Source organism: Pseudomonas sp. SDO5532_S415, from assembly GCF_054071155.1.
This window is the reverse complement of the sequence record NZ_JBSVWS010000032.1, coordinates 1-42625: the sequence shown is the minus strand read 5'-3', so window position 1 is coordinate 42625 and position 42625 is coordinate 1. Positions and strand designations below refer to the sequence as shown.

Annotated in this window: 39 protein-coding genes and 1 pseudogene; 22 read left to right on the top strand and 18 right to left on the bottom strand. The window is 57.8% G+C overall.

Going from position 1 to position 42625, the window contains the following annotated elements:
- Window positions 1-82: 82 nt before the first annotated feature.
- The 3 genes from ACW9HW_RS11045 to phoB form a co-directional block, all read right to left on the bottom strand.
- Complete coding sequence (locus ACW9HW_RS11045) at window positions 83-1423, bottom strand: hemolysin family protein (RefSeq protein ID WP_095194611.1); 1341 nt, start codon at window positions 1421-1423, stop codon at window positions 83-85.
- Window positions 1424-1546: 123 nt separating this feature from the next.
- Complete coding sequence (phoR, locus tag ACW9HW_RS11040; protein WP_095194612.1) at window positions 1547-2869, bottom strand: phosphate regulon sensor histidine kinase PhoR; 1323 nt, start codon at window positions 2867-2869, stop codon at window positions 1547-1549.
- Window positions 2870-2915: 46 nt separating this feature from the next.
- On the bottom strand, window positions 2916-3605 hold the full coding sequence (phoB, locus tag ACW9HW_RS11035; protein WP_008064504.1) for a phosphate regulon transcriptional regulator PhoB: 690 nt from the start codon (window positions 3603-3605) through the stop codon (window positions 2916-2918).
- Between the two features lie 151 nt (window positions 3606-3756).
- Between phoB and ACW9HW_RS11030 the strand changes: the two genes are divergently transcribed.
- Window positions 3757-4143, top strand: coding sequence for a COG4315 family predicted lipoprotein (locus tag ACW9HW_RS11030; RefSeq protein ID WP_457399854.1), 387 nt, complete (start codon window positions 3757-3759; stop codon window positions 4141-4143).
- Window positions 4144-4277: 134 nt separating this feature from the next.
- On the opposite strand, the gene ubiA is transcribed toward ACW9HW_RS11030, so the two are convergent.
- Window positions 4278-5168 (bottom strand): 4-hydroxybenzoate octaprenyltransferase, encoded by an 891-nt coding sequence (ubiA, locus tag ACW9HW_RS11025; RefSeq protein WP_095194614.1) that lies wholly within the window; start codon window positions 5166-5168, stop codon window positions 4278-4280.
- Complete coding sequence (locus ACW9HW_RS11020) at window positions 5168-5731, bottom strand: chorismate--pyruvate lyase family protein (protein ID WP_095194615.1); 564 nt, start codon at window positions 5729-5731, stop codon at window positions 5168-5170. Before ACW9HW_RS11020 ends, ubiA begins: the two co-directional genes overlap by 1 nt.
- A 200-nt stretch (window positions 5732-5931) precedes the next feature.
- Between ACW9HW_RS11020 and ACW9HW_RS11015 the strand changes: the two genes are divergently transcribed.
- From ACW9HW_RS11015 to ACW9HW_RS11005, 3 genes are all read left to right on the top strand, one after another.
- Window positions 5932-6102 (top strand): rubredoxin, encoded by a 171-nt coding sequence (locus ACW9HW_RS11015; RefSeq protein WP_095194616.1) that lies wholly within the window; start codon window positions 5932-5934, stop codon window positions 6100-6102.
- Between the two features lie 17 nt (window positions 6103-6119).
- Window positions 6120-7268 carry an NAD(P)/FAD-dependent oxidoreductase gene (locus ACW9HW_RS11010; protein ID WP_457399852.1) on the top strand — a complete coding sequence of 383 codons (1149 nt, stop codon included), beginning with the start codon at window positions 6120-6122 and terminating at the stop codon, window positions 7266-7268.
- Between the two features lie 194 nt (window positions 7269-7462).
- Window positions 7463-7738 (top strand): HU family DNA-binding protein, encoded by a 276-nt coding sequence (locus ACW9HW_RS11005; RefSeq protein WP_003213368.1) that lies wholly within the window; start codon window positions 7463-7465, stop codon window positions 7736-7738.
- A 273-nt stretch (window positions 7739-8011) separates the two neighbouring features.
- On the opposite strand, the gene ACW9HW_RS11000 is transcribed toward ACW9HW_RS11005, so the two are convergent.
- Window positions 8012-8407, bottom strand: coding sequence for a DUF6124 family protein (locus ACW9HW_RS11000; protein ID WP_457399850.1), 396 nt, complete (start codon window positions 8405-8407; stop codon window positions 8012-8014).
- Window positions 8408-9124: 717 nt separating this feature from the next.
- On the opposite strand from ACW9HW_RS11000, the gene tssA reads away from it, so the two are divergent.
- The 16 genes from tssA to ACW9HW_RS10920 all read left to right on the top strand — a co-directional run bounded on the left by tssA (window position 9125) and on the right by ACW9HW_RS10920 (window position 29454).
- Window positions 9125-10681 carry a type VI secretion system protein TssA gene (gene tssA, locus ACW9HW_RS10995; protein ID WP_457399849.1) on the top strand — a complete coding sequence of 519 codons (1557 nt, stop codon included), beginning with the start codon at window positions 9125-9127 and terminating at the stop codon, window positions 10679-10681.
- 32 nt (window positions 10682-10713) lie between these two features.
- Window positions 10714-11217 carry a type VI secretion system contractile sheath small subunit gene (gene tssB, locus ACW9HW_RS10990; protein ID WP_457399847.1) on the top strand — a complete coding sequence of 168 codons (504 nt, stop codon included), beginning with the start codon at window positions 10714-10716 and terminating at the stop codon, window positions 11215-11217.
- Window positions 11218-11246: 29 nt separating this feature from the next.
- Window positions 11247-12719, top strand: coding sequence for a type VI secretion system contractile sheath large subunit (gene tssC / locus ACW9HW_RS10985; RefSeq protein WP_457399845.1), 1473 nt, complete (start codon window positions 11247-11249; stop codon window positions 12717-12719).
- A 13-nt stretch (window positions 12720-12732) separates the two neighbouring features.
- A complete protein-coding gene (gene tssE / locus ACW9HW_RS10980) occupies window positions 12733-13143 on the top strand; it encodes a type VI secretion system baseplate subunit TssE (protein WP_457399843.1) in 411 nt (136 codons plus the stop codon).
- A 15-nt stretch (window positions 13144-13158) separates the two neighbouring features.
- Window positions 13159-14946, top strand: a complete 1788-nt coding sequence (gene tssF / locus ACW9HW_RS10975) for a type VI secretion system baseplate subunit TssF (RefSeq protein ID WP_457399841.1) — start codon at window positions 13159-13161, stop codon at window positions 14944-14946.
- The gene (gene tssG / locus ACW9HW_RS10970) at window positions 14910-15926 is read left to right on the top strand and encodes a type VI secretion system baseplate subunit TssG (RefSeq protein WP_457399840.1); all 1017 of its coding nucleotides are present in this window, start codon (window positions 14910-14912) and stop codon (window positions 15924-15926) included. The genes tssF and tssG overlap by 37 nt, the downstream gene beginning before the upstream one ends.
- 3 nt (window positions 15927-15929) lie before the next feature.
- Window positions 15930-18536 (top strand): type VI secretion system ATPase TssH, encoded by a 2607-nt coding sequence (gene tssH, locus ACW9HW_RS10965; RefSeq protein ID WP_457399838.1) that lies wholly within the window; start codon window positions 15930-15932, stop codon window positions 18534-18536.
- A 10-nt stretch (window positions 18537-18546) separates the two neighbouring features.
- Window positions 18547-20064 (top strand): sigma 54-interacting transcriptional regulator, encoded by a 1518-nt coding sequence (locus tag ACW9HW_RS10960; RefSeq protein WP_457399836.1) that lies wholly within the window; start codon window positions 18547-18549, stop codon window positions 20062-20064.
- Window positions 20065-20140: 76 nt separating this feature from the next.
- Window positions 20141-20281 (top strand): type VI secretion protein, encoded by a 141-nt coding sequence (locus ACW9HW_RS10955; protein ID WP_095194627.1) that lies wholly within the window; start codon window positions 20141-20143, stop codon window positions 20279-20281.
- A 17-nt stretch (window positions 20282-20298) separates the two neighbouring features.
- The gene (gene tagH / locus ACW9HW_RS10950; protein WP_457399834.1) at window positions 20299-21489 is read left to right on the top strand and encodes a type VI secretion system-associated FHA domain protein TagH; all 1191 of its coding nucleotides are present in this window, start codon (window positions 20299-20301) and stop codon (window positions 21487-21489) included.
- A 5-nt stretch (window positions 21490-21494) separates the two neighbouring features.
- A complete protein-coding gene (gene tssJ / locus ACW9HW_RS10945) occupies window positions 21495-21995 on the top strand; it encodes a type VI secretion system lipoprotein TssJ (RefSeq protein WP_457399832.1) in 501 nt (166 codons plus the stop codon).
- 2 nt (window positions 21996-21997) lie between these two features.
- On the top strand, window positions 21998-23329 hold the full coding sequence (gene tssK / locus ACW9HW_RS10940; RefSeq protein ID WP_457399829.1) for a type VI secretion system baseplate subunit TssK: 1332 nt from the start codon (window positions 21998-22000) through the stop codon (window positions 23327-23329).
- A gap of 5 nt (window positions 23330-23334) precedes the next feature.
- On the top strand, window positions 23335-24228 hold the full coding sequence (gene icmH, locus ACW9HW_RS10935) for a type IVB secretion system protein IcmH/DotU (RefSeq protein WP_457399827.1): 894 nt from the start codon (window positions 23335-23337) through the stop codon (window positions 24226-24228).
- Window positions 24228-27731 carry a type VI secretion system membrane subunit TssM gene (gene tssM, locus ACW9HW_RS10930; RefSeq protein WP_457399825.1) on the top strand — a complete coding sequence of 1168 codons (3504 nt, stop codon included), beginning with the start codon at window positions 24228-24230 and terminating at the stop codon, window positions 27729-27731. Before icmH ends, tssM begins: the two co-directional genes overlap by 1 nt.
- The gene (locus tag ACW9HW_RS10925) at window positions 27731-28459 is read left to right on the top strand and encodes a PP2C family protein-serine/threonine phosphatase (protein WP_095194633.1); all 729 of its coding nucleotides are present in this window, start codon (window positions 27731-27733) and stop codon (window positions 28457-28459) included. Before tssM ends, ACW9HW_RS10925 begins: the two co-directional genes overlap by 1 nt.
- Entirely contained in the window at window positions 28456-29454 is a 999-nt protein-coding gene (locus tag ACW9HW_RS10920) for a serine/threonine-protein kinase (protein ID WP_095194634.1), read from the top strand. Before ACW9HW_RS10925 ends, ACW9HW_RS10920 begins: the two co-directional genes overlap by 4 nt.
- A gap of 24 nt (window positions 29455-29478) precedes the next feature.
- Here ACW9HW_RS10920 and ACW9HW_RS10915 read toward each other — a convergent pair whose 3' ends face one another.
- The 11 genes from ACW9HW_RS10915 to ACW9HW_RS10865 all read right to left on the bottom strand — a co-directional run bounded on the left by ACW9HW_RS10915 (window position 29479) and on the right by ACW9HW_RS10865 (window position 39637).
- Complete coding sequence (locus ACW9HW_RS10915) at window positions 29479-31440, bottom strand: DUF7844 domain-containing protein (RefSeq protein WP_095194635.1); 1962 nt, start codon at window positions 31438-31440, stop codon at window positions 29479-29481.
- Entirely contained in the window at window positions 31437-31757 is a 321-nt protein-coding gene (locus ACW9HW_RS10910; RefSeq protein WP_095194636.1) for a DUF2388 domain-containing protein, read from the bottom strand. The genes ACW9HW_RS10915 and ACW9HW_RS10910 overlap by 4 nt, the downstream gene beginning before the upstream one ends.
- Window positions 31758-31785: 28 nt before the next feature.
- Window positions 31786-32103, bottom strand: coding sequence for a DUF2388 domain-containing protein (locus tag ACW9HW_RS10905; protein ID WP_095194637.1), 318 nt, complete (start codon window positions 32101-32103; stop codon window positions 31786-31788).
- Between the two features lie 107 nt (window positions 32104-32210).
- Window positions 32211-32528: a DUF2388 domain-containing protein gene (locus ACW9HW_RS10900; protein WP_095194638.1), complete on the bottom strand. Its 318-nt coding sequence runs from the start codon at window positions 32526-32528 to the stop codon at window positions 32211-32213.
- A gap of 142 nt (window positions 32529-32670) precedes the next feature.
- Window positions 32671-32880, bottom strand: a complete 210-nt coding sequence (locus ACW9HW_RS10895; protein WP_095194639.1) for a DUF1127 domain-containing protein — start codon at window positions 32878-32880, stop codon at window positions 32671-32673.
- Window positions 32881-33138: 258 nt separating this feature from the next.
- On the bottom strand, window positions 33139-33354 hold the full coding sequence (locus ACW9HW_RS10890) for a DUF1127 domain-containing protein (protein WP_028619839.1): 216 nt from the start codon (window positions 33352-33354) through the stop codon (window positions 33139-33141).
- 319 nt (window positions 33355-33673) lie between these two features.
- Window positions 33674-35167 (bottom strand): acetyl-CoA hydrolase/transferase family protein, encoded by a 1494-nt coding sequence (locus ACW9HW_RS10885; protein WP_457399822.1) that lies wholly within the window; start codon window positions 35165-35167, stop codon window positions 33674-33676.
- Between the two features lie 213 nt (window positions 35168-35380).
- Window positions 35381-36817, bottom strand: coding sequence for an NAD(P)(+) transhydrogenase (Re/Si-specific) subunit beta (locus ACW9HW_RS10880; protein ID WP_095194641.1), 1437 nt, complete (start codon window positions 36815-36817; stop codon window positions 35381-35383).
- Window positions 36814-37170 carry an NAD(P) transhydrogenase subunit alpha gene (locus tag ACW9HW_RS10875; RefSeq protein ID WP_007992881.1) on the bottom strand — a complete coding sequence of 119 codons (357 nt, stop codon included), beginning with the start codon at window positions 37168-37170 and terminating at the stop codon, window positions 36814-36816. Before ACW9HW_RS10875 ends, ACW9HW_RS10880 begins: the two co-directional genes overlap by 4 nt.
- 11 nt (window positions 37171-37181) lie before the next feature.
- Window positions 37182-38303: a Re/Si-specific NAD(P)(+) transhydrogenase subunit alpha gene (locus ACW9HW_RS10870; RefSeq protein ID WP_457399820.1), complete on the bottom strand. Its 1122-nt coding sequence runs from the start codon at window positions 38301-38303 to the stop codon at window positions 37182-37184.
- 434 nt (window positions 38304-38737) lie between these two features.
- Window positions 38738-39637 (bottom strand): LysR family transcriptional regulator, encoded by a 900-nt coding sequence (locus ACW9HW_RS10865; RefSeq protein WP_457399819.1) that lies wholly within the window; start codon window positions 39635-39637, stop codon window positions 38738-38740.
- A 158-nt stretch (window positions 39638-39795) separates the two neighbouring features.
- Between ACW9HW_RS10865 and ACW9HW_RS10860 the strand changes: the two genes are divergently transcribed.
- Window positions 39796-40977: an acyl-CoA dehydrogenase gene (locus tag ACW9HW_RS10860; RefSeq protein ID WP_077047085.1), complete on the top strand. Its 1182-nt coding sequence runs from the start codon at window positions 39796-39798 to the stop codon at window positions 40975-40977.
- A 12-nt stretch (window positions 40978-40989) separates the two neighbouring features.
- On the top strand, window positions 40990-42210 hold the full coding sequence (locus ACW9HW_RS10855; RefSeq protein WP_457399817.1) for a CaiB/BaiF CoA transferase family protein: 1221 nt from the start codon (window positions 40990-40992) through the stop codon (window positions 42208-42210).
- Window positions 42211-42422: 212 nt separating this feature from the next.
- Here the strand turns inward: ACW9HW_RS10855 and ACW9HW_RS10850 are convergent.
- A pseudogene (locus ACW9HW_RS10850) lies at window positions 42423-42625 on the bottom strand (hypothetical protein); the annotation flags it as partial.

Sequence of the window (42625 nt, the reverse complement as noted above, 5' to 3'; positions counted from 1 at the left end):
GCTCGCTCCCACAGGGAAATGCATTCCAATTGTGGGAGCGAGCCTGCTCGCGAAGGGATCGAATGGGTGCCAGATCAGTGCGTCAATCGAGCATCAACACCTTGGCCAGGACAATCTTCGGCCCTTTCATCTTCTTGATGATGATCCGCAGGCCTTCGACTTCCAGTACTTCTTCCTCTTCCGGCACCCGCTTGAGGCTGTCGTAGACCAGCCCGGCGAGTGTTTCGGCTTCGACGTGGTCCAGATCGATGCCCAGCAGCCGTTCGACCTTGAACAGCGGCGTATCACCGCGCACCAGCAGTTTGCCCGGCTGGTACGCGAGGATCCCGCGCTCGGCCTTGCGGTGTTCGTCCTGGATGTCGCCCACCAGCACTTCCAGCACGTCTTCCATGGTCAGGTAGCCGATGATATTGCCGTCGGCCTCTTCAACCACGGCGAAGTGCGAGCCGCCCTTGCGGAACTGCTCCAGCAACTGCGACAGCGGCATATGCCGGGATACACGCTCCAGCGGGCGGGTCAGTTCGGCCAGGTTGAACGACTCGGGAATGTGGTCCAGCGCCGCCAGTTCCAGCAGCAGGTCCTTGATGTGCAGCAGGCCGACGAACTCCTGGCGCTCGCTGTCGTACACCGGATAGCGGCTGAACTTGTGGCGACGGAACATCGCCAGGATTTCCTTGAGCGGTGCGTTGAACTCCAGGGTCACCAGGTCTTCGCGGGAGTTGGCCCAATCGACCACTTCCAGCTCGCCCATTTCCACCGCCGAGGCCAATACGCGCATGCCTTGGTCGCTTGGGTCCTGGCCACGGCTGGAGTGCAGGATCAGTTTCAGTTCTTCACGGCTGTAGTGGTGCTCGTGGTGCGGGCCGGGCTCGCCTTGCCCTGCAATGCGCAGGATCTGGTTGGCGCTGGCGTTGAGCAGGTAGATGGCCGGGTACATGGCCCAGTAGAACAGGTACAGCGGTACCGCCGTCCACAGCGACAGCAATTCGGGTTTGCGGATCGCCCAGGATTTCGGTGCCAGTTCGCCGACCACGATGTGCAGGTACGAAATGATGAAGAACGCGGTGAAGAACGACACCGCCTTGACCACTTCGGCGGAGTCCACGCCAGCCGCACTCAGCACAGGAGCCAGAAGGTGGGCGAACGCCGGTTCGCCGACCCAGCCCAGGCCCAGAGAGGCGAGGGTGATACCCAATTGGCACGCCGACAGGTAAGCATCGAGCTGACTGTGCACCGTGCGCAGGATGTGCCCGCGCCAGCCGTGCTGCTCAGCGATGGCTTCGACCCGGGTCGAGCGCAATTTGACCATGGCAAATTCGGCCGCAACGAAAAAGCCGTTGAGCAAAACCAGGATCAGAGCAAAAAGAATCATGCCGAAGTCGGCGAATATTGTTGCGAGGGACAAGCCAGGGGAAGGGTCCATGATGGAGTTTTGCGGGTTCCGTGTATTCGAATGGAAAGAAAAAAGTGCGCCTGAAAAGCAGGCGCAAGTCAGCCAATGTAACGGCTGACTTGGCGATTGCCTAGTGGCGCGTGCTGGCCGGTATCAGTCCGCGGTACTGATGACCCGGGATTTGCTGACTTGGGCAGGGGCGAAATGGCAGGTAAAGGTGCTGCCGTGGCCCGGCACGCTGCTGATCTCCATGCGCGCGCGATGACGCAACAGCACGTGCTTGACGATGGCCAGGCCCAGCCCTGTACCGCCGGTGTTGGAGTTGCGGCTGGAGTCGACGCGGTAGAAGCGTTCGGTCAGGCGCGGCAGGTGTTTGCTGTCGATGCCGATGCCGGAGTCCTGCACGCTCAGGTGCGCGCCTTGTTCATCGCCCCACCAGCGAATACGGATGTTGCCTTCGGCCTGGGTGTATTTCACTGCGTTGAATACCAGATTGGAAAACGCGCTGCGTAATTCCGCTTCGCTGCCCTTGAGCAGGATCGTCGGGTCGGCTTCCAGGGAAATTTTCTGGTTTTTCTGGCCCGACAGCTGTTGCGCATCACTCTTGATCGACTGCAGCAAACCGTCGATGGCCACGGGTTGGTTGTCCGACGGGTAATCGGTGGCTTCCAGTTTCGCCAGCAGCAGCAAGTCGTTGAGCAATGTCTGCATGCGCCCGCCCTGTTGCTGCATTTGCTGCAGGGCGCGGGTCCAGCGCGGGTTCACTTCCTCGACGTTGTCGAGCAAGGTTTCCAGGTAACCGCAAATCACCGTCAGCGGCGTGCGCAGCTCATGGGACACGTTGGCGATGAAGTCTTTGCGCATCTGTTCCAGCTGATGGATGCGCGTCACGTCGCGCACCAGCATCAAATGCTCGTTATTGCCGTAGCGGGTGATGTACAGCTGAATGCGCATCCGGTCGTTGGTCGGCGAGGGGATTTCCAACGGTTCGGCGTAGCTGTCCTGCTCGAAGTACTCTTTGAAGCGCGGATGGCGAACCAGGTTGGTCACCGGCTGGCCGCTGTCCTGCGGAGTCTTGAGGCCCAGCAGGGTCTCGGCGGCGCGGTTCCACCATTCCAGGTTACCGTCGCTGTCGAGCATGACCACCGCGTCCTTCAAGGCCGCCGTGGATTCCTGAACACGGTCGATCACCGCTTGCAGGCGCCCGCGCACCCGTTGGTCACGACGTTGCAGGTGGTAGATGCTGTCGAACACCTCGCCCCACAGACCGTAGCCATCGGGCGGTGCTTCATCGGGTTTGTGCAGGCGCAGCCATTCGTGCAAACGCAGCAACTGCTTGAGCGTCCAGGCCAGGTAAAGGCCCAGTCCCGCAGCGAGGCTCCAGCCGTAGTAGCCGGTAATCAGGCCGATCACCAGGCAGGCGGTGACCAGTAGCAGCATGTGGCGAATCAGGGTGCCATGCCAGTTTTGGTTCACTTGAACGCGCGTCCTTGTCTACTTCTTAAAGCGGGAAAAGTCCGGATCAGGCTTTCGTAGAAAAGCGGTAGCCGGTGCCGCGCACGGTTTGTACCAGGTTTTCATAGGCATCGCCGAGGGCTTTGCGCAGGCGACGGATGTGCACGTCGACGGTGCGCTCCTCGACGTACACGTTGCCGCCCCAGACCTGATCCAGCAGCTGGCCACGGGTATAGGCGCGCTCCTGGTGGGTCATGAAAAACTGCAGCAGACGGTATTCGGTCGGTCCCATTTCCGCGGGTTTGCCATCGATGGTCACACGGTGGCCGATCGGGTCCAACAGCAGGCCGCCGACTTCAATCGGCGCCTCGCCATCGCTCGGGCCGGCACGGCGCAGTACGGCTTTGAGGCGCGCAACCAGCTCGCGGGGGGAAAAGGGTTTGGTGATGTAGTCGTCGGCGCCGACTTCCAGGCCCTGGATCTTGTTGTCCTCTTCGCCCTTGGCGGTGAGCATGATGATCGGGATATCCCCGGTCAGCTCATCGCGCTTGAGGCGGCGGGCCAGCTCGATGCCGGACGTGCCGGGCAGCATCCAGTCGAGCAGGATCAGGTCCGGTTTGCGGTCGACGATAATGGCGTGGGCCTGCTGGGAGTTTTCAGCCTCCAGGCAGTCATAGCCGGCCATTTCCAACGCAACGGCGATCATTTCGCGAATGGGCGCTTCGTCGTCGACGATCAGAATGCTCCTGCCAACCATGCCTTAATCCTCTTGTCATTTAACTGTCTTGCGCCGCATTAGATAACGGAATTATTGCAGTCGTGTGACAGTATTTTAGTCGTCTGCGGTTGTCACGAACCTGGACTAAGCTCTAAGTCCGAATCCTGACAACCACAAAAGGAAGGTTTCCATGAAGCTATGCTCGCAATCCTTCAAAGGCCTGCTGTTGGCGGCTGCCCTCGCTTTACCAACAATGGCCTTCGCTGCCGAGCCGGCGATGATGAAAGGCGGCGTGATGACCGACCATAAAGGCATGACGTTGTACACCTTCGACAAGGACACCGGCGGCAAGTCTGCCTGTACTGGCCAGTGCGCGGAAAATTGGCCGCCACTGATGGCGGAAGCGGGTGCCCAGGCTGAAGGTAAATGGAGCGTCATCAAACGTGATGACGGCAGCATGCAATGGGCCTACGACGGCAAGCCGTTGTACTACTTCGTCAAGGACAAAAAACCCGGAGAAATGACGGGTGACAAGATGAAGGACGTTTGGCACGTCGTGCGCGAGTCGCAGAAGTAATTCTCTGTAGGAGCGAGCTTGCTCGCGATGGGCGTGAACGATAACGCGTTAATCCAGATGCCCAACGGCGCTTGTGGTTTTTTCGCGAGCAAGCTCGCTCCTACAGGAAATCAAGTCAGGGGTAATCCCAGGCTTCAGCGCAACCCGTAATCCAGCACAATCCCGACAAAAATCGCCAACCCGGCCCAATGGTTGTGCAAAAACGCCTTGAAGCAGCGCATGCGGTCCTTGCTGCGGGTGTACCAGAACTCCCAGGCAAAACAGCCCGCCGCCACCGCCAGGCCGAGGTGGAACCAGCCGCCAAGCTCGAACTTCGAACCGGCCAGCAACAGGCAACCCAGCGCCAACCCTTGCAGGGTCAGGATGATCACCCTGTCCGCCTCGCCAAACAGAATCGCCGTGGATTTCACGCCGATCTTCAAGTCGTCGTCACGGTCGGTCATCGCGTAATAAGTGTCGTAGCCCACCGTCCACATCAGGTTGGCGATCCACAGCAACCAGGCTGCTGCCGGCAACTCGCCGGTTTCAGCGGTGAACGCCATCGGCATCCCCCAGGAAAACGCCGCGCCCAGCACCACTTGCGGGTAATAGGTGTAACGCTTCATGAACGGATAAGTGCAGGCCAGGGCCAAGCCGCCGAACGACAGCCAGATCGTTGCCGCATTGGTGCACAGCACCAGCAGGAAACTCACGCCCATCAGCAAGGCGAAGAACACCAGCGCTTCTTTGGAGCTGATCTTGCCGCTCGGCAGCGGGCGCTGTTCGGTGCGCTTCACATGGCCGTCGACCTTGCGGTCCGCCCAATCGTTGATCACGCAGCCGCCCGCGCGGGTCAGCACCACGCCAAGCACGAAAATCACGATATTGGCCAGCGACGGCGAGCCCTTGCCGGCAATCCACAGCGCCCATAACGTAGGCCACAGCAGCAGATAGATGCCGATCGGCTTGTCCATGCGCGTCAGCTGAATGAAATCCCAGGCCCGTGGGTTCAAGCGATTCAGGGACTTGAGCAGGCTCTGGTACATCAGTAGTTCTCCGGGTGGGCGCGGGCGGCGCTCCACAGGGTCGGCAGGAAGATTTCAGCCACCAGCACGCTCAACGTACCGCGGTCGAAGCGCGAACGGCGACCCCACAGCTCAGGCGCCTGCACCTCGGTCGGCAGCCACGCTTGAGGATAGTGACAAACCTCGATGGCGCGACGCTGGAAGGCGTGGTCGCAAAACAACAGTTCGCCCAGGGAGCGGCTGCCCAGTTCGTCCATGTGCAAGCCGTCGCCCTGCAACGCGCTGCGCGCCGCGACGCTGCGGGCAAACACCCAGGCCTGGCCATGCCCGCGCAAATACACCTCGCGCACCCAGCCTTCGCTGCCCTCGGCCAGGTCCAGCGCGGCGCATTCATCGGCGCGCAGGGTTTGCCAGCCTTCGAACAGCGGCGTGACGCTGAAACCGTCATTCGACAACCGGGTCAGGCGTCGGGTCAGCGATCCTTCGTCAAACAGCCAGTCGAGGGTAAACGGGTCGGGAAGGGGCGTCAGCAGGCTTTGAGGGAGCCAGAGCGGGGCCGAACGGGTGGAGTTTGTGTGTTGCACAATGAGTCATTATTGGCAGCAAAGGAGGCGGCGAGCTTAACATGTCAGCTCATGAATTTGAGTGATCCGCCCGCCCGTTGCACCGAACGGGCTTGCATCTGCGTGGCCCCATCAGTACAAAACGCGCTGAGCCGAACGGCAGCGCTGCAATCATCGACCGTTCGCGCCGGCAAAAGCCTGAACCCTGAGGAAGTACCTGAATGAAAAAGTGGCAATGTGTGGTCTGCGGCCTGATCTACAACGAAGCCGAAGGCTGGCCGGATGACGGCATTGCGCCGGGCACCCTGTGGCAAGACGTGCCGGAAGACTGGCTGTGCCCGGACTGCGGTGTGGGCAAGATGGATTTTGAAATGATCGAAATCACCGCTTGAAAACTGAGGAGTAAGGAATGAACGCACCTGTCGTGATCGTCGGCACCGGCCTGGCTGGCTACAACCTGGCCCGGGAGTTTCGCAAACTCGATGGCGAAACCCCTCTGCTGCTGATTACCGCCGATGACGGGCGCTCCTACTCCAAGCCGATGCTCTCCACCGGTTTCGGCAAAAACAAAGACGCCGACGGCCTGAGCATGGCCGAACCGGGCGCGATGGCCGAACAGTTGAAGGCCGAAGTACGCACCCACACCCGCATCAGCGGCATCGACCCGGGCCACAAACGCCTGTGGATCGGTGAAGAAGCGGTGTACTACCGCGACTTGATCCTGGCCTGGGGTGCTGAAACCGTGCGCGTGCCCATCGAAGGCGACGCGGCGGACTGCGTGTTCCCCATCAACGACCTGGAAGACTACGCACGCTTTCGCGTGGCAGCGGCCGGCAAGTGTCGGGTGTTGTTGCTCGGCGCCGGCCTGATTGGCTGCGAGTTCGCCAACGACCTGAGCCTGGGCGGTTATGAGGTGCAACTGGTTGCACCGTGCGAACAGGTCATGCCGACCCTGCTGCACCCGGCCGCCGCTGCTGCGGTACAGGCCGGGCTGGAAAGCCTAGGTGCACGTTTCCACCTGGGGCCGGTGCTCACTCGCCTGCAGAAGGTCGCCGACGGCCTGGAAGCGCACCTGTCCGACGGCCAGGTCATCCCGTGCGACGTCGTGGTCTCGGCCGTTGGCCTGCGCCCGCGCATCGACCTGGCCGCCGCTGCCGGTTTGCAGGTCAATCGTGGAGTCGTCGTCGACCGTCACCTGCAAACCTCCCACGCCAATATCTACGCCCTGGGCGACTGCGCCGAGGTCGATGGGCTGAATTTGCTGTACGTGATGCCCCTGATGAGCTGTGCGCGAGCGCTGGCCCAGACCCTCGCCGGCAACCCGACAACGGTCAACTATGGCCCGATGCCCATCACCGTCAAAACCCCGGTGTGCCCGTTGGTGGTGTCCCCGCCGCCACGGGGTGCGGAAGGCGTCTGGACGGTCGAAGGGCAGGGCGCCGACATCAAGGTGTTATGCCGCGATGCCAGCGGAAAGCTGCTCGGTTATGCCCTCACCGGCACGGCCGTGATGGAAAAACTGGCCCTGAATAAAGAGCTTCCGGCACTGCTGGCGTAAATACCGGTCGTTCTGTCGGAATCACCCCCAAAATGCCCTGAGAATGGCCACGCGGATACTGGCGCAGGGCTTCCGTGCGTGCCATCCTCACTCCCGTCTGCCGCAGAGTAGAGCATCTGCGGCGCCTTGGGCGCTGCTCCATAGAGAGCAGCACGGACATAACAACAAAAAACCGTCAAAGGGGCTTCACTAACATGCGTAAACCAGAACTCGCCGCAGCAATTGCTGAAAAAGCAGACCTCACCAAAGAGCAGGCCAACCGCGTCCTGAACGCCGTTCTCGAAGAAATCACCGGCGCCCTGCACCGCAAAGACAGCGTCACGCTGGTAGGCTTCGGCACCTTCCTGCAACGCCACCGCGGCGCCCGCACCGGCAAAAACCCGCAAACCGGTGAGCCAGTAAAGATCAAGGCCAGCAACACCGTTGCGTTCAAGCCAGGCAAATCCTTGAAAGACAGCGTCAATCCGTAAGCCGTTTCCCTGACCCGCGTAGCGGGGGAGTGGAATAAAGAATGGGCACGCCAACCGAGGTTGGGTGCCCATTTTTTGTGCCGGAGTCTTAAGCAATACGAAACCTTGTGGCGAGCGAGCTTGCTCGCGTTGGGCAGCGAAGCGGCCCTAAAAATCTGACAGCTTCGTGATTCTTGTGAGTGCTGTGCACTCAGGCGGGAGCAAGCTCCCTCGCCACGGGTTTCTCACAGGCTCAAGGTTCCCACCAGTCGGAGTCGTTTACTGCATGGCGAGTTAGCAGGCCCGGCTTTGTTGCTTGGCGAGTATCGCCGCCATTTCCGGTTCATCCAGATCATCCAGCGCTCGCTCCACCAATAATTGCACCCCGTCCGCCATGCGACTGATCGCCAAGGCTACGGAGCGCCGAGAGCCATCTACATCGTCGGCGAGGTCGGCGGCGATGGCGCTGATCGACAGTAGATCTTCCGAGGCGTTGGCCAGGAGTGCTTCAGTGTTGATGTCCGGGCAGACGCTGAAGAGTTGGCCGTTGCGTTTCGGTGGCTTCTTTTCGGTCGGCGGGAAGTGATGGTCGAGGGCGCGCTCGGCGGCTTCGTGGAGTTTCTTTGAGTCGAGGTTTTCGTAGGGTGATGCCGGGTCGGACCCCGGCGGGTTCGGCGTTACTTTGAACATTGGCTCTATCCTCATATGAGTGAGGCTGCAACCAAGTCGCTACTAAACGATAGGGAGGCAGCTGTGCACAGGTTAGTAGACCGATGAGCCAAGAAATCGGCGCGCCGAAGCGCCCTGCGCACAGCCACCATCAAATGCAGGGATGGGATACCTGCTTGATGGAGATCTTGTGCGACTTGACTACGACGGGCTACTAAACCCGATCACCGACAATCAGTGACGCGAATCAAGTTACCGAGCAGCCCCAAGGCGCACAAGCCGGCGGATTCTGGCGTACCCGTAGGCAACGGCGCAAGGTGTCGTAGCTTTCCTGAAGTAAATCTGACGACTCTTAAACATGGGGTTGTTGAGTAGGTGTTGACCAGTGGAGTACAGATCAAGAAGCATTCAGTGACATAGATTTCGTTGCTTTAACTACTATCAATTTCGTGAGGCATTGAACACTAAATAATGCGCAAATAATTGCACTATAGAGATTGCTGTTTAATCAATATTCTCCAGTTTATTGCTGTCTTACACCGGGGAATGGCAAATCGCATGGAATACAGCGACTTTTCCTACATATTCGGCCTCAATTTCATAATAAGTTCTCCAGCCTTCAACGGATGGCCTTTGCTTCGTGGGTTCGGTCGTACACTTGCCCAACATCCAAAACCTGGCTTTTTCATAATCCTGTCTACTTGCAAGCGTATTCCTTGACGTGAGTTGTAAGTTTCTATGACATATTCAACTAAACTATCGGCGCATTATCTCGAATTAGCCAAGTCACCAGTCTGCAACGGTAATTTTGCAGGGGAGGATGTTCGCTATTCGAGCGAATACGAAGCGTTGGAAAGTGAGTTGGATAAAGCTCGATCCATGCAGGAACGAGGTCAGATTGATTGGTTGAAAGTTCGCGAGAACTGCGAAAGCCTGCTGCGGACTCAGTCCAAGGATTTACGGGTTGGCGTCTGGCTGACATGGGCCTTGTACCAGGGTGAGTCTTTCCAGGGACTGTTGGCCGGCCTCGGGTTGTTGCGTCACCTGTGTGAAAGTCACTGGACCGAGGTTTTCCCGAAAAAATCCCGTACCCGTGCTGCCGCGATCAACTGGTTGGTGCCGCGTCTCGAAAAGGTGCTCACTGAAAACGTCGCGATCAAAGAGCAACTGCCCTTGTTCCATTGTCTTGTGGAGTATCTGGAAGGGCTTGATGCCATTTGCACCAAACGCCTAGGCGACGACGCACCTTTGTTGCTACCCATTTCCCGTCGCCTGAAAAATCTGGTGCAACGCACAACCGAGCATCAATCGACACCCAGCGTCGTTGAGTCCGCAGTGGCTCAGGTCAAACAGGTTGCCACGCAGCTATTCAACCCCTGCACGCCCATTGATAACGAAAAAGATGCCCATAAAGCCTTGCGTGCCCAACAGGACAGCGCGCGACCGCTGTGTGCCTGGTGGCTCAAACAAAAGGCGACCGATCTGCGCGCATTACGCCTCAACCGTACGCTGCTCTGGCTACCTGTCGACACATTGCCCGAGCGAAACGCCGAGCAGATCACAGCCCTGCGCGGGTTACCCGTCGACAGGCTCCAACTCTTACAAGAGCACTACGAGCAAGCCCGATACGCTGATTTGCTGGTGGAGCTGGAGTCCAGTCTGTCCAAGGCGCCGTTCTGGTTTGACGGTCAGCGGATGGTTTGGGAATGCCTTCAGGGATTGAACGCAGAGATGGCCATGCGTGAAGTGGAAATCCACTTCGCACTATTGATTCAGCGTCTGCCTGGCATCCTCGAGTTGCGCTTTCATGACGGCGCTCCATTCGCTGATCCGGCCACCCGTACATGGGTCAATAGCCAAATCATGCCGCATTTGCAAAGTCCCCATGCACCGCGCTCTGCAGAAATCCTTGAGGCTTTACCGGCTTGGGAGCAGGCCCTGGAAGACGTCCAGCCTGTCTTGCGTAAGGACGGCCTCAAGGCTGCCGTGCAGATTCTCAAGCAGGGCCTGCTGGCCGCTCACGGCGGACGGGCGCGGTTTTTCTGGCAGTTCGCACTCGCACGCCTGTGCTTCATGGCCAGGAAGTTTGAATTGGCCAAGACCCAACTTGAAACCCTCGACCAGACATTAAGGGACGCAGGCCTGCACGCCTGGGAGCCGGATCTTGCGTTGCAAGTGCTGCAGTTGCTGCATAGCTGCTGCGAGTCATTGCCGCAGAACCACGCGGTGCGCGAATGCAAGGAAGAGATTTATCGCAGGCTGTGCCACCTCGATCTTGAAGTGGCACTCGACTAGGCCCCAGGGCCACAACCGCCAGGAGAATCGCCATGGCCAAAGAAGGCTCGGTAGCCCCCAAGGAACGCATCAACGTCACTTTCAAACCCGCCACTGGTGGTGCTCAGGAAGAGATCGAACTGCCACTGAAACTGCTGGCGATCGGTGACTACACCCAACGCAAGGATGACCGGAAAGTTGAAGATCGCAAGCCGATCAACATCGACAAGATGACCTTTGACGAAGTACTGGCCAAGCAGGAGTTGCGGGTGACATTGGGTGTGCCAAATCGACTTCAGGATGACAGCGGCTCAGATGAATTGGTTATGGATCTGCGTGTCGACTCGATGAAGGATTTCAATCCGGCCAGCCTGGTCGATCAAGTGCCGGAACTGAAAAAACTGATGGAGCTGCGTAATGCGTTGGTTGCGCTCAAGGGGCCTCTCGGTAATACACCTGCGTTCCGCAAGGCCATTGAAGGCGTTTTGGCAGATGACGAATCCCGCAGCCGCGTACTGGGTGAGCTAGGGCTCAACACCGAAGCTCGACCCGCCTGAATCTGCCACCCGTCAAGGAAGCCAATACCGTGAATACAAATGCAGTGCAGCAGCATGGCAACGAGAGTGAATACAGCATTCTCGACAGCATCATTGCCGAAACCCGTCTGAGCCCTGACGACGAAGCCTACGACATCGCCAAACGTGGTGTATCGGCGTTTATTGAAGAACTACTCAAGCCCCAGAACAATGGTGAGCCGGTCAAGAAAGCCATGGTCGATCGGATGATCGCCGAGATCGACAGCAAGCTCAGCCGCCAAATGGATGAAATCCTCCACCACCCTGACTTTCAGTCGCTGGAGTCCTCGTGGCGAGGCCTGCAGTTGTTGGTTGATCGCACCAACTTTCGCGAGAACATAAAGATCGAATTCTTCAGCGTCTCCAAAGAAGACCTGTTGGATGACTTCGAAGATTCACCGGAGGTGATGCAGTCTGGCTTGTATAAGCACATTTACACCGCTGAGTACGGCCAGTTCGGTGGCCAGCCGGTCGGAGCGATCATTGCTAACTATTTCATGTCGCCGAGCTCGCCGGATGTGAAGCTGATGCAGTACGTGTCCAGTGTCGCCTGCATGTCCCATGCGCCTTTCATCGCAGCGGCGGGTCCAGGATTTTTCGGCCTGGAGAGCTTTACCGGCCTGCCTGACCTGAAAGATCTGAAAGATCACTTCGACGGCCCGCAATTCGCCAAATGGCAGAGTTTCCGCCAATCAGAGGATGCGCGTTACATGGCGCTGACTGTTCCGCGTTTCCTGCTACGCAATCCGTACGATCCGCAAGAGAACCCGGTGAAATCGTTCGTCTACAAAGAAACCGTGGCCAACAACCACGAGCACTATTTGTGGGGCAACACGGCTTACGCGTTCGGCACGCGACTGACCGACAGCTTCGCCAGGTTCCGCTGGTGCCCAAATATCATCGGCCCGCAAAGCGGCGGTGCGGTTGAGGATCTGCCGTTGCACCACTTCGAAAGCATGGGCGAAATCGAAACCAAAATTCCGACCGAAGTGCTGGTGTCCGATCGCCGTGAATACGAGCTGGCAGAGGAAGGGTTTATCGCTCTGACGATGCGCAAAGGTAGCGACAACGCGGCTTTCTTTTCTGCCAGTTCAGTGCAGAAGTCGAAACACTTCGGCATCAGCGCCGAAGGCAAGGTTGCAGAACTGAACTACAAGCTCGGCACCCAATTGCCGTACATGATGATCGTCAATCGCCTGGCCCATTATTTAAAGGTACTGCAGCGCGAGCAACTGGGTTCGTGGAAGGAACGTACTGACCTCGAGCAGGAGCTCAACAAATGGATTCGCCAGTACGTAGCCGACCAGGAAAACCCGAGTGCTGAAGTCCGTGGTCGTCGACCACTGCGCTCAGCGCAGATCATTGTCAGCGATGTCGACGGGGAACCGGGCTGGTATCGCGTCAGCCTCAATGTGCGTCCGCACTTCAAGTACATGGGTGCCGATTTCACCCTGTCTCTGGTTGGCAAGCTGGACAAAGAGTAAGGGAAGCTGACTCATGACTGGATATGGCAGCCTCTTCGAGCGCCTGGCCGGAGATGTGGAAGAACGTGTTGGCTGGAGTCGCGAAAACTCTGCCATGGCGTCTGTGGCTGCCCATCTGGCCAAGATGCTAAGTACCCGTATGGGCAGCGTGCAGACATTGCCCGACTACGGATTACCCGATCTCAATGACATGCGCCTGAGTCTGCACGACTCCCTGAGTCAGGCGCGTCTGGCCATTGAACACTTCATTGAGGCCTACGAACCTCGTCTGAGCAAAGTCCAGGTTTCTCCTGGAGTGCGCGATGACGATCGACTTCGCCTGTCCTTCAGCATTGAAGGTTTGTTGGAAATCGATGGCTTCAAACGTCAGGTCAGTTTTACCGCGTGCCTGGATGGCAGTGGACAGGTCAAGGTCAGCCAATGACAAATGGAATTCTCGATGTCTTTTAACCACTACTACCAAAGCGAACTGACCGCACTCCGCCAGTTGGGCCGTCGTTTCGCCGAGCGTAGTCCGGCATTGGCACCTTTCCTGGGCCAGCCCGGACGTGATCCGGATGTGGAGCGGTTGCTTGAAGGCTTCGCGTTTTTGACCGGCCGTCTGCGGCAGAAACTTGACGACGAATTGCCGGAGCTGTGCCAGTCGTTGATGCGGTTACTGTGGCCCAACTATATGCGACCGTTGCCGGCGTTCAGCATTTTGCAGTTTGCAGCATTGACGCGTTCGGAACCGGCCTTTGTGGTTGAACGCGACACACCGGTGGAGAGTGTGCCGATCGACGGTGTGCGTTGTCGTTTTCGCACGTGCTATTCGACCGAAGTCTCAGCGCTGAATCTTATCGGGCTGAATTATTCGGCCAAAGGCGATGGTTCGCTTTTGAGCTTGCGACTAGAGATGAGCACTGACGGCCATTTTGGTGAGCTGGCGTTGAATCGTTTGCGCCTGCACTTCACGGGCGAACGCTATATCAGCCAGATGCTTTACCTGAGCCTGTTGCGTCATCTGCATGGCATCGAGTTAGTCCCGTTGGATGGTGCCGGCAAGCCAATCGCTGGGGTGAAAGAGATGCCGATGGCACTCCGGTTACCTGGTAGTCACGTGCAACCGGTAGGTTTTGCCGAAGAAGACGCATTGGTGCCTTACCCGTTGAATACCTTCCGTGGTTATCGCTACCTGCAGGAGTATTTCGCTTTCCAGGACAAGTTCCTGTTCGTCGATATCAACGGACTCGACCTGCTCAAGACTTTATCCGAAGACAGCATGAAACAGGTGCGAGGTTTGGAGTTGCGCTTTGATATTCGCAAGAGCGCATCGCAGCAACTGTGTCCGACCCTGGACAACATAAAGCTCCACTGCACACCGATCGTCAATCTGTTCACACACGACGCGCTACCAGTGCGTCTCGACGGCAAACAAGATGAGCACTTGCTCCTGCCAGCCGAGTACGACCCGCAACACTGCGGGGTGTTTTCGGTTGAAAGCGTCACCGGATGGAGAACTGGGGGGCTGGGTAATCGGGAGTATGTGCCGTTCGAATCCTTCGAGCACGATCCAAGTTTCGATGTGCCGGTCAGCCGCCCGCATTACAGCGTTCGCCAGCGTTCATCCTTGCTTCACGACGGTCTTGATACCTATCTGAGCTTCGGCATTCAACATTGCGAAGTACAGGAAACGCTCTCGGTCGAGCTGATGTGCACCAACCAAAACCTGCCGCGCAAGTTAAAGCCCGGTGACATCAACCAGCCTTGCAGGCAGACGCCCGAGTTCCTGCGTTTTCGCAACATCACTTCGGTCACATCATGTTTTGCGCCGCCGCTCAATCAGGACTTCCTCTGGAAGCTGATAAGCAATATGTCGCTCAACTATCTGTCCCTGGCCGACGTCAATGCTTTGAAGCTGATTCTCGAAACCTACGACCTGCCACGCTACTACGACCAGCAGGCTGAGAAAGTCAGCAAGAGGCTGCTCGGCGGGCTGAAGTCGATCAAGCATCAGCATGTCGACAGATTGCACCGTGGATTACCGGTACGAGGCTTGCGCACCGAACTGGTCATCGACCCACAGGGGTATATCGGTGAGGGCGATCTGTTCGTGTTCGCTTCGGTACTCAACGAGTTTTTCGCACTTTACGCCAGCCTCAATTCGTATCACGAGCTGCGGGTAATCAGCACACAAGGAGAGGTCTATCAATGGACACCGCGCATGGGGCTTCAGCCCCTGCTTTAAGCGGGCTGAGCCGGGCAATTAGAGAATATTCACTGTTTCAGGCTGTGCGACTGGTGATTGATCGGCTGCGCGAGATATATCCGCATCTGAGCGAAGACCAACTGTACGACCAGCTGGAATTCCAGGCTAATCCGAGCCTTGGTTTTCCCGGTAGCGACGTGGACCGTGTGGAGTTCTTTGAAGAGCACGGGCAGATGCGCGCGCGGTTGCGATTCAACCTGATAAGCCTGGTGGGTTCCGGTTCACCGCTGCCTGCGTTTTATGCCGAACAGGCCTTGAGGGACGGCGAAGAGGGTAACCCGACCCGCAATTTCCTCGATCTGTTTCATCACCGATTGCAACGGCTGATGTGGCCGATCTGGCGCAAGTACCGATATCACGCGGGCTTCCAGAGTGGTGCCCTCGATTCTTTTTCTTCGCAACTGTTTGCCCTGATAGGTCTTGGTGGCGAAGAGATCCGCAAGGCCCGGGAGTTGAATTGGAAGCGCTTGCTGCCGTACCTCGGTCTGCTCAGTCTGCGAGCGCACTCGGCAGCCTTGATCGAGGCAGTACTACGTTACTACTTCAAGCACGCCGAGCTGACCATTGAGCAATGCATCGAGCGTCGCGTCGCGATTCTCGACGAGCAACGCAATGGCCTCGGGCGCAGCAACAGCAAACTCGGTGAAGACCTGGTACTGGGCGAGCACGTTCGCGATCGAGGCGGAAAATTCCGGATTCATATTCGCAAACTCGACTGGCAACGCTTTCATGAATTCCTGCCGCTCGGTTTCGGCTATCAGCCGTTGTGTGCGCTGGTGCGATTCACCCTGCGTGATCCGCTCGACTACGACATTCGTCTGGCCCTGCGTCAGGAAGAAATTCGCGAGCTGCGCATCGGTGAGCTGAATGTCTGTCATCTGGGTTGGACAAGTTGGCTGGGCCGCGAACGCGCCGACGGCGTGGTGACACTGAGCAGTAAAAACTCATTAAGGATGTGAGCAATGATCACTGTGGACCTGCAACAGCTTATCCAGGCGCTTGACGCCGAAAGCCGTCACGACCTGGAAAGCTCTGCCGAGCGCTGCATCGCCCGTGGTGGCAGCAAAGTGCTCGTCGAGGATTTTCTGCTGGCGTTATTGGAGCGCCCACAAGGTTTGCTAGGTCGTGCCCTGCAAGACGCTGAAGTAGATGCCAGTGAGTTGGCGGTCGCGTTGCAATTGCGAGTCGAGAGCACCGCTTCGCAGCGACCTGTGTTTGCACTGGAACTGATTCAATGGCTACAGGATGCCTTACTGCTGGCAACTCTCGAGTTGGGTGAGAGCGTGATTGGACAGGCCTCACTGATCCTCTCTTTGTTGTGCAATCCACTGCGCTACGCCGGTAGCCGTTACCAATTGTTGCTCGCGAGGCTGAACATTGAGCGAATTAAAGAATTCGCGTTATCCCGGATTGAGCCGCCAGCCACCGGCAAACCGGTTGGATCCGCTGAATCCTTATTGGAACGCTTCACTCACAACCTGACTCAACAAGCCCGTGACGGCAAATTGGACCCGGTGTTGTGCCGCGATACTGAGATCTGTCAGATGGTCGATATTCTCGCCCGTCGTCGCAAGAACAACCCGATCGTGGTCGGCGAAGCGGGCGTGGGGAAAACGGCCATTGTCGAAGGCCTGGCATTGCGCATCGCTGCCGGTGAAGTACCGCCGGTGTTGAAAGGTGTTGAGTTGTTGTCCCTGGACATGGGGCTATTACAGGCCGGCGCCAGCATCAAAGGTGAGTTCGAGCGGCGCCTCAAGGGTGTAATTGATGAAGTCAAGGACAGGCCAAAGCCGGTGATCCTGTTCATCGACGAAGCTCATGCGCTGATCGGCGCGGGAGGCAGTGCCGGTGGTTCCGATGCGGCCAATCTGCTCAAGCCCGCGCTGGCTCGTGGCGAGTTGCGAACCATCGCCGCCACGACCTGGACGGAGTACAAGAAATACTTCGAAAAAGACCCGGCCCTGGCCCGACGTTTTCAACCCGTGCAATTGCATGAACCAACTATCAGCGAAGCCGTGACAATCCTTCGCGGGCTGGCTCCGGTGTATGAGAAGAGCCACGGCATTTACCTTCGCGATGACGCTGTGGTGGCAGCGGCTGAATTGTCTGCTCGCTATCTGACCGGTCGTCAACTACCGGACAAAGCCGTTGATGTTCTCGACACTGCATGTGCCCGCGTGCGTATCAGCCTGGCTGCTGCTCCGCAAAGTCTGGAGCGTTTGCGTGGCGAACTGGCTGAAGGTGTCCGCCAGTGTCAGGCCATGTGTCGGGACGCCGAGGCGGGATTGCTGATTGATCATAAGGTGCTGGCCGCCCTGCAAGAACGCCTCGTCCTGGTTGAGTACGAAAGGGCTGAACTGGAGTCGCTGTGGACTGAGCAAAAGGAACTGGCCGAACGTCTGCTGGATCTGCGTCAGCAACTGGCAAGGGCCCGGGAAGAAGCTGTCACTAGAACAGCTTCAAATGAGGAGCAGGCACCGGACATCGAAGTTCTGGGAGTTGCGCTCAACGAAGTCCATCGCAACTTGACTGATTCGCAAGTCAGACAACGCCTGGTGAGTTTTGAAGTGTGCCCGCGTCTGGTGGCTGAAGTCATTAGTGCCTGGACGGGAGTGCCGTTGTCTCAACTGGCCCTTGAGCACAACGCCAGGATCGCCAGCTTTGCTACAGACCTGCGCAATCGTATTCGTGGTCAGGAACAAGCCATCGAGATACTGGATCGCTCGATGCGTGCGACAGCCACCGGCCTGAACAATCCTGAAGCGCCAGTGGGCGTATTTCTGCTGGTTGGCCCGAGTGGCGTCGGCAAGACCGAAACCGCGCTGGCGCTAGCGGATTTGTTGTATGGCGGCGATCGTTTTATTACAACCATCAACATGTCGGAGTTCCAGGAAAAGCATACCGTCTCTCGCTTGATCGGAGCGCCACCTGGTTATGTCGGTTACGGGGAGGGCGGCATGCTTACCGAAGCCGTGCGTCAGAAGCCGTATTCCGTTGTATTGCTTGATGAGGTCGAAAAGGCTGATCCGGACGTACTTAACCTGTTCTACCAAATCTTTGACAAAGGCTTGGCCAACGATGGGGAAGGGCGCCAGATCGACTTTCGAAACACGCTCATTCTGATGACCTCCAATCTGGGTAGCGAGCGGATCAGCGAGCTGTGCGAAAACGTTGCACGACCACCCGTGCAGGAGCTCGAAGCCTCCATTCGCCCGATTCTCATCCAACACTTCAAGCCGGCGCTGCTGGCACGCATGCGCATAGTGCCGTATTACCCGGTCAGTGGACCGGTACTCTGTGAACTGATCGAGGTCAAGCTTGGCCGCTTGAGAGAGCGCCTGCATCGTCGTCAGCTGGATTTCGGCTATTGCCAGAACCTTGTCGATCACTTGGCCGGGCTTTGCACGCAAAGCGACAGCGGTGCCCGTCTGATTGACCAGTTGCTGGATCGGCATGTGCTGCCCCGGGTGGCTGACCGCTTGCTTGATGCAATGGCAACCGGTGATCACTTCACACGTGTTCATGCGACGCTGGATGTTGATGCCGGCGTCATCTGCGAGTTCGCTTGAGATGGGGGTAATGCTCGCTCAAACGCCTCAATCGCTGGCGTATGCCGAAGCCTTGCTGGATCAATTCGCCAGTTTGTCTCAGGCGGCGGACAGCGCTGTATTGCTGGGTGACTTTCTTCGTGCAGTGACGCAACTGAGTGATTGCGAGCTGGCGCAATTATATTTGCTTGACGCAAACCACGGCTGCCTGGAACTGAACTCCGAACACCTGAACGGCATTTTGCAGCCTCGGGACAGGGCGGACTTCCCGATAGATTTCAACGATGCGCAACTGCTGCAATACGCCCTGCGCCAGAACCGCGTGGTGTGCCTCGACTCCTTGAGTGACAGCTTGTACGAAACCAGTTTTTTGCCGCTCCAGAGCAAACCATGGAAATCGTTGTTGTGTGTGCCTCTGCTAAATCGGCAAAAGGGCGTTGAGGGTTTAGTGCTCTGTGCCAGCCGCCAACACGTTGATCTGCAAGGGCTTGCCGAGTCACTGGGTCAATTGGGCTCGTTTGTACTTAGTCAGCTGCAACTGCTGCAACGGCTGCGTCTGCCGTCTGGCAACACACGATCTGCATCAGACAGCGTCCCGAATGCCAGCGGTTATGGACTGATAGGCAATAGTCCGGCCATGCGCCGAACCTATTTGCTGATCAGTAAGGTCATGCATAGTCCTTACACCGTGTTGTTGCGCGGCGAGACGGGTACTGGCAAGGAAGTGGTTGCGCGGGCGATTCACGATGGTGGTCCTCGGCACTCTCGACCACTTATCGTGCAGAACTGCGCGGCATTCGCCGAAAACCTCTTGGAAAGTGAACTGTTCGGCTACCGAAAAGGTGCCTTCACCGGTGCCGACCGCGATCGCGCCGGGCTGTTCGATGCGGCTAACGGCGGCACCCTGTTCCTGGATGAAATCGGCGATATGCCGTTATCCCTGCAAGCCAGGTTGTTGAGGGTTTTGCAGGAGGGTGAGGTTCGGCCGCTGGGTTGTAACGATACCCATAAGATCGACGTACGCATTATCGCGGCGACCCACCGTGATCTGGCGTTGCTGGTCAGGGAAGGAAAATTCCGTGAGGACCTGTACTACCGTCTCGCGCAATTTCCAATCGAACTGCCGGCCCTGCGTCAACGCGCAGGTGACATCCTCGATCTGGCCCGGCATTTCGCTGAAAAGGCCTGCACATTTTTGCAACGCGATAGCGTGCATTGGTCTGAGGCGGCGCTGAGTCATCTGGCCGCTTATGCCTTTCCCGGCAATGTGCGCGAACTCAAAGGACTCGTCGAGCGTGCGGTGTTGCTGTGCGAGGGCGACGAATTGCTGGTCGGACACTTTTCTCTGCCTATGGATGCAATTACGCAAGATAGCAGCCTGCACTTGCGCGAGCGCCTTGTGCAGGTCGAACGCAGTCTGGTGATCGATTGTCTGCGTAAAAACAACGGCAATCAGACGATTGCTGCCCGGGAGCTCGGGCTGCCGCGCCGTACGCTGTTGTATCGCCTCGCACGTTTGAACATCAAGCCAGGTGATCTCGATGGTTAATCCTCTGGCTACGGATGATCGGTTCCCTGAGTCCGCTCAACCGGTTCCAACCTCTTTTGTCTTTCGGAGACCTCGCATGCCTGTTCGTCACTGGCAGGCCGCTTTGCTGGCGCTCGTCGTTTTATTCGGTGTTGGCGGCTGTGGCGGTAATTACAAGTACAACGACAACACCTATCGCCCCTTGGGTGATCCACAGGCAGTCAATCGCGGCAAGTAAATACAGGGAGCACCACCTTGGAACTGGTTTTAGAAATGCTGAACAACAAACAGTTCGTGCCGACCGATTTGTGCCAGAAAACTTTCACACAGTCTGGTGGATTGATCGGTCGGGGCGAGGATTGCGACTGGGTTATTCCCGACCGCAAACGTCACCTTTCCAGCCACCACGCAATGATCAGCTATCACGAGGGCGTGTTTTACCTGACCGATATCAGCAGCAACGGTATCCAGGACCAAGTCAGTGGTACCCCACTAATGAAGGGGGAAGCGATTCGTATCGAGACCGGCAGTATTTATGCGTTGGGCGACTTCGAGATCCACGCGCGACTGAGTCATGACTCTGCATTCTCAGGCGCCGAAGCCTGCCGTCCTTCCAGGACAGGCAACATCATTCCTGACGATGTGTTCCTTGAGTTCGATCCGTTGAGGGGCATTGATCAGATGGAGCGTTCTTGCTACGAACTCGATGAACTGAAGGACTTCGAAGCGCCGTTTCAAGCACCCATGCAACGCGCCGACTATGCACGCATCGACATTGAAAATCTGACGGTACCGCAGCTGGTTGAAACTCCGTCAGAACCCGCATCAGTCAGGCTGAATGTGACCGAGCCTCAGCGTGAGGATTTCTGGGAGCGCTTCGGCGCCGCACTGGGAGTGGATCTCAAGGGCCTCGACCCTGTCGCCCGCGAAGCAGTAGCGCTCGATGCCGCCCGATTGCTCAAGCAAAGCGTCTGCGGCTTACAGCAAAGCCTGCGCACCCGTAGCGAGCTGAAAAACGAGTTGCGGCTTGCCCAGACGACCCTGCAAGGGTCACCCACAAACCCGCTGAAGATCGGCGTTGGTGCAGGTGAGGCGCTGGGGATGCTGTTGGCCAATAAACCAGGCCAATTATCAGCAGAGCAAGCGATCTCTCGTGTTTTCCGTGATCTACAGGCGCACCAAGTGGCGTTGCTGGCCGGCAGTCGCGCAGCGCTTCGAGGGACTCTGGAGCATCTCTCACCACAACAGCTGACCTTGCGTTTCGAGCGCGATAACAAGTCACTGATCGCCACTTCCGGTAGCCGTTGGAAAGCCTATGGCCGTTACCACCAGGCCCTGCTACAGGATGACGACTGGAGCGAGCGCTTGCTGACGAGAGACTTTGCACTGGCCTATGAAGAGCAGATTCGCCTGATCTCCACTCTCCATTCTGACCTCCAGGGATGACACACATGTCGCGCCGTTGGACTGTTTCAATCAATGCGCTGACCGGTCTCGCAGCGCTGCTGTTGCTGGCTGGTTGCTCGGTGTTATCGCCGTATTCCGGTATGACCAAACTCAATCTGAAGCTGACCGCCAGTGATCAACTGAATCCGGATCTCCATGGGCGTCCATCTCCGATTGTCGTGCGCTTGCTCGAGCTGAAGCACCCGGTTGCGTTCGAGAACGCCGACTTCTTCAGCCTTTACGAGCGCGCGGCGTCATCCCTGATACCGGATCTTGTGACCAGTGAAGAGCTACAGCTACGCCCCGGGGAAACTGTAGAACTCAAGCTCAGCGTGCAAGGGGAGAGTCGCTTCGTCGGCATCCTCGCTGCTTACCGTGACCTACCTGAAACCAGGTGGCGCTTCACCGTGCCACTCACGTCTGGGGGAATTACCAACTCGGACCTCAAGCTCGACCATGCAGGGATTCGCAGCAGCAATGAAACTCTTGCCAAGGCAGGTGATTGAACATGCATACCCATAAAGTCTTGTGGCAAGAAGGCATGTTGCTGCGTCCGCAGCACTTGCAGCACAGCGATCGCTACCACGACCATCAGTTGAAAGCCCGAACACAGCTTGTAGGCAGTTACATCTCGGGTCTCCTGAACCTGGAAATCGATCTGCAGTTTCTCAAGATGGGGAAAGTGGTTCTCAACTGTGCCTCGGGGATCCTGCCGGATGGCAGTCTCTTCGAAGTGGGAGGCAGCACCAGACCCCTCATCCTGGACATACCTGCCAACACCGTCAATTCACCCATCTATCTGGCGTTGCCGCTAGTGACCGGCAACCATGTCGAATCACGCCGTCCGGAGCAAAGCGACGTACTGGCGCGTTACATCGCCTATGAAATTGAGATCGCCGACTCCAATGCGGGAGACGGTTGCACCAGCACGGTGAGTTGCGCCCGTCCGGACTTGCGCTTAATGCTAGGCGAACAGCAAAACGATCAGGCTTTTGTGAAGCTGAAAGTCTGCCAAGTACTCGGCACCACTCCCGATGGTGTGATCACCCTAGATCCGGATTTCGTGGCGACGTACCTGCAGGTGCACTCGTCCAGCTATCTGCTCTCTTGTCTGAAAGAGGTCATCAGCATGCTCGGCCATCGGGGGGACGCCATTGCCGAGCGGATTCGCTCCAATGGCAAGGTGGGGGGCGCGGAAGTGGGCGATTTCATGATGCTGCAATTGATCAACCGTACCGAACCACTGTTGCGTCATTACCTCACCAGGGAGCAGCTTCATCCTCAAGAGCTGTACTGCATACTGCTGACCCTGCTGGGCGAACTGGCTACTTTCTCCAGCGAAAGCAAGCGCCCTGGACTGGACAGTCGCTATGAGCACAGTGACCAGGGCACAAGCTTCCGTAAACTCATGGAGGCTATTCGTCAGGTTCTATCGATGGTGCTGGAACAGCATGCCGTCGAGTTGCCGATGCAGGCGCGTCAGTACGGAATCATTGTTTCGCCGTTGCACGACCATAAATTACTGGGCTCGGCCTCGTTCGTACTCGCCGCCAGTGCTCAATGCGATGGCGAAGAACTGCGTCATCGATTGCCGGCGCACCTCAAGGTCGGTCCGGTGGAGAGCATCCGTCAACTGGTCAATCTTCATTTGCCGGGTATCAGAGTCAGGCCATTACCGGTAGCCCCGCGACAGATCGCGTTCCACGCCAACAAAACCTATTTCATCCTCGAACTCAGTTCCGAATACCAGACACAACTCGAACGCTCTGGCGGCTTTGCGTTCCATGTCTCCGGTGAATTCGCCGAGCTCGAATTGAAATTCTGGGCCATCAGGAACTGAGCAACATGATCAAGGACATGGAACATCATCAGGACGACAAAACCGTGCTGCTCGATCGTTTGGGTCATGGACCGGCGCAGGTAAACCTGACTGACTCTACCGCACCACCGCGTTTCGAGCAGTTGGAGGCGCGCATGATTTACGCCGCTCGACAGCGGCCGGCACATACTTTCAGCATCAGTCTCAACGCGTTGGTGGCGGCGGCATCCGGCCTGCTATCGGAAGTGGTGCGGCTCAAACAGACCGGCGCCGGTGAAGACTTGCCAACCCTTAACCAGCGGTTGAGTACCGCGTTGGTAGATTTTGTTGATAACGCGCTACACAAGGGTGTCGAAAGCGGCCGGGTATCAACCGCACGTTACATACTGTGCACAGTTGTTGACGAGGCCGTGGCGACCTCTGCGTGGGGTAAAGAAGGCGAGTGGTCGAAAATGAGCCTTTTGAGCACATTTCACAATGAGACGTCAGGGGGTGAAAGATTCTTCCAGCTCCTTGATCGTCTATCAAAAAACCCGGTGAAGCACCTACCGATGCTGGAGCTGATGTATCTGTGCCTGGCGCTTGGATTCGAGGGCAAATACCGAGTTCAGTCGCGAGGCCATCAGGAGCTGGAAAATCTCCGTGATGCACTCTATCGACAGATTCACCAGTTGCACGTAGATGTTCCGCGTGAACTTTCACAGCACTGCAAGGGTGTTGGTGAAGGCCCGCGGCGCGGTCTGGTGCAGATTGTGCCCTGGTGGATGGTGACGCTGATTACCGGGGTGTGCCTGATCGTTATGTACTCAGGGTTTGCCTGGGTATTGGGTGAGCAGCGCGCTTTGGTTTTAAAGCCATTCCAGCAAATTGAGCAAGCAGCGGTTCAATCGCAGTCGCACCAATTGAAGGGGCGCAGGTGATGATCAAGCTCTTCAGAAGAACCAGCCCTTTCCTGAAAAAGACGTGGATCTGGAGCCTGTTGTTGGTGTTGTTTGTCGCACTGCTGGTGTGGCGCATCGGACCGCTGTTGGCGGTGGATGATTACAGGTTCTGGGAAAGTCCCACCTCGCGACTGCTGAGCATCAGCGTGTTGTTTCTGGTCTGGGGCCTGACCATGGTTTTCGTCAATTGGCGCGCCGGTGTACGCAAGCAGATCCTGGAAAGCTCCGAAGACGGTCGGGCAAGTCTGTTCCGTCATCAACAGATCAATCAGGAACTCACAGAACTGAAGGTGCGCTTTAAAAATGCCCTTCACACCCTCAGGACTTCTAGCCTCTATCGCGGGCGTCGTGAATTGCCGTGGTACTTGCTGATCGGTCCTCAGAGCAGTGGCAAAACCAGTTTACTGGAGCGTTCAGGCCTGGAGTTTCCGCTCAATTCGTTCGACCGTACGCTGACTCGCGATTTGCCCAGTACAGAGTATTGCGATTGGTACTTCACTGAGAACGGTGTGCTGCTCGAGACGGCCGGCCGCTACCTGACTCAGTCAAACGTCGAAGTCGACGCCAGTGGCTGGAGCTCTTTACTCTGCCTTTTGCATAAACGATGTCGCAGCAGACCGCTCAATGGTGTGATGGTGATGCTCCCGGTGCAAACCTTGTTCAGCCATGACCATGAGAGTTTGGAGGCTTTGGCGAACCACGTGCGTTCACGTTTGCAAGAGATACAGCAAAGGCTGCACGTCGACCTTCCGATCTACTTGGTGTTAAGTAAAACGGATGATCAGCCGGGTTTTCACGAGTTCTTCGATCAACTGACCCGGGAGGAAAAGGAGCAGGTGCTGGGCGCCAGTCTGAGTGAAGCATCGCTGGCGTCTGTCGCTACCGCGGTACGCATCGAATTCGAAGCATTGCTACAGCGCCTCAACAGTCAGGTGATCATGCGCATGCATCAAGAGCGCGACCCTCTGCGTCGAGGCCGCATTCTCGATTTTCCGCATCAATTGGGTCAGGTTGGTGAAGGGCTGTGCAAATTCGTCGAAAAGACATTTAGTAGTAGCCGTAATCCGCACACGGGCCAATTACGCGGTTTCTACCTCACCAGTGCCACTTACTCAAGCAAACCGCAGGATCACCAAACTGGTGCCGGTGAAGGGCTGAAATATGGGGCGGCGCCGGTCCGGCATGCTGGGCATTCGCGGTTTATCCACCATTTGTTCAGTCGGATAATCTTTTCCGAATCCGGTCTTGTCGAGCTGGACAAACGTGAGCGCAACCGTCTTTCCTGGATGCAGCGCGCGCTGTATGTGGGGGCGCTGACTGCATTGAGTTTGTTTGGTTTTTTATGGGCCTGCAGCTTCTCGGCCAACCATGAGCGCTTGGATAACCTTCGTGCTCTGGCGCAGACCTGGATTCAACAGCGATCGACCCTGAGTGCACAAGATGAATGGCTGCCGGCGCTCGAGTCCCTCGACACCAGCTTCGCGGCAACTCAATTGTTCCCTGACAAACGCGATGTCTCGTACCACGAGCGGGGTGGCTTGTACCAAGGTGTAGAGGTAAATACGGTGATCAGAAGCGCCTACGAGCGCGAGCTTGAAGCGCAACTTCTGCCGCGGCTCGCGACGCTGCTGGAAGGGCAGATCCGCACCAACATGAAAGACCGCGAACTTTTGCTCAACGGCCTGCGTGCATACCTGATGCTGAGCAACCAGGATCGCCGCGACGTGGCATGGCTTAAGGATTGGGTTGCCACGGATTGGTCCGTGCGATACGCGGGCAATACTTCAGTGCAAAACCGCTTGAACGCCCATATTGACCATTTACTAGCACTACCATTCAGCTACCCCCTCAATGATTCACTAGTGGCCCAGGCACGTCAGAGCTTGCGCAGCGAATCCCTGGCCAATGTGGTTTACCGAATGCTCCACGAGCAGGCTCGCATTCTCCCGGAGTACCGTTTGAGTCAGCATCTGGGGCCACAGGGTGCACTATTGATTGGCACTGATCATCCGATCCCTGGCTTTTACACCCAGCAGGGTTATCAGCAGTATTTCTCGGTCCGGGGCGCTGCGCTGGTCACCGACATTTTGCGCGACAACTGGGTGCTGGGTGAGGTGTCGAACATCAGCAACATGGACTTGCGACGCTTAATGGTCGAGCTGGAGCAATTTTATTTCCGTGACTACGCCAATGCATGGGGCGATGCGATGGGGAGGGTTGCTTTACAGCCCATCAACCACGCACTCGAAGGGGCAGAGCAGCTGGCCGGCCTGACATCTGCCAACTCGCCCGTGATGCAACTGCTCGTGCAGGTGCGTGAAAACACTCATTTCCCGGTGGTCACCGATGCTGTAGATGACGTAGCGACAGCCGCACAAACATTGGCAGAGAAGAATGGCAAGGTTGGAAAACTCGCCGTCGCCACATTAAAAAAAGCATCAGGCGCCTTGGGCAGTAATCTGCCGGACACCGCGAGAAAGGCCCTGCAACGTCGCTTTGAACCTCTCCACCGGTTACTGGATGAAAATAACGGCCCGAGCGCCGACCTGACCCCTGTAATGCACGCGCTCAATGAGCTGCAACTGCAATTGTCGAGTCTGGCTCGTGCCAGCTCACCTGATCAGGCGGCGTATGACCTGGCCAAGGCCCGTATGGCTAACCAGCGTGATGCGCTGAGTCAATTGCGCATGGCCTCAGGTCGCTTGCCGCGACCAGTCGGTGCCTGGTTCAACGTGCTGGCCGAAGATGCCTGGCGTCTGGTGCTGGGTGACGCCTATCAGTACCTGAATCAGCGCTATCAAAGCGAGCTGTACAGCTTCTATGGCAAGGCGATCTACAAGCGTTATCCATTTAGCGCGCATAGCGCCAGCGACGTGGCGATCAGCGATTTTCGCGAGTTTTTCAAGGCTCAAGGCATCGTTGACCGCTTCTTCGACAACTACATGCGTCCATTTGTCAGCGGCGGCCCGGGTAACTACCGTTTGCGCAGTATTGATGGTCAAAATCTGCCCGTGTCTCGGATTTACCTCGATCAGATGGCTTCAGCACACATTATTCGCCAGAGTTTCTTCGCCGAGAACTCCGCCGCGCCGCACGTGCTTTTCAAGCTGGAGCCGTACACCCTCGACCCGGCGGTCAGCCGTTCCGAGTTCCGATTTGGAGACAAGGCCATGGAGTATCGCCACGGGCCAATCGTAGCGGCTTCATTCAAATGGCCAAATGATGCCGAAGACGGCCGCACCAGCCTGGTACTCGAGAGAATGACCGAGCGTCCGATCGGTATCGAGAAAAACAGCGGTCCGTGGTCGCTGTTCCGTTTGTTGGACTTGATGCAGACCGAATACCTCATCGGTCGGGATGTGCTGGTGCTCAAAGCCGATCTGGGTGGCCTGCGCGCCAACTATCTGCTGACGAGTCAACGTGCGCCGAATCCGTTCGATATGGGTGTATTGCGTACGTTCCGCATGCCGGCGCAACTCTGATGTCGATGATCAGCCCCTGGCGTAGTGCTGCGCGTACCGACCCCGGGAAGGTCAGGGGGCGCAATGAAGATGCTTTTCTTGATTGTCCACAGCAGGGGCTTTGGGTGGTCGCCGATGGCATGGGTGGGCATCAAGGGGGCGACATTGCCAGCCAGATGATCGTTGCCAGCCTGGCGGAGTTGCCGATGCACAAAAACTTCGATGATCGACTCATAGGTGTGAGTCAGTGCCTGCATTGGCTCAATCGTCGTTTGGGCCAAGAGTTGACCCTAATGGCCGGGCATCAGGACAGCATCGTCGGCAGCACCGTGGTAGTGCTGCTGGTGGATGGCAGTCGTGCGGCGTGTATCTGGGCTGGCGACAGCCGCTGTTATTTGTGGCGTGACCAATGCTTGTATCAGCTGACCAAGGACCATTCGCTGATGCAGCAACTGATCGACCAGCAGCAGATGTGCGCCGGACAGGCCAGCATTCAACCGCATGCCGGAGCATTGACCCGCGCAGTAGGGGCAAGCGAAGAGCTGACGCTCGAGGTACTGGAATTGATGGTGTATCCCGGAGACTCGTTTTTGCTGTGCAGTGATGGTTTGTATCAAGCCTTGAGCAGCAACGCACTGGGCAGCGCCCTGAGTCTGAATACACCAACGCAAGTGATGGAGCGCTTGTTCGATAGTGCCTTGAGCGGTCCGGCGCGGGATAACCTGACGGGTGTGGTGATTCGCCAATGAGTGAGCTCGCACCAACACCTGAGAAACTCCCGATCTGCGAAGGGGAGGTCGCCGACCTGACCTATTTTGCTTTCGCCAAACCTGCCACCGCATCCCAGGACGCCATCTCGCCCCAGGCCTCCGCCGTCGAATTGCCTGAAGTGCTGTCTGGACGATACCGCATCGAGCGGTTGCTCGGTGCTGGTGGTATGGGCATGGTGTATCGCGCACGGGATCTGTTGCACGAACAGTTCGGTGACCGTGAGCCTTACGTCGCGCTGAAAATGCTCGGTGAAGACCTCGTCGATTCCCCGGACGCCAGCGCCTTCCTCTACAGTGAGTTCGCCCTCACCCAACATTTGCACCATCCGAATGTGCTGCGCTTGAACAGTTTTGAAGTGGACACAGGTTGCCATCGAGCCTTCTTCACCATGGAGCTGATGCGCGGTCTGACCCTCGATAAACTGCTCTGCGAAAGGCCTCTTGGAATATCGTGGCCAGAATTGCGCGATGTCGCGCTCCCGCTGCTCGACGCATTGGACCATGTCCACAGCCGTGGTGTGCTGCACGGGGATCTAAAACCGAGCAACGTGATGCTCAGTGAAGAAGGCGTTCGGCTGTTTGATTTCGGTCTGGGCCGAGCCGATGAAAGCATCATTCCGGGCGTGCCGAAGCTGAGTCGCGACCGATTCAAGGCCTGGACTCCAGGTTATGCCGCCCCCGAATTGCTCGACGGCAAGCCGCTGTCCGTTGCTTCGGACATTTATGCCGTGGCATGTGTGTTGTATGAGTTGGCGGGTGGCAAACACCCATTCCGCCGTTGGCCCTCAACCCGCGCGCGGGATGAGCATCTTGACCGTGAATTGCGAGCCCCCCGGTATTTGCCGAAATACTGTTGGCCCGCGCTACGAAAGGCCCTGAGTTTCGATGTAGCCCAACGCACTATCACGGCCCGGCAACTGTATGACGCCTTCAACACGCAATCGTCGTGGTTGCGACGGTGGGCCGGACGCTGATCTGGGCGATCCGGTTGTAAGGCATCACGGCAACTCCAACCCCCCCGAAGCCTTATGCAATTTACGTAGATGCTCCCCAATCTGCTTCACGTTAGCTTCATTGGCCGCCATTTCCGCAGCGCGTTCCGGTTCGAGCAACGCACGCACTTCCTTGTCCAGATCCCCGCTCAGTGCCTGTAGCTGTTTCTGGCGCAGGCTGCTTTCCGATTCCAGGCGTTGCCATTCATTCGGTTGCGGCAAGCCATAGCCGCCGCTGCCGAGCAGTTCCGCCGGGCGGCTGAGGAAGCCGCTGTTGGCGAGAATTTCCTGCAAGGTTTTGTTGGCCCTGTCCATGCCGCCGTGTTGCAGTTCCCGGGCGCCCAGGTAACGTTGCTTCACTTCGTCCTGGGCCAGCACCAATTGCTGGCGGAAGCTGGCCTGTTCGAGCAGGAGTAACGCGGCGCTGGTGCGCAGGTCAGCCTGATCGAACCATTGGCGGCGCTGTTCGGCTTTCAATGACAGCCAGTCCTCGACCTTTTCCTGCTTGATCGGCAAGTGTTTCTTCAGCACTTCGAACATTGCTTGGTAGCGTTCGCGGAAGGAGTCGAAGCGGTAACCCAGGCGCAGTGCTTCACGGGGGTCGTCCAGCACGCTGGTGTCCGCCAGGCCGCGCCCCTTGAGTACTTCGAGCAGGCCGTTGGGCATGATGCTGTCCAACCCCACCAGTTTCGAATTGTTGGTGCCGCTGCGCAGCAATTTCAGGCCTTCTACGGCGCAGTTGTTGGAGAGGAAGAAGTAGTTGCCGTCGTAGCTCCAGTGCATCTCGGCGGCGTGTTCCACCACCTCATCAATCTCGTTGCGCGACAGGTTCAGCGGCACGGAAGCCAGGCTGCGCAATTCGGTCTTGGTGTATTCATCGATCACCTGGGCCAGCGGCAGCACAAACAGGCGCGACGGGTATTTACCCACTAGCCCATCCCAGCTCGACAGTTGCACGTCGCCGACGAAGGCGCGGTAGGACAGCACCAGATGTTGGTCCAGGTCCAGCCGACAGTCCGGCCCGCGCGGGCGACCGGGCGCACAGATCACCAGCCGCAACATGCTGTGACCCCAGCGGCTGACCCAGTTCTGATTGGCTTCGGCCAGCAGGTAGTCGACGGCATACACCCGCTCGGGGTCGACTTGACCCAGTGGCGTCTTGGCAAAGTCATTGCCGGCGTTAAGGAAGGCGTAGGTTTTGCCGCAGGTGTCTTTGGCGGCGGGCGCCCAGCCGAAGTGTTCCTGGTAGTAGCGGTACAGGGCAGGGCGGCGACAGGCGTAGCCGGGGTCGAGGAGGAAGTACTCCATGTTGACCGCGACGAACTCTTTGGGGCTGCTGGTCTCGTAGATGTCCGGGCTACGCGCGATCTGCCGGTTGTACTGTTCGCGCTCGCCGCGACGGCCTACGTATTGCGGCCAGCCGGCGAGGTCGAGCAGGCGTGGATCGTCGCTGAGGGTAAAGCGGCGGCCGGACTGGCCACGGCATTGGTCGGGAATGCCGATCAGGCCTGAGCTGTTGTCCTGGCGGGTGCAGCGTTGGATCAAGGTACGTTCCGCCGGCGACCACAGGCGGGAACGGTCATAGATGTGGGTCAGTTCGTGCAACACCGTGGCGAGCATTTCCCGGCGCACAGTGCCATGGGGGCGATAGGTTTTTTGGGTCGCGGCGCTGCCGTCCGTGAGGCTGGCCAGCAGTTTGCGATTCAGATCGAGTTCGGACACCAGCGATGCCTGGCCATAGGCGTTGCCGGGCATGTCATCGGTCCAGCCGACGTCGATGCGCCGGTCCAGTTGCTCGATAAAGCGCGGCGGTAGCGCCTGCATGGCTTCATCGAGCAAAGCCTGGCTGGCTTGCTGTTGTGCGGGACTCAAGCCTTCGGTCTTGAGGTGTAATTCAAGGCCTGCGTGGGCGCTGTTGCCCAATAGCAACAGCGCCCCGGCCATCAGCCAGGCTGCTGGAAACTTCACAGTGCGAGGATGGCTTCGGCGAGTACCTGATCACTGGCGTCACGGGCTTCCGGTACGCGGGTGCGCAGCATGTCGAAGGCGGCTTCCAGGTGCGCACCGCGAATATCGCCATTGGTTGCGACGAAACTGGCGGCGTCGTCGTGGGCTTCACGGACGATTTTCGAATCGCGGATCGACGTGGTGGTGTCGGAAGTGAAATCCAGTGTGCGCTCGGTGGCACGGATGAGGATGTTACTGGTGGCAACCAGGGTATGGGCCTGGGCCATATCGGCCAACAACAACAGGCCAAGGGTGGCGGCAATCAGCGGGCTACGCATGGAACGACTCCGGAGGAACTAAGGATAACTATTGGACGAGAATTGCCTGTGCCAGTTCAAGATCGCTGACATGAAGTTTTGGCTGGGTCTGACGCAGATAACGCAGGGCCGACTCCAGTTGTGCGCCTCTCAGTTGGCCATCGCTGGCAATGAATGCCGCGGCGTCATCCTGGGCGGCGAGCAGCAGTTTATGGTCGAAGGGGGCGGAGGTCACCATGCTTGTGGCGTAACCGCTGGCCACGATGCCTTGGGTCGACAGGTTAAAGGCGTCGAAGGCGCAGGCAGTACCCGAATAATTGGCCGCAAGAAAGGCTGAAGTGAGTAACAGATTCGAAAGAAAACGCATGAGACTCGACGGTTGAAAGCGAGTCCCAAGGCTAGCGCAATGCCCGTTCTAGAGCCAGCGCCGAAACACGGGGACACGTCGGGCGTGTCCCATGTCAGGGAAGGCGCTTAGATCGCGAGGATCGCCTGCGCCAGTTGTGCATCGGATGCGTTCAGCTGTGGTGCTTGATGGCGAATGTGATCGAGGGCGCTTTCCAGTTTTACGCCGCGAATGTTGCCTTCGCTGGCAACGAAGCTGGCGGCGTCATCACGGGCGGCGAGTACGATCTTGTCATCGCGGAAGGATGAGGTGACGTCCGAGGTCGCGTCGGAGGTGGCTTTGAGTGCACCGACGACGGCATCGGTGGTCACGATGAAGCTGGTGGCGTGGGCATTGGCAGCCACGGCAAGCAGGGCTGCAGCGCTGAGCAGGCGAAGACGGGACATGGTGTAGCTCCTTTGGTAAATCAATTGAAAAATGGCGCGGTGTCTGGAGAGTCAGACGTTAGACACTCCGCATTCGCCACGTTCTGTTCTGATATTAGGCCTGCGCATAGCCATTCGAACAGTCCCATCTGTTCGGGCGACATCAGCGCCAAAAGGGTTTGTCTAATTCGTTGATTCGCTCGGCGTGGCTGATACCCAGGTCTGAAAGCTGCCGATCATCGAGCTGGCCCAGTAAATACCGGGTTCTGCTCCTTTCCAGGCTGTTACAGAACCTGCAGAGCAATCCGCGGAGCCAATTCAAGCGACGATTGGATTGAGGCGTGGAAAGGGACGTGTCCTGAGCGTGATTCATGGTGCAGTCCTTTTGCGGTCGTGGTGGGATTCAAGAGTGATCCCGGCCGCAGGCTGGCAACAGACACACTGGGGTTAAATTGTACTGGTTCAGTTATGCATTTTTCTAAACTGTATCTGTGCGGCGTTTCATCTTCTGTGTCGCCTGTTTTAATTCGCCAAAACGACAAAGCCCGTCGTGGTTTCCCACGACGGGCTTTGTTTGTTCAATTCGGGTTGCTGGCGATGGACCCTGTGGGTCAGAGCCAGCGACGCTCACTTAGCGCCAGAACGGCTTGCTCAGCTCTTCGTAGCGTTGTGCTTCGCTAATCCCGGCATCAGCCAGCAGACGCGAATCCAGGCGAGCCAGTTGGTGGCGGCTGGAGATGCGGCGCTGCCACAGCATCAGGTTGGCGATAACGCGCAGAGGCATGGAAGCCTGGGTTTTTGCAGCGGTGTTTTCGAAGAACAGATCGGAACTGAGTGTACGTTCCATGGTTTTCATCCTTCCGCTTGTGGCGGGATTAGGTAGTGGTTTAACTGGTGCCCATGATCCTCCTGTTTGCCTAGTCTCTGTAGATACAGTTCACCTGTATTGTGAGAGCTCAGTTAACTGTTTATAGGGGGTGTACTGGTCTAAATTGAGGCAACTGTACCTATCTGCACTGTTGTGGTGCGATTTTGCTGATTTGGTCTCGTGGCGTAGGGTATTTTTGTAGGAAATAACCGGTACAGCAGTACAGTTTTTGGCGAGTTTTGACTTGGCAATAGCACGCTGGCGAAACTGTGTTTGCGCCAGCGGTTATCTGTATTCATTACACGGCAAGCATTCGCCCGGTTTCTTCCAGGTTCATGTGCCAACTCAGGGCATCGCGCAGGATATGTGGCGTGTGTCCGCCGATGGCGCAAGCAGCATTGAAGTAGTCATTCAATGCCTGGCGGTAGTCGGGGTGCACGCAGTTGTCGATGATGACGCGGGCGCGTTCCCGGGGCGCCAGGCCACGCAGGTCGGCCAGGCCGACTTCGGTGACGAGGATGTCGACGTCATGCTCGGTATGGTCAACGTGGCTGACCATCGGCACCACGCTGGAAATGGCGCCGCTCTTGGCGATCGACTTGGTCACGAACACCGCAAGGTGCGCATTGCGCGCGAAGTCGCCGGAACCGCCTATGCCGTTCATCATCCGCGTGCCGCAGACGTGGGTGGAGTTGACGTTGCCATAAATGTCGAACTCCAGCGCCGTGTTGATGCCAATGATGCCGAGGCGACGGACCACTTCGGGGTGGTTGGAAATTTCCTGCGGGCGCAGCACCAGTTTGTCCTTATAGCGCTCCAGATTGCCGAACACATCGGCGTTGCGACGGCTCGACAGCGTGATCGAGCTGCCCGAGGCAAAGCTCAACTTGCCGGCGTCGATCAGGTCGAAGGTCGAGTCCTGCAGCACTTCGGAGTACATCGTCAGGTCTTCGAAGGGCGAGTCGATCAAGCCGCACATCACGGAGTTGGCGATAGTGCCGATCCCGGCCTGCAGCGGGCCGAGCTTGTTGGTCATGCGTCCGGCGTCGACTTCCTGCTTGAAGAAGTCGATCAGGTGATCGGCGATGGCCTGGGTGTCTACGTCCGGCGGCAATACAGTGGAAGGTGAGTCGGACTGGTTGGTGACCACGATCGCGACGATCTTTTCCGGCGGAATCGGGATGGCGGTGCTGCCAATGCGATCGTCGACCTTGATCAGTGGAATCGGCGTACGGGTCGGACGATAGGTCGGGATATAGATGTCGTGCAGACCTTCGAGGTTCGGGTTGTGCGCGAGATTGATCTCGACAATCACATGTTTGGCGAAGATCGCGAAGCTGGCGGAGTTGCCCACGGAAGTGGTCGGCACGATATGGCCTTGTTCGGTGATGGCGACGGCTTCGATGACCGCGATGTCCGGCAGCTTCAATTGCTGGTTGCGCAGTTGCTCGACGGTTTCCGAGAGGTGCTGGTCGATGAACATCACGTCCCCGGCGTTGATCGCCTTGCGCAGTGTGCTGTCCACCTGGAACGGCATGCGTCGTGACAATACGCCGGCTTCGGTGAGCTGTTTGTCGAGGTCGTTGCCCAGGCTGGCGCCGGTCATGAGGCTGATCTTCAGCGGCGTGACCTTGGCCCGCTCGGCCAGTGCATGGGGTACGGCCTTGGCTTCGCCGGCGCGGGTGAAGCCGCTCATGCCGACGGTCATGCCGTCCTCAATCAAGGCGGCAGCCTCGGCGGCACTCATCACTTTATCCAACAACGAAGGCAGGCGAATTCGGTCACGGTACATGGATTGTTATCTCGGGCAACGGGTACAGGAAGCGCAGTCTATTGAATTTCGCCGGTCCCTGTCCCGCTACCAAGGTCGCAAAAGAGGCCTCTATTCCGGGCCTTTCAAGCAAAACACCATTACCGGATCAGTAACAAAGAGGCGGTTTGTCCGACGATTTGCGCAAAAAAAAACGCCCCGACAAGTCGGGGCGTTTTGTGGTGCCGGCGAGGGTTATTCGACGGCCTTGACCATGTCCTCGATGACTTTTTTCGCGTCACCGAACACCATCATGGTTTTGTCCAGGTAGAACAGTTCGTTGTCCAGACCGGCATAACCGCTGGCCATCGAGCGCTTGTTGACGATGATGGTCTTGGCCTTGAACGCTTCGAGAATCGGCATGCCGGCAATCGGCGATTTCGGGTCGTTCTTCGCAGCCGGGTTGACCACGTCGTTGGCGCCCAACACCAGCACCACGTCGGCCTGACCGAACTCGGAGTTGATGTCGTCCATCTCGAACACCTGGTCGTAAGGCACTTCGGCTTCGGCCAGCAGTACGTTCATGTGGCCCGGCATACGACCGGCAACCGGGTGGATCGCATACTTCACGGTCACGCCGCGATGGGTCAGCTTCTCGGTCAGTTCCTTCAGCGCATGTTGCGCCCGTGCTACCGCCAGGCCGTAGCCTGGAACGATGATCACAGTGTCGGCGTTGGTCAGCAGGAAGGTCGCGTCGTCAGCCGAACCGGATTTCACCGGGCGGGCTTCTTTCGAGCCGGCAGGGCCGGCCGCGTCCGCGGTGTTGCCGAAACCACCGAGCAGTACGTTGAAGAACGAACGGTTCATCGCCTTGCACATGATGTACGAGAGAATCGCACCGCTTGAGCCCACCAGAGAACCGGCGATGATCAGCATCGAGTTGTTCAGCGAGAAGCCGATGCCCGCTGCTGCCCAGCCGGAGTAGCTGTTGAGCATGGACACGACGACCGGCATGTCGGCGCCGCCAATCGGGATGATGATCAGCACGCCGAGTACGAAGGCCAGCGCCAGCATCACGCCGAAAGCGGTGTAGTCGCCGGTGAGCATGAAAGTCACGCCCAGTGCCAGTGTGGCCAGACCCAGCAGCAGGTTCAGCTTGTGCTGACCGCCAAACTGTACTGGCGCGCCCTGGAACAGGCGGAACTTGTACTTGCCTGCCAGTTTGCCGAAGGCAATGACCGAACCGGAGAAGGTGATCGCACCGATGGCAGCGCCGAGGAACAACTCCAGGCGGTTACCGGCCGGGATTGCATCGCCGAGGTTCTGGACGATGCCCAGCGACTGTGGCTCGACCACGGCGGCCACGGCGATGAACACCGCTGCCAGGCCGATCATGCTGTGCATGAAGGCGACCAGTTCGGGCATCTTGGTCATTTCAACACGCTTGGCCATGATCGTACCGACAGTGCCACCGATCAGCAGGCCGACGATCACGTAGACGATACCGTCGTGGGCCAGTTCGGCACCCAGCTTGTAGATCAGGCCAACCGTGGTGAGGATCGCCAGGCCCATGCCGAGCATGCCGAACAGGTTGCCGCGACGCGACGTGGTGGGATGCGAGAGTCCCTTGAGCGCCTGGATGAAGCAGACTGAGGCGATCAAATACAGGGAAGTAACCAGATTCATGCTCATGCTTGCTGCACCTCAGCCTTGACTGCTTCGGCCTTGGCTGCCGGAGCCTTTGCTGGCGCCGCTTTCTTCTTGAACATTTCCAGCATGCGCCGGGTTACCAGGAAGCCACCAAACACGTTGACCGCGGCCAGGGCCACGGCGAGGGTGCCCATGGTCTTGCCCAGTGGGGTCACGGTGAGGGCGGCCGCGAGCATGGCGCCGACGATGACGATAGCCGAGATCGCGTTGGTCACGGCCATCAGTGGTGTGTGCAGGGCAGGGGTCACGTTCCAGACCACGTGGTAGCCGACATAGATAGCCAGCACAAAGATGATCAGGTTGTAGATACCGTGAGAGATCAGCATGTCTTCCATTGTTTTTATCCTCAGCCGTTCTTGCGCACGATCTGGCCGTCGCGGCACATCAGGCACGCGGCGACGATATCGTCTTCAAGGTTGATCACCAGTTGTCCTTCTTTATCGAACAACAATTTCATGAAGTCCAGCAGGTTGCGTGCATACAGCGCCGAGGCGTCGGCTGCGACCGCGGCCGCCAGATTGGTCGGGCCGACGATGGTTACGCCATTCTCGACGACCACCTGATCAGCCACGGTCAGCGGGCAGTTACCGCCTTGGGCCGCCGCCAGATCGATGACCACCGAGCCCGGTTTCATTTGCGCCACGGTTTCCGCGCTCAATAGCGTCGGCGCCTTGCGGCCTGGAATCAGCGCGGTGGTGATAACAATGTCAGCCTGCTTGGCGCGTTCGTGCACGGCCACAGCCTGACGTTGCATCCAACTGGCCGGCATTGGGCGTGCGTAGCCGCCGACACCAACGGCACATTCGCGCTCTTCATCGGTCTCGTAAGGTACGTCGACGAACTTGGCGCCGAGGGATTCGATCTGCTCTTTAACCGCAGGGCGCACGTCGGACGCCTCGATCACCGCTCCCAGGCGTTTCGCTGTGGCGATGGCCTGCAGTCCGGCGACGCCGGCGCCGAGAATCAGCACGCGCGCCGCTTTCACGGTGCCCGCAGCGGTCATCAGCATCGGCATGAAGCGCGGATAGTGGTGAGCAGCCAGCAACACGGCTTTATAGCCGGCGATGTTGGCTTGCGAAGACAGCACATCCAGGCTCTGGGCGCGGGAGGTGCGTGGCGCAGCTTCCAGCGCAAACGCGGTAATGCCGCACTCGGCCATTTTGGCGATGGTTTCGTTACTGAACGGATTGAGCATCCCCACCACAATGGTGCCGCTTTTTATCAGCGCAAGTTCGCTGTCAGTGGGGGCGACGACCTTCAGAATCAGCTCTGCACCAAACGCGTCACCGGCGCTGCCAATGTTTGCGCCTGCGGCTTCATAGGCACTGTCGACAACGCTGGCATTGACGCCGGCGCCGCTTTGTACAGTGACCTTATGACCCTGGCCGATCAGCTTCTTAATGGTTTCAGGGGTTGCAGCAACCCGTGTTTCACCGGTCTGGGTTTCGAGAGGAACACCAATGTGCACGTCAAATCTCCTGCGTGATCTTATTGAGTAAACCCATGCACTACGGATGGTGCGGCTGGGGCGGCCGATCAGCACGACCCCGCCAAATCAGGGCGGGGCGCGGCATTTTGCAGGCGAACTTTGTGCCCTTCAAGGGATTATGACGCGTGACGGAAAATTAACTACAAGTCACCCCGTGACCGAATGTCGCATCGATTAAGCGCAGTCCCTTGTAAAGCGTGCCTTTCAGAGCATTTTTCTTGAATTTGAGAATTTTCACATAGGCCATATGAATGTTCCTGCATTGCTTCGAAATAGCGGCGCAAAGCCATATGTTCAGGCGCTTGTGGGACGTTTGTACTGCTTTCGGTACAGTCTTCGAATATGCGACAAATAGTTATATCTGTAGGGTTTTTATTTTGCTGACTACGGGGTCAGCTATCCTCTGTAAGCCTTTATCCTTCGAGGCTGTAGCTGTGCGCCTGATTGACCAGCCAATCTCTGAATGCCCTTAAAGACGCCGATTCGACCTTCCGCTCAGGAATCATCAGGTAATAAGCCTTGATGCTGGAGAGTGCCTGGGGGTTGGCAATGACCAGTCGTTTCTCGGCCAATTCACGCTGAATCAGGAAGGGTGGAATCAAGGCGATGCCCATGTCGTGCATGGCCGCCTGGGCCAGCATGGAGAATAGCTCGTAGCGCGGTCCTGTCATGTCGCGAGGGACATTCAGTCGCTGAGAGTTAAACCAATGTCGCCAGGCGTAGGGGCGGGTGGTCTGTTGCAAAAGGGGGAGTTCAGCGATTTCACCGGCGGTCAGATGAGTGTTTTTCCCCATCAGGTTGGGGCTGCAAACGGGAAGCGGATGTTCGCCCATCAAGCGGTGGGACTCCGTACCGGGCCAGTCCGCGTCGCCGAAGTAAATCGCTGCGTCAAAGTCCGTATCGGCAAACAGGAAGGGGCGTGTGCGGTTGGTCAGGTTGACCGTCACTTCCGGGTGTTTTTGCTGGAAGTCCTTGAGTCGAGGCAGCAGCCACTGGGTGCCGAACGTCGGAACTACGGCCAGTTCGATCACATTGGCACCTTGCTGACCCATCACGGACAGGGTGTCCCGTTCGACTGCATCAAGTTGGGTGGCGACCCTGCGGCTGTAGGAAAGACCGGCTTCTGTCAGCTTCACGCCGCGCCGCGAACGTCGGAACAGTTCTACGCTGAGGAATTCCTCAAGGCCGGCGATCTGTCGGCAAATCGCCCCTTGCGTCAGCGAAAGTTCCTGCGCTGCCTTGGTAAAGCTCTCATGGCGTGCAGCTGCCTCAAAGCTGATCAGGGCCGTTGTGCTGGGTATCTTCCTGCGCATGTACGTCAACCTCACTAATACATCGCGTTAAATGCGTTTTGCGACGTTTCGGAGTGAGAAATTAGCACAACAGTATGCAAAATCCTCGTTTGCCGAGACGGTGAACCGGGCCTAGGATCAGTCCACGTTTATTTCACCCGTTTCGAGAGGACACACTCATGGCCGGTAAAGCTAGCTTCAACTGGATCGATCCCCTGCTGCTGGATCAACAGCTCACCGAAGAAGAGCGCATGATCCGCGACACCGCCGCGCAGTTCGCCCAGCAGAGCCTCGCGCCGCGCATTCTCGAAGCGTTCCGTCATGAAAAGACCGACCCGGCGATTTTCCGCGAGATGGGCGAAGTGGGCCTGTTGGGTGCGACCATTCCGGAGCAGTACGGTGGCAGCGGCCTGAACTATGTCAGCTACGGCTTGATTGCCCGTGAGGTCGAGCGCATCGACTCCGGCTATCGCTCGATGATGAGTGTGCAGTCCTCACTGGTGATGGTGCCGATCAATGAGTTCGGTACCGAGGCGCAAAAACAGAAGTACCTGCCGAAACTGGCCTCGGGCGAGTGGATCGGCTGCTTCGGCCTGACCGAGCCTAACCACGGTTCCGACCCGGGCGCGATGATTACTCGTGCACGTAAAGTGGAAGGCGGCTACAGCCTGACTGGCAGCAAGATGTGGATTACCAACAGCCCGATCGCCGATGTGTTCGTGGTCTGGGGTAAAGACGACGCGGGCGATATCCGTGGCTTCGTTCTGGAAAAAGGCTGGAAGGGCCTGAGCGCCCCGGCGATTCACGGCAAGGTCGGCCTGCGCGCATCGATCACCGGCGAGATCGTCATGGACAACGTGTTTGTCCCCGAAGAGAACATCTTCCCGGATGTCCGTGGTTTGAAAGGTCCTTTCACTTGCCTCAACTCGGCACGTTACGGCATTTCCTGGGGAGCGCTGGGTGCTGCCGAGTTCTGCTGGCACACCGCTCGCCAGTACACACTGGATCGTCAGCAGTTCGGCCGCCCATTGGCTGCCACTCAGTTGATCCAGAAGAAGCTGGCCGACATGCAGACCGAAATCACCATGGCGCTGCAAGGCTGCCTGCGCCTGGGGCGCATGAAGGACGAAGGTACTGCAGCGGTTGAAATCACTTCGATGATGAAGCGCAACTCTTGCGGCAAGTCCCTGGACATTGCGCGCATGGCCCGCGACATGCTGGGCGGCAACGGTATCTCCGACGAGTTCGGCGTCGCTCGCCATCTGGTCAACCTGGAAGTGGTGAATACCTATGAGGGTACGCATGACGTCCACGCGCTGATCCTCGGTCGGGCGCAGACCGGCATCCAGGCGTTCTATTAATAGGAGAACGGCATGGGCGCGCTTTCACATCTACGGGTACTGGATTTATCGCGGGTGCTGGCCGGGCCGTGGGCTGGGCAGATCCTTGCCGACCTTGGCGCTGAAGTGATCAAGGTCGAGCGCCCGGGAAATGGTGATGACACGCGCGCCTGGGGCCCGCCATTCCTTAAAGACGCTTATGGCGAGAACACTAGCGAGGCCGCCTATTACTTGTCGGCCAATCGCAACAAGCAATCGGTGACTATTGACTTCACGCGCCCAGAGGGGCAGAAGTTGGTGCGAGATCTGGCGGCGAAGTCGGACATCCTGATCGAGAACTTCAAGGTCGGTGGTCTGGCGGCTTACGGGCTGGACTACGAATCGCTGAAGGCGATCAATCCGGACCTGATCTATTGCTCGATCACCGGATTCGGTCAAACCGGTCCTTATGCCAAGCGTGCGGGTTATGACTTCATGATCCAGGGGTTGGGCGGCCTCATGAGTCTGACAGGGCGACCTGAAGGCGATGAGGGGGCAGGACCGGTGAAGGTGGGTGTGGCGCTGACAGATATTTTGACCGGGCTCTACTCGACGGTCGCGATCCTGGCGGCGCTTGCGCATCGTGATCATGACGGTGGCGGTCAGCATATTGATATGGCGTTGCGGGATGTTCAGGTGGCGTGCCTGGCTAACCAGGCGATGAACTACCTGACGACAGGCAATGCGCCCAAACGCTTGGGGAATGCTCATCCGAACATCGTGCCTTATCAGGATTTTCCTACGGCGGATGGCGACTTCATCCTTACCGTGGGTAATGACGGGCAGTTCCGCAAATTCGCGGAGGTCGCCGGGCAGCCTCAGTGGGCGGATGATCCGCGCTTCGCAACCAACAAACTGCGGGTGGCCAATAGGGCGGTCCTCATTCCACTGATCCGCCAGGCCACTGTATTCAAGACCACTGCTGAATGGGTGGCTCAGCTGGAGCAGGCGGGGGTTCCTTGTGGGCCTATTAATGATCTTGCACAGATGTTTGCCGATCCTCAGGTCAAGGCGCGCGGGTTGTCGATTGAGTTGCCGCATGCGCTGGCTGGCATGGTGCCGCAGGTGGCGAGCCCGATACGTTTGTCGGAGACGCCGGTGGAGTACCGTCGTGCGCCTCCTTTGTTGGGGGAGCATACGTTTGAGGTTCTACAGCGGGTACTGGGGCTGGATGCCGGTACCGTGGCTAACTTCAAAGAGTCCGGCGTGCTCTAAGGATTTCCCCCTATATAGAAGAGTGGCTTGCTCCTTCCAGGTGTGGGTGGAGCGGGCTCATTTCCTGCCTCTCGTAACTTATTGAAAGAAAACTGAAATTAACGGTTGACGGCAGATCTCAGGTGTCTATAATTCGCCCCACTTCCGGCGCAGTCGAAACGGAAAACTCCTTGGTAAACAATGAGTTACGCAGTTTTCGGCAGCGGGTTGCTTCAGGTCATCGAAGCCGAAAGGAAGTTGAAAAAGAGGTGTTGACAGCAGCGAGTAACGCTGTAGAATTCGCCTCCCGCTGACGAGAGATCGAAAGCGCAAGTGGTTGAAGTTGTTAAGGAAAACCTTGAAAACTTCTGAAAATAACCACTTGACAGCAAATGAGGCTGCTGTAGAATGCGCGCCTCGGTTGAGACGAAAGCTC

Excerpts from the sequence above, each read along its gene's own strand:
- ACW9HW_RS11045 (WP_095194611.1), bottom strand. The coding sequence starts at position 1,423 with ATGGACCCTTCCCCTGGCTTGTCCCTCGCAACAATATTCGCCGACTTC.
- phoB (WP_008064504.1), bottom strand. The coding sequence starts at position 3,605 with ATGGTTGGCAGGAGCATTCTGATCGTCGACGACGAAGCGCCCATTCGC.
- ACW9HW_RS11030 (WP_457399854.1), top strand. The coding sequence starts at position 3,757 with ATGAAGCTATGCTCGCAATCCTTCAAAGGCCTGCTGTTGGCGGCTGCC.
- ubiA (WP_095194614.1), bottom strand. The coding sequence starts at position 5,168 with ATGTACCAGAGCCTGCTCAAGTCCCTGAATCGCTTGAACCCACGGGCC.
- ACW9HW_RS11015 (WP_095194616.1), top strand. The coding sequence starts at position 5,932 with ATGAAAAAGTGGCAATGTGTGGTCTGCGGCCTGATCTACAACGAAGCC.
- ACW9HW_RS11010 (WP_457399852.1), top strand. The coding sequence starts at position 6,120 with ATGAACGCACCTGTCGTGATCGTCGGCACCGGCCTGGCTGGCTACAAC.
- ACW9HW_RS11005 (WP_003213368.1), top strand. The coding sequence starts at position 7,463 with ATGCGTAAACCAGAACTCGCCGCAGCAATTGCTGAAAAAGCAGACCTC.
- ACW9HW_RS11000 (WP_457399850.1), bottom strand. The coding sequence starts at position 8,407 with ATGTTCAAAGTAACGCCGAACCCGCCGGGGTCCGACCCGGCATCACCC.
- tssA (WP_457399849.1), top strand. The coding sequence starts at position 9,125 with ATGACATATTCAACTAAACTATCGGCGCATTATCTCGAATTAGCCAAG.
- tssB (WP_457399847.1), top strand. The coding sequence starts at position 10,714 with ATGGCCAAAGAAGGCTCGGTAGCCCCCAAGGAACGCATCAACGTCACT.
- tssE (WP_457399843.1), top strand. The coding sequence starts at position 12,733 with ATGACTGGATATGGCAGCCTCTTCGAGCGCCTGGCCGGAGATGTGGAA.
- tssF (WP_457399841.1), top strand. The coding sequence starts at position 13,159 with ATGTCTTTTAACCACTACTACCAAAGCGAACTGACCGCACTCCGCCAG.
- tssG (WP_457399840.1), top strand. The coding sequence starts at position 14,910 with ATGGACACCGCGCATGGGGCTTCAGCCCCTGCTTTAAGCGGGCTGAGC.
- tssH (WP_457399838.1), top strand. The coding sequence starts at position 15,930 with ATGATCACTGTGGACCTGCAACAGCTTATCCAGGCGCTTGACGCCGAA.
- ACW9HW_RS10960 (WP_457399836.1), top strand. The coding sequence starts at position 18,547 with ATGCTCGCTCAAACGCCTCAATCGCTGGCGTATGCCGAAGCCTTGCTG.
- ACW9HW_RS10955 (WP_095194627.1), top strand. The coding sequence starts at position 20,141 with ATGCCTGTTCGTCACTGGCAGGCCGCTTTGCTGGCGCTCGTCGTTTTA.
- tssJ (WP_457399832.1), top strand. The coding sequence starts at position 21,495 with ATGTCGCGCCGTTGGACTGTTTCAATCAATGCGCTGACCGGTCTCGCA.
- tssK (WP_457399829.1), top strand. The coding sequence starts at position 21,998 with ATGCATACCCATAAAGTCTTGTGGCAAGAAGGCATGTTGCTGCGTCCG.
- icmH (WP_457399827.1), top strand. The coding sequence starts at position 23,335 with ATGATCAAGGACATGGAACATCATCAGGACGACAAAACCGTGCTGCTC.
- tssM (WP_457399825.1), top strand. The coding sequence starts at position 24,228 with ATGATCAAGCTCTTCAGAAGAACCAGCCCTTTCCTGAAAAAGACGTGG.
- ACW9HW_RS10925 (WP_095194633.1), top strand. The coding sequence starts at position 27,731 with ATGTCGATGATCAGCCCCTGGCGTAGTGCTGCGCGTACCGACCCCGGG.
- ACW9HW_RS10920 (WP_095194634.1), top strand. The coding sequence starts at position 28,456 with ATGAGTGAGCTCGCACCAACACCTGAGAAACTCCCGATCTGCGAAGGG.
- ACW9HW_RS10910 (WP_095194636.1), bottom strand. The coding sequence starts at position 31,757 with ATGCGTAGCCCGCTGATTGCCGCCACCCTTGGCCTGTTGTTGTTGGCC.
- ACW9HW_RS10905 (WP_095194637.1), bottom strand. The coding sequence starts at position 32,103 with ATGCGTTTTCTTTCGAATCTGTTACTCACTTCAGCCTTTCTTGCGGCC.
- ACW9HW_RS10900 (WP_095194638.1), bottom strand. The coding sequence starts at position 32,528 with ATGTCCCGTCTTCGCCTGCTCAGCGCTGCAGCCCTGCTTGCCGTGGCT.
- ACW9HW_RS10895 (WP_095194639.1), bottom strand. The coding sequence starts at position 32,880 with ATGAATCACGCTCAGGACACGTCCCTTTCCACGCCTCAATCCAATCGT.
- ACW9HW_RS10890 (WP_028619839.1), bottom strand. The coding sequence starts at position 33,354 with ATGGAACGTACACTCAGTTCCGATCTGTTCTTCGAAAACACCGCTGCA.
- ACW9HW_RS10885 (WP_457399822.1), bottom strand. The coding sequence starts at position 35,167 with ATGTACCGTGACCGAATTCGCCTGCCTTCGTTGTTGGATAAAGTGATG.
- ACW9HW_RS10880 (WP_095194641.1), bottom strand. The coding sequence starts at position 36,817 with ATGAGCATGAATCTGGTTACTTCCCTGTATTTGATCGCCTCAGTCTGC.
- ACW9HW_RS10875 (WP_007992881.1), bottom strand. The coding sequence starts at position 37,170 with ATGGAAGACATGCTGATCTCTCACGGTATCTACAACCTGATCATCTTT.
- ACW9HW_RS10865 (WP_457399819.1), bottom strand. The coding sequence starts at position 39,637 with ATGCGCAGGAAGATACCCAGCACAACGGCCCTGATCAGCTTTGAGGCA.
- ACW9HW_RS10860 (WP_077047085.1), top strand. The coding sequence starts at position 39,796 with ATGGCCGGTAAAGCTAGCTTCAACTGGATCGATCCCCTGCTGCTGGAT.
- ACW9HW_RS10855 (WP_457399817.1), top strand. The coding sequence starts at position 40,990 with ATGGGCGCGCTTTCACATCTACGGGTACTGGATTTATCGCGGGTGCTG.